This is a genomic window from Microbulbifer aggregans (assembly GCF_001750105.1).
Taxonomy (GTDB): domain Bacteria; phylum Pseudomonadota; class Gammaproteobacteria; order Pseudomonadales; family Cellvibrionaceae; genus Microbulbifer; species Microbulbifer aggregans.
Window position 1 is genome coordinate 3,079,560 of record NZ_CP014143.1, and the last position, 57,671, is coordinate 3,137,230.

At 59.2% G+C, this 57,671-nt stretch carries 51 protein-coding genes (2 of these 51 cut by a window edge); 29 read left to right on the plus strand and 22 right to left on the minus strand.

Features of this window, described 5'->3' with window-relative positions:
• Positions 1-231 carry the end of a sulfurtransferase gene (locus tag AUP74_RS13380; protein WP_069948009.1) on the plus strand. The gene continues 669 nt to the left of window position 1, outside the view, so 231 of the gene's 900 nt are visible here — the last part of the coding sequence; its start codon lies beyond the left edge, outside the window; the stop codon is at positions 229-231.
• A gap of 130 nt (positions 232-361) precedes the next feature.
• Here AUP74_RS13380 and msrA read toward each other — a convergent pair whose 3' ends face one another.
• Both msrA and AUP74_RS13390 read right to left on the minus strand, forming a co-directional pair.
• Complete coding sequence (gene msrA / locus AUP74_RS13385) at positions 362-991, minus strand: peptide-methionine (S)-S-oxide reductase MsrA (protein WP_069948010.1); 630 nt, start codon at positions 989-991, stop codon at positions 362-364.
• Positions 992-1,000: 9 nt separating this feature from the next.
• Entirely contained in the window at positions 1,001-1,624 is a 624-nt protein-coding gene (locus tag AUP74_RS13390) for a class I SAM-dependent methyltransferase (RefSeq protein ID WP_069948011.1), read from the minus strand.
• Positions 1,625-1,791: 167 nt separating this feature from the next.
• Here AUP74_RS13390 and AUP74_RS13395 point away from each other — a divergent pair, with 167 nt between their 5' ends.
• Both AUP74_RS13395 and AUP74_RS13400 read left to right on the plus strand, forming a co-directional pair.
• Positions 1,792-3,072, plus strand: a complete 1,281-nt coding sequence (locus tag AUP74_RS13395) for a porin (protein WP_145924400.1) — start codon at positions 1,792-1,794, stop codon at positions 3,070-3,072.
• Between the two features lie 37 nt (positions 3,073-3,109).
• Complete coding sequence (locus tag AUP74_RS13400; RefSeq protein ID WP_069948013.1) at positions 3,110-3,628, plus strand: DnaJ domain-containing protein; 519 nt, start codon at positions 3,110-3,112, stop codon at positions 3,626-3,628.
• Between the two features lie 4 nt (positions 3,629-3,632).
• Here the strand turns inward: AUP74_RS13400 and AUP74_RS13405 are convergent, their stop codons facing one another.
• The 3 genes from AUP74_RS13405 to AUP74_RS13415 are packed head-to-tail and all read right to left on the minus strand — an operon-like array spanning position 3,633 to position 5,465.
• Positions 3,633-4,409 (minus strand): methyltransferase, encoded by a 777-nt coding sequence (locus tag AUP74_RS13405; protein WP_069948014.1) that lies wholly within the window; start codon positions 4,407-4,409, stop codon positions 3,633-3,635.
• Positions 4,406-4,750 carry a nucleotide pyrophosphohydrolase gene (locus AUP74_RS13410; protein ID WP_069948015.1) on the minus strand — a complete coding sequence of 115 codons (345 nt, stop codon included), beginning with the start codon at positions 4,748-4,750 and terminating at the stop codon, positions 4,406-4,408. The genes AUP74_RS13405 and AUP74_RS13410 overlap by 4 nt, the downstream gene beginning before the upstream one ends.
• Before the next feature lies 1 nt (position 4,751).
• Positions 4,752-5,465: a DUF599 domain-containing protein gene (locus tag AUP74_RS13415; RefSeq protein WP_069948016.1), complete on the minus strand. Its 714-nt coding sequence runs from the start codon at positions 5,463-5,465 to the stop codon at positions 4,752-4,754.
• A 226-nt stretch (positions 5,466-5,691) separates the two neighbouring features.
• Between AUP74_RS13415 and AUP74_RS13420 the strand changes: the two genes are divergently transcribed.
• From AUP74_RS13420 to AUP74_RS13435, 4 genes are all read left to right on the plus strand, one after another.
• A complete protein-coding gene (locus tag AUP74_RS13420) occupies positions 5,692-8,604 on the plus strand; it encodes an insulinase family protein (RefSeq protein WP_069948017.1) in 2,913 nt (970 codons plus the stop codon).
• 21 nt (positions 8,605-8,625) lie between these two features.
• Complete coding sequence (gene cmoA / locus AUP74_RS13425; protein WP_069948018.1) at positions 8,626-9,369, plus strand: carboxy-S-adenosyl-L-methionine synthase CmoA; 744 nt, start codon at positions 8,626-8,628, stop codon at positions 9,367-9,369.
• Between the two features lie 36 nt (positions 9,370-9,405).
• Positions 9,406-10,383: a tRNA 5-methoxyuridine(34)/uridine 5-oxyacetic acid(34) synthase CmoB gene (gene cmoB / locus AUP74_RS13430; protein WP_069948019.1), complete on the plus strand. Its 978-nt coding sequence runs from the start codon at positions 9,406-9,408 to the stop codon at positions 10,381-10,383.
• A 165-nt stretch (positions 10,384-10,548) separates the two neighbouring features.
• The gene (locus tag AUP74_RS13435; protein WP_069948020.1) at positions 10,549-11,934 is read left to right on the plus strand and encodes an L-serine ammonia-lyase; all 1,386 of its coding nucleotides are present in this window, start codon (positions 10,549-10,551) and stop codon (positions 11,932-11,934) included.
• A 38-nt stretch (positions 11,935-11,972) separates the two neighbouring features.
• Here the strand turns inward: AUP74_RS13435 and AUP74_RS13440 are convergent, their stop codons facing one another.
• The 7 genes from AUP74_RS13440 to AUP74_RS13470 all read right to left on the minus strand — a co-directional run bounded on the left by AUP74_RS13440 (position 11,973) and on the right by AUP74_RS13470 (position 17,408).
• Complete coding sequence (locus tag AUP74_RS13440) at positions 11,973-12,842, minus strand: class I SAM-dependent methyltransferase (protein ID WP_226999794.1); 870 nt, start codon at positions 12,840-12,842, stop codon at positions 11,973-11,975.
• Positions 12,843-12,880: 38 nt separating this feature from the next.
• Entirely contained in the window at positions 12,881-13,249 is a 369-nt protein-coding gene (locus AUP74_RS13445) for a SpoIIAA family protein (RefSeq protein WP_069948021.1), read from the minus strand.
• 83 nt (positions 13,250-13,332) lie between these two features.
• A complete protein-coding gene (locus AUP74_RS13450) occupies positions 13,333-13,818 on the minus strand; it encodes a prolipoprotein diacylglyceryl transferase (protein ID WP_069948022.1) in 486 nt (161 codons plus the stop codon).
• A gap of 310 nt (positions 13,819-14,128) precedes the next feature.
• Positions 14,129-14,599 (minus strand): hypothetical protein, encoded by a 471-nt coding sequence (locus AUP74_RS13455; protein WP_069948023.1) that lies wholly within the window; start codon positions 14,597-14,599, stop codon positions 14,129-14,131.
• Between the two features lie 160 nt (positions 14,600-14,759).
• On the minus strand, positions 14,760-15,410 hold the full coding sequence (locus tag AUP74_RS13460; RefSeq protein ID WP_069948024.1) for a YiaD family glycine zipper/OmpA-like lipoprotein: 651 nt from the start codon (positions 15,408-15,410) through the stop codon (positions 14,760-14,762).
• Between the two features lie 624 nt (positions 15,411-16,034).
• Positions 16,035-16,262 (minus strand): SlyX family protein, encoded by a 228-nt coding sequence (locus AUP74_RS13465; RefSeq protein ID WP_069948025.1) that lies wholly within the window; start codon positions 16,260-16,262, stop codon positions 16,035-16,037.
• On the minus strand, positions 16,263-17,408 hold the full coding sequence (locus AUP74_RS13470; RefSeq protein ID WP_069948900.1) for a serine hydrolase domain-containing protein: 1,146 nt from the start codon (positions 17,406-17,408) through the stop codon (positions 16,263-16,265).
• A gap of 97 nt (positions 17,409-17,505) precedes the next feature.
• On the opposite strand from AUP74_RS13470, the gene AUP74_RS13475 reads away from it, so the two are divergent.
• A complete protein-coding gene (locus tag AUP74_RS13475; protein ID WP_069948026.1) occupies positions 17,506-17,970 on the plus strand; it encodes a PaaI family thioesterase in 465 nt (154 codons plus the stop codon).
• A 49-nt stretch (positions 17,971-18,019) separates the two neighbouring features.
• Here AUP74_RS13475 and AUP74_RS13480 read toward each other — a convergent pair whose 3' ends face one another.
• The gene (locus tag AUP74_RS13480; RefSeq protein WP_069948027.1) at positions 18,020-18,871 is read right to left on the minus strand and encodes an ion transporter; all 852 of its coding nucleotides are present in this window, start codon (positions 18,869-18,871) and stop codon (positions 18,020-18,022) included.
• Between the two features lie 177 nt (positions 18,872-19,048).
• On the opposite strand from AUP74_RS13480, the gene yciH reads away from it, so the two are divergent.
• Complete coding sequence (gene yciH, locus AUP74_RS13485; protein ID WP_069948028.1) at positions 19,049-19,378, plus strand: stress response translation initiation inhibitor YciH; 330 nt, start codon at positions 19,049-19,051, stop codon at positions 19,376-19,378.
• Between the two features lie 30 nt (positions 19,379-19,408).
• Here yciH and AUP74_RS13490 read toward each other — a convergent pair whose 3' ends face one another.
• Both AUP74_RS13490 and AUP74_RS13495 read right to left on the minus strand, forming a co-directional pair.
• Complete coding sequence (locus AUP74_RS13490; protein ID WP_069948029.1) at positions 19,409-21,904, minus strand: M48 family metalloprotease; 2,496 nt, start codon at positions 21,902-21,904, stop codon at positions 19,409-19,411.
• A 230-nt stretch (positions 21,905-22,134) separates the two neighbouring features.
• On the minus strand, positions 22,135-22,803 hold the full coding sequence (locus tag AUP74_RS13495; RefSeq protein ID WP_226999795.1) for a TetR/AcrR family transcriptional regulator: 669 nt from the start codon (positions 22,801-22,803) through the stop codon (positions 22,135-22,137).
• A 157-nt stretch (positions 22,804-22,960) separates the two neighbouring features.
• Between AUP74_RS13495 and AUP74_RS13500 the strand changes: the two genes are divergently transcribed.
• Genes AUP74_RS13500 through AUP74_RS13525 form a run of 6 tightly spaced genes read left to right on the plus strand, consistent with a single transcriptional unit; the run spans position 22,961 to position 30,820 of the window.
• On the plus strand, positions 22,961-23,854 hold the full coding sequence (locus AUP74_RS13500; protein ID WP_069948030.1) for an SDR family oxidoreductase: 894 nt from the start codon (positions 22,961-22,963) through the stop codon (positions 23,852-23,854).
• Entirely contained in the window at positions 23,854-25,461 is a 1,608-nt protein-coding gene (locus AUP74_RS13505) for an acyl-CoA carboxylase subunit beta (protein WP_069948031.1), read from the plus strand. Before AUP74_RS13500 ends, AUP74_RS13505 begins: the two co-directional genes overlap by 1 nt.
• Before the next feature lie 56 nt (positions 25,462-25,517).
• A complete protein-coding gene (locus AUP74_RS13510; protein ID WP_069948032.1) occupies positions 25,518-26,729 on the plus strand; it encodes an acyl-CoA dehydrogenase family protein in 1,212 nt (403 codons plus the stop codon).
• Positions 26,730-26,789: 60 nt separating this feature from the next.
• A complete protein-coding gene (locus tag AUP74_RS13515) occupies positions 26,790-27,593 on the plus strand; it encodes an enoyl-CoA hydratase/isomerase family protein (protein WP_069948033.1) in 804 nt (267 codons plus the stop codon).
• The gene (locus AUP74_RS13520) at positions 27,590-29,647 is read left to right on the plus strand and encodes an acetyl/propionyl/methylcrotonyl-CoA carboxylase subunit alpha (RefSeq protein ID WP_069948034.1); all 2,058 of its coding nucleotides are present in this window, start codon (positions 27,590-27,592) and stop codon (positions 29,645-29,647) included. Before AUP74_RS13515 ends, AUP74_RS13520 begins: the two co-directional genes overlap by 4 nt.
• A 9-nt stretch (positions 29,648-29,656) precedes the next feature.
• Positions 29,657-30,820, plus strand: a complete 1,164-nt coding sequence (locus AUP74_RS13525; protein WP_069948035.1) for an acyl-CoA dehydrogenase family protein — start codon at positions 29,657-29,659, stop codon at positions 30,818-30,820.
• A gap of 16 nt (positions 30,821-30,836) precedes the next feature.
• Here the strand turns inward: AUP74_RS13525 and AUP74_RS13530 are convergent, their stop codons facing one another.
• Positions 30,837-32,312 (minus strand): alanine/glycine:cation symporter family protein, encoded by a 1,476-nt coding sequence (locus tag AUP74_RS13530; protein WP_069948902.1) that lies wholly within the window; start codon positions 32,310-32,312, stop codon positions 30,837-30,839.
• Positions 32,313-32,432: 120 nt separating this feature from the next.
• Positions 32,433-33,314: a beta-keto acid cleavage family enzyme gene (locus AUP74_RS13535; RefSeq protein ID WP_226999796.1), complete on the minus strand. Its 882-nt coding sequence runs from the start codon at positions 33,312-33,314 to the stop codon at positions 32,433-32,435.
• A gap of 213 nt (positions 33,315-33,527) precedes the next feature.
• On the opposite strand from AUP74_RS13535, the gene AUP74_RS13540 reads away from it, so the two are divergent.
• The 5 genes from AUP74_RS13540 (at position 33,528) to AUP74_RS13560 (ending at position 40,393) form a co-directional block, all read left to right on the plus strand.
• Positions 33,528-35,477, plus strand: a complete 1,950-nt coding sequence (locus tag AUP74_RS13540) for a S9 family peptidase (RefSeq protein WP_069948036.1) — start codon at positions 33,528-33,530, stop codon at positions 35,475-35,477.
• 15 nt (positions 35,478-35,492) lie between these two features.
• Entirely contained in the window at positions 35,493-35,993 is a 501-nt protein-coding gene (greB, locus tag AUP74_RS13545; protein WP_145924401.1) for a transcription elongation factor GreB, read from the plus strand.
• Between the two features lie 126 nt (positions 35,994-36,119).
• The gene (locus AUP74_RS13550) at positions 36,120-37,925 is read left to right on the plus strand and encodes a copper resistance system multicopper oxidase (protein ID WP_069948038.1); all 1,806 of its coding nucleotides are present in this window, start codon (positions 36,120-36,122) and stop codon (positions 37,923-37,925) included.
• Positions 37,926-37,933: 8 nt separating this feature from the next.
• The gene (locus tag AUP74_RS13555; protein ID WP_083260991.1) at positions 37,934-38,803 is read left to right on the plus strand and encodes a copper resistance protein B; all 870 of its coding nucleotides are present in this window, start codon (positions 37,934-37,936) and stop codon (positions 38,801-38,803) included.
• A 249-nt stretch (positions 38,804-39,052) separates the two neighbouring features.
• Positions 39,053-40,393, plus strand: a complete 1,341-nt coding sequence (locus tag AUP74_RS13560; protein ID WP_226999797.1) for an MgtC/SapB family protein — start codon at positions 39,053-39,055, stop codon at positions 40,391-40,393.
• On the opposite strand, the gene AUP74_RS13565 is transcribed toward AUP74_RS13560, so the two are convergent.
• Positions 40,390-40,824: a hypothetical protein gene (locus AUP74_RS13565; protein WP_069948040.1), complete on the minus strand. Its 435-nt coding sequence runs from the start codon at positions 40,822-40,824 to the stop codon at positions 40,390-40,392. The two genes, AUP74_RS13560 and AUP74_RS13565, sit on opposite strands and share 4 nt — an antisense overlap.
• Positions 40,814-41,131 (minus strand): hypothetical protein, encoded by a 318-nt coding sequence (locus tag AUP74_RS13570; RefSeq protein WP_069948041.1) that lies wholly within the window; start codon positions 41,129-41,131, stop codon positions 40,814-40,816. Before AUP74_RS13570 ends, AUP74_RS13565 begins: the two co-directional genes overlap by 11 nt.
• Before the next feature lie 136 nt (positions 41,132-41,267).
• Between AUP74_RS13570 and AUP74_RS13575 the strand changes: the two genes are divergently transcribed.
• The 5 genes from AUP74_RS13575 to AUP74_RS13595 all read left to right on the plus strand — a co-directional run bounded on the left by AUP74_RS13575 (position 41,268) and on the right by AUP74_RS13595 (position 48,758).
• Complete coding sequence (locus tag AUP74_RS13575; RefSeq protein WP_069948042.1) at positions 41,268-41,984, plus strand: ABC transporter ATP-binding protein; 717 nt, start codon at positions 41,268-41,270, stop codon at positions 41,982-41,984.
• 102 nt (positions 41,985-42,086) lie between these two features.
• Positions 42,087-44,465, plus strand: a complete 2,379-nt coding sequence (locus AUP74_RS13580) for an ABC transporter permease (protein ID WP_083260992.1) — start codon at positions 42,087-42,089, stop codon at positions 44,463-44,465.
• A 1-nt stretch (position 44,466) separates the two neighbouring features.
• A complete protein-coding gene (locus AUP74_RS13585) occupies positions 44,467-45,675 on the plus strand; it encodes an efflux RND transporter periplasmic adaptor subunit (RefSeq protein WP_069948043.1) in 1,209 nt (402 codons plus the stop codon).
• 209 nt (positions 45,676-45,884) lie between these two features.
• Entirely contained in the window at positions 45,885-47,861 is a 1,977-nt protein-coding gene (locus tag AUP74_RS13590; protein WP_069948044.1) for a S9 family peptidase, read from the plus strand.
• Between the two features lie 45 nt (positions 47,862-47,906).
• Positions 47,907-48,758, plus strand: a complete 852-nt coding sequence (locus tag AUP74_RS13595) for an SDR family NAD(P)-dependent oxidoreductase (RefSeq protein ID WP_083260994.1) — start codon at positions 47,907-47,909, stop codon at positions 48,756-48,758.
• 18 nt (positions 48,759-48,776) lie between these two features.
• On the opposite strand, the gene AUP74_RS13600 is transcribed toward AUP74_RS13595, so the two are convergent.
• Both AUP74_RS13600 and AUP74_RS13605 read right to left on the minus strand, forming a co-directional pair.
• Positions 48,777-50,456 (minus strand): NAD-dependent malic enzyme, encoded by a 1,680-nt coding sequence (locus AUP74_RS13600; RefSeq protein ID WP_069948906.1) that lies wholly within the window; start codon positions 50,454-50,456, stop codon positions 48,777-48,779.
• A 192-nt stretch (positions 50,457-50,648) separates the two neighbouring features.
• Positions 50,649-51,761 (minus strand): cation diffusion facilitator family transporter, encoded by a 1,113-nt coding sequence (locus tag AUP74_RS13605; protein ID WP_069948046.1) that lies wholly within the window; start codon positions 51,759-51,761, stop codon positions 50,649-50,651.
• Positions 51,762-51,973: 212 nt separating this feature from the next.
• Between AUP74_RS13605 and AUP74_RS13610 the strand changes: the two genes are divergently transcribed.
• The 4 genes from AUP74_RS13610 to AUP74_RS13625 all read left to right on the plus strand — a co-directional run bounded on the left by AUP74_RS13610 (position 51,974) and on the right by AUP74_RS13625 (position 57,501).
• Positions 51,974-53,707: an arylsulfatase gene (locus AUP74_RS13610; protein ID WP_226999798.1), complete on the plus strand. Its 1,734-nt coding sequence runs from the start codon at positions 51,974-51,976 to the stop codon at positions 53,705-53,707.
• 94 nt (positions 53,708-53,801) lie between these two features.
• Positions 53,802-54,872, plus strand: a complete 1,071-nt coding sequence (locus AUP74_RS13615) for a zinc-binding dehydrogenase (protein WP_083260996.1) — start codon at positions 53,802-53,804, stop codon at positions 54,870-54,872.
• A gap of 71 nt (positions 54,873-54,943) precedes the next feature.
• Entirely contained in the window at positions 54,944-55,450 is a 507-nt protein-coding gene (locus AUP74_RS13620; protein ID WP_069948047.1) for a 2,4'-dihydroxyacetophenone dioxygenase family protein, read from the plus strand.
• 455 nt (positions 55,451-55,905) lie between these two features.
• Positions 55,906-57,501 carry an arylsulfatase gene (locus AUP74_RS13625; protein ID WP_069948048.1) on the plus strand — a complete coding sequence of 532 codons (1,596 nt, stop codon included), beginning with the start codon at positions 55,906-55,908 and terminating at the stop codon, positions 57,499-57,501.
• A 63-nt stretch (positions 57,502-57,564) separates the two neighbouring features.
• Here AUP74_RS13625 and AUP74_RS13630 read toward each other — a convergent pair whose 3' ends face one another.
• Positions 57,565-57,671: the 3' end of an arylsulfatase gene (locus AUP74_RS13630; protein WP_083260997.1), read on the minus strand. Its footprint extends 1,450 nt past the window's final position; 107 of the gene's 1,557 nt are visible here — the last part of the coding sequence; the start codon falls outside the window, past its right edge; its stop codon occupies positions 57,565-57,567.

Genomic DNA, 57,671 nt, shown 5'->3' on the forward strand with positions numbered 1-57,671 from the left:
GAGGCGGAACTAAAGCACCTCTGGCGGGACCTGCCCAGCGAGGAACCACTGGTGCATTACTGCGGCTCAGGTGTTACGGCCTGTGTGAATCTTTTCGTGCAACACCGTATCGGTCGCAAGGACGGATTGCTTTACCCGGGAAGCTGGAGTGATTGGTGTGCCCATATTCTCTACCCGTATGCCGAACAAAGTGCACCTGCGGAAACGTCGGTTTCAAAGGATCTGGCCTGACCCCTCTCTTCCCCTGACTTTCTCCCTTTTGACAGAGAGCAGCCCAATAAAAAAGCGCGCAGCCTGATCAACAGGCTGCGCGCTTTCGTGATATTAGACCTTAATAACCCGGGCTTGATCCAGCCGCAGATCAACGAATCAGGCAGGCACCGGTACCGGCGAGGCCGCAATAACCCTCGGGATTTTTCGCCAGGTACTGCTGGTGATAATCCTCGGCGTAGTAGAAGGGGTTGGCCATGGCAATTTCGGTGCTGATCTCTCCCAACCCTTTTTCAGCCAGCGCCTGCTGGAAGGCCTCTTTGCTCTTCTTGGCCTGCTCCAACTGCTCATCATCGAAGCAGAAGATACAAGAACGGTACTGGGTGCCGAGATCATTGCCCTGGCGCATTCCCTGGGTGGGGTCATGGTTCTCCCAGAACGCTTGCAGGAGGTCGCCGTAACTGATCTTGGCGGGATCGTACACGACCAGTACAACCTCGGCGTGGCCGGTACGGCCACTGCAAACCTCGTCATAATTGGGGTTTTCGGTGCAGCCGTCGGAATAACCCGCCGCAGTCGTGTAAACACCGTCCATCTCCCAGAACAGCCGTTCCACACCCCAGAAGCACCCCATTCCGAAAATGGCCGCCTTCATGCCCTCGGGAAACGGCTCCTTCAGCGGATTACCATTGACGAAATGCTGATTGGTGATTTCCATCGGCTCAGGACGCCCCGGCAGTATCTGGTCGGCACAGGGCATTTGAAACTTGTCGTATTGCATCAGTTAACCTCAAGCGCCGGTTTCGCCGGCGATCATCAAACATCCGGTGGCCTTCATCGGACGGTTTACCGTCCATTCCTGGTAGTCCGCGCCCAGTTTCTCTTCTGCGCGCTCGGCGAGGCGGCGAAACGGAGACCTTCCCGGATCCACCAGCACCACACGCCCTACCCCCGCTTTCAGGGCACGACGGGTCAAATTGTAGAGTGGCGACTCCAACTTATCCCAGAAACAGATATCGGTGCCGATCACCGCGTCAAAGCGCGACAGGTCGTCCGCGGTAACCCGCTCGTAGCGGCAGCGCCAGGTGTCCACGGACACGCCGTTGAGCTCCGCATGGTAATGGACAAATGGGAACACACTCGGATCGGCATCGAGTCCGGTCACCCGGGCATCGAATTGCTTGGCACAGAAGATTCCGCCGAGCCCCCAACCACAACCCAGATCCAGCACTCGTGCCCCCGTCTTCAGCGGATGCTTCTTCAGGTAGTCCATGGTCAGGCACGAGCTTTTCCAGAACTTGTTGCCATGCAAGCTGGGCTCGCCCGCCTCGCGCCGCAGGCGGCGCATATCCGGGTGTGCGTTCTGACGAACGGTTAATCCAAAGAGCTTTCGCGTGTGGCTGGCGGTCGGCATGGTAATAGGTACGTCTCCCTGAAGCATCCGGTTCAAACAAGAAAGTCACGCAATTTGACACAAGTGTATCGCCAATCGCTGCTCGCTTCAGCCCGGTAGGCTACCTTTATCGACACAGCAAGGAGTGTCACCTGCAAGGGGTCACAGGGATCGATGTGAGGCAGTAAATGTACAGGCGAAACATCCCTCTAAACATGGGCCGCGCGCTCTCCGTCCTGACACTGGCCGGCGCCGGTGCAGTCCAGGCCGTCCCAATCTACGAGTCTCCAGAAGTAACCCTGTATATGGAAGGGTATTTCAGTGCCCACCAGGTCAATACTCTGGGCGATACCGCCATGCAGGACGGTGCCTCCCGTGTCCGCATCGGCCTGAATATTCCCGCCTACGATATCTGGGATGTCGGCTTCAATCTCGAATGGGGCGTGCGCGCGATTTCCTCGGCTCAGGACCTGATTATCTCCGGTGACCAGCAGAGCGAATTTTCCGAGCGCAACGACTCACTATTTCTTCGCCAGGGCCACGCATTCGCCAAGCACGATTGCTGGGGAGACTTTGCCGCCGGCAAGCAGTGGGGTGTGTACTACGACGTCGCCCAGATTACCGACTGGTACAACGTCGGCGGCGGTCTTGCCAGCGGCGCTTTCGCCCTCGGCACCGACGGAGGCGTTACCGGCACCGGGCGGGCGGACAGCGCCCTCACTTGGCGCCAGCAGTGGGAGATCTACGGCGGAGAATTCCAGCTCGGCCTGCAGTATGCGGCTCACGTGTCCTCCCTCAATATCAGTGTCGATGATGTCGTGGCTCCGGATACCCGACTCGAATGTCCAGCTGAAGACTGTGAATTCGGCATCGGGCACGGAATCTCTTTGAGTTACAACCTGGACTTCGGCGACGGGCTCTTTTTCGGAGCTGCCTATAACCGGGTCAAACTGGATCTTTCTACCGATCGAGGCCTGGTCTTCGATACATCCGGCCCTGACGAAGAAATCATTATTGATGATCGCTTCCCGATCAACGCCAGCAGCAATGCCTGGGCGACCACCATGGGGCTTGCTTATGGTAAAGGGGCTTACCAGAAGGGCTTTTACGGCGCGGTGGTCGGCCAGCGATCACAGAATAATGAACTGGCTCCGGCAGGCTCGGTGGAGGGCATCACCAACTTTTTCGATGCCCGCGGCTCAGAGTCGTTCTTCAGTTACACGTGGGGCATGAAGAACTGTTATTCCGTTTATCTCGGACACAATGTATTGAAATCCGATGATGCAGTATTCGAAGCCGCATTGATCGAGGATGATCAGTTCCGGCTGGCCGTCTACTACGTGGGCTTCCAGTACCTCTGGAATGAGCGAATTCGTGTCTACTGGGAAAATGCCATCGACGACAGCAACGTGGTAGCCCGGCCTATTGTTGACGACTACATTGCCGTCGGCATCCGCGTCGACATTTGATACTCTTCCGAGCTGACTCACAACTCTGGAAGTGTAAGTGGCTCGCATCATTCTGCTCATCGCACTGGGTATCATCGCCCTCGTCGCCTGGCGAAGGTTTGAAGCAACCCCACCCCACCTGCGTCGAAAGCTTCTCCTTCAGTGGTCCCTGATTGCTGTCGCACTGCTGGCAGTGTTACTGGCGATTACCGGCCGCCTGCACTGGGTCGGTGCCGCGGTGGCGCTGGTGCTGCCGGTTCTTGGCACTACTTTGCGCTGGCTCGGACGCCATTTGCCCTGGATCGCCCCGCTGATCGCACAGCGCGCCCAGGCCCGACAGCGGGAAAAGCAGCAGCAGGAAGGTGCACAGGATAGCGGCCCCGATCAACGGCAGGGGCCACCGATGACCAGGGCAGAAGCCCGCCAGGTGCTGGACGTGGGGCCTGATGCGACCCGTGACGAGATTATCGCTGCCCACCGCAAACTCATCCAGAAACTCCATCCGGATCGCGGCGGCAACGACTACCTCGCCGCCCGTATCAATACTGCCAAGGAGTTACTGCTCAAAGACCTCTGATAGGTCAGCAGCGACAGAGCAGATGGACGTAGCGGGCCAGTTCCCGGTAAGGGTCCACCTGGCTGTATTCCAGCTCTTTCCCGACAATGGCCGCCGCCGGCAACTTGTCGCGAATCACCGGGGTCATGTAATCGTGGAAACAGCGGATACCACTGTGGCTCACGATTTCAAAACCCTGCTGGGCAAGCCAGTCCTCGACCCATTCGAGCTTGAGCGGATTCTGGGGCGTCAGGCTACCCGGGTGGCCGCCCCAGTGGCCGGAGTCGATATTCCGATCCAGCTGGCGAAAACTCCCCCGCTGTAGCAATCGAAACTCCAGTGCCCGCCGATTGTAGAACGTCAGCGACAGGTGGCCGCCGGGCTTCAACAATTGGCGCAGTGCGCCCAAAGCGGCGTGCGGATCCGCGAGCCACTCCAGCACCGCATGGCAAAGCACCAGGTCCTGGCCACAGTTGGCTGCGTCCTCGGGCAGCGCCTGTAAGGGGCGATGCAGCAGGGTCACCCTACCCTGCAAGTCGCGCAATCGCACCTGCTCCCGCGCCTGCTCTAACATCTCTGTCGAGATATCGGCAATCGTTATTTCGTGACCCGCCTCGGCAAGGTCCAGTGCGAACTGCCCCTGCCCACCGCCGGCATCGACAATGCGCAATCGCCCTGCTGTTTCTCCAAGAAGCGGCGCCAGATCCCGACTCAGCACCGCCAGCCGTATCTCACCCTTCAAACCGCCATAAATACGGTTGCGAAAACGGTGCGCCAGGTCGTCGAAATTGCGATCCTTCATCGAGAACCGGACTCCTCGCCACCAGCCTGCTCGGCCGCCTGACAGCGGCGCTGGTTCTCGGCGATCTTGTCGGCCAGGGCCGCATCCATATCCACGCCCAGCGTCGCGGCCAGCTTGAGAAGATACATCTGTATATCCGCAAGTTCCGCCGCCATAGCGTCCCGCTCTTCCGTTGTGCACAGCGACTCGATCTCGGTATCGGAACGCCACTGCAGGTGGCGGGTGAGCTCTGCCACCTCTACCGATAACGCCATACACAGGTTCTTCGGCTTGTGCAGGTGACTCCAGCCCCGCCGCTGTGCGATCTCCTCGAAGGCCTCGAGTATTTGCCGGGAATCCATATTACTTTGACCGGGGCGGGAGCAGGGTCTTGCCCTCTGCGGCAAGAATCGACTGCAAAGTGCGGGAGCGGAACTCCCTGAGGTAGAGAACGACAACCACCGTCACGTAGCCGGCAATAAAGAGCAGCGGATGGATAAACCAGCCCATAACCGCCATCGCGAAATAGTAGGAGCGCAGACCGTAGTTATAGCTGTGGCCCGCCTGGTCGATGACCTTGGCCGTACTGATGGCAAAGCGGCGCCGCTCATCAGCATCCATATCGTCTGAGTCCGGTGCCGGTGCGGCACCAATCAGGACATTTGCAAAAGAGTACTGGCGCAGTGACCAGGTAAAGTTGAAGAACGCGAAGATAAAAATAAAGATCAGCACCAGCACTTTCAGTTCAAACTGCTCGACCGATGTTGGTTCCGCAAACGGCAGCGTTCTCAACACCTCAATGGCGGCCTTGTTCGCGGTCAGTGCAGTGACGAGACCGGCGAGGATCAGGATGCTGGTAGAGGCAAAGAAGCCGATGACCCGCTCCAGGTTACCGATGATCGCGGTATCCGGCATGCGCATATCCCGATCCAGCATGCGCAGCATCCATTCAACCCGATACCACTGCAGGGAGGAAGCCAGACACCAGGCGACCTTGGCCCGCTTGCGCGCAAAGACCGTGTAACCGGCCCAGGTAGCTAAAAAACCAGCCAAGCTGGCGAAATCCAACCAGGTCAACCTCTCTCTCCGTGTTCGTCTACATTTATCCTGCCGGGTCGCGACGCAGTTTTCGCCGCGACGGCCACCTTGTCAACACTGTTTTTACGCCGCCTGCCGGCGGTAGAATAGCGCCCCACCAAAGGGCCTGCACCGGGTCACGCTGGCACCGAATAATGCACCCGACCGCGATCGGCGACGCCCGAGAGGCGTCGCCCCGGTAGAACAAGTCACACGGAGCTGTATCTTGAGTAACGAACATCCCGCCTTTGAACTGGTCACCAGTGCTGAAATCGAATCCCTCGGCGTGGAGGTATCCGAGTATCGCCACCGCACCACCGGAGCGCAGCACCTGCACATCGCCGCCGACAACCCGGAAAATGTCTTCCTGGTAGCGCTGCGCACCGTTCCCCAGGACTCCACAGGCGTAGCACACATTCTGGAGCACACTGCCCTGTGTGGCAGTGACAAGTACCCGGTGCGTGACCCCTTCTTTATGATGATACGGCGTTCACTCAACACTTTCATGAACGCCTTCACCAGCTCTGACTGGACTGCCTACCCTTTCGCCAGCCAGAACCGCAAGGACTTCACCAATCTGCTCGACGTCTATCTGGATGCGGTATTTTTCGCCAAGCTGGACCCGCTCGATTTCGCTCAGGAAGGCCACCGCCTCGAATTTGCCGAGACCGAGAATCCGGCCAGCGAACTGGTTTACAAGGGTGTTGTTTACAACGAGATGAAGGGCGCCATGAGCTCCGTGAGCTCACAACTGTGGCAGACCCTGAGCAAGTACCTATTCCCCACCACAACCTACCACCACAATTCAGGTGGCGAGCCGGCGGACATCCCCGAGCTCACTTATCAGCAGCTGCTGAACTTCTACCGCACGCACTACCACCCCAGCAACGCCATCTTTATGACGTACGGGGATATCCCAGCCGCAGAGCACCAGGCAGCATTCGAAGAACAGGCGCTGCACAAGTTCGAGCCTCTCGACAAGACCATTGCCGTGGGCCGGGAAAAGCGCTATCTGTCCCCGGTCGCAGTCGAGGAACACTACCCGCTCAGTGACGAGGAGGGCCTGAAAGAAAAGACCCATATCGTATTGGGTTGGCTGCTCGGTGACGTGACTGATCTCGAGGAAGCACTGACCGCCCACCTGCTGGCCGGTGTGCTGCTGGATAACAGCGCCTCGCCACTGATGAAGCTGCTGGAGACAACGGACCTGGGCACGGCCCCCTCGCCGCTTGTCGGCCTGGACGACTCCCAGCGCGAGCTGGTGTTCGTTTGCGGTATCGAGGGTAGTGAGCGTGATCGTGCAGATGAGTTCGAAAAGCAGGTCATCGCCGTGCTGGAAGATGTGGCAGAAAACGGAATCCCCTACGAACAGGTAGCCGCCAGCCTGCACCAGCTGGAACTGCAACAGCGCGAAATCACCGGCGACGGCTTCCCGTTCGGCCTGCAACTGATCCTAACCGCACTGACCGGAGCCACACACCGTGGCGACGCCATCGGTCTGCTGAACATCGACGCCACTCTGGAAAAACTGCGCGAGCAGATCAAGGATCCGCGTTTTATTGCCGATACCGCCCGCAAGCTGCTACTCGAGAACCAGCACCGTGTGCGCCTCGTGCTCTCGCCCGATGAAGAACTGTCGGACCGCCGTTCCGCTGCAGAAAAAGCGCGCCTTGCAGACATAAAATCCAGGCTCAGCGAAGAAGAAAAGCAGCATATTATTGAGACGGCCAAAGCCCTGCTGGATCGCCAGCAGCGCGAGGACGACCCCTCTATCCTGCCAAAAGTCGGCGTCGAGGATATTCCCCCGCACATGCCAAAGGTGGACGGTGAAACCGTCGAACTCGGCCCGCAGAAACTGACCCGCTACAGCGCCGGCACCAACGGCCTCGTTTATCAGCAACTGGTCTGCGCCCTGCCCGACCTCACCGAAGAGGAAAAGCAGCTACTGCCCTACTACTGCCAGGTGCTGAGTGAGCTCGGCCTCGGCGACCGCGACTATCTGGAAGTCCAGCAGTGGCAGACCCGGGTAGCCGGCGCCCTGCACGGCTTCAGCAGCAGCCGCACCGACATCGACGATCTTCACAAACTCAGCGGCCACTTCGTGTTGTCCGGCAAGGCGCTGGCGCCGAACCAGGCCGCCCTCACGGAACTGATGCAGGCAACCATCGAGGAAGTCCGTTTTGACGAGCTGCCGCGCATTAAGGAATTGCTGCTACAGACCCTGGCGCGCCGGGAACAGGGCGTTGTGGGTAATGGCCACGCCCTCGCCATGGCGGCGGCCAGTGCCGGCTACAATCGCGCAGCTTTTGAAAGTCATGCCACCGGCGGCCTGCTCGGGTTGCGCCAGCTCAAGGCGCTGGCGCGCAGCTTTGACAGCCAGCACGCGCTGGAGAAGCTGGCCCAGAAACTCCAGGCCATTCACGACAAGATTCGCCGTGCCGAACGACGTTTCCTCCTGATTGGCGAAGAAGACAAACTGCCGGAATTCAGCAGCGCCATGATGCCGTTGGTCTCTTCCGCTGAGGGACAGGCCCCCATGTCGACCGCACCGTTTGACCCCCATCGCATCCACCAGCTGTGGCTGACCAACAGCCAGGTAAACTTCTGCGCCAAGGCCTTTGCCACTGTGCCCATGGTTCATGAGGATGCGGCGCCTCTGGCGGTTCTGGGTGGCTTCCTGCGCAACGGCTTCCTGCATCGTACCATTCGCGAACAGGGCGGTGCTTACGGTGGTGGCGCGAGCCACGACAGCAATGTTGGCGTGTTCCGCTTTTATTCCTATCGGGACCCGCGCATGGCAGAGACCCTCAAGGATTTCGACGCTTCACTGGACTGGCTGCAGAACGCCAAACACCAGGAGGCACAGGTAGAGGAGGCAATCCTCGGCGTCGTCGGCGGACTCGACAAGCCTGGCTCACCTGCTGGTGAGGCAAAGAAAGCATTCCACTCCGAGCTGTATGGCCGGACCCACGAAATCCGGGAGGAATTCCGCCGCCGGGTCACCGAGGTCAAACTGGCAGACCTGCAACGCGTTGGCGATACCTACCTGAAGCCCGCACTGGCGAGCACGGCTGTGGTCACCGGCGCCCAGGGCCGCGAAGCGGGACTGGAGCTGGGCCTTGAAGAAGAAAAGCTCTGACAGGAATCGGTGGCGTCAACGATGAGCAAACGAGACAGTATCTACGCAGACCCTCTGGGCGATGTCGCCGGCTTTCGCTTCGATCAATCGGTGGTCGAGGTGTTCCCGGACATGATCCAGCGCTCCGTGCCCGGTTACACCACCATCGTGGCGATGATCGGCACGCTCGCGGAGCGCTATGCCCAGGCAGGCAGCCGCTGTTACGACCTCGGCAGTTCCCTCTGCGCGGCGACACTGGCCATGCGCCACCGCATCCCCGCGGCGGATTGCGAAATTATTGCCGTGGACAACTCCCCGGCCATGACAGAGCGCGCCCGCGCCGTTCTGGCCGCCGATAGCGGCCAGATCCCGGTGCAATTAATCTGTGGCAACTTGCAGGATGTGGCCATCGAGGACGCCTCGGTAGTGGTGCTGAATTTCACCCTGCAATTTATTCCGGTGGAAGAACGCGAGAATATACTGCGAAAAATATACGAGGGACTGCGTCCCGGCGGTGTGCTGATCCTCTCTGAAAAAGTTGCATTCAGCGCTCCAGACCACGAGCAGTTGATGATCGACCTGCACCACTCATTCAAGCGGGCCAACGGCTACAGCGAACTGGAAATTGCCCAGAAGCGCACAGCACTTGAGAACGTCTTGATCCCGGAAACGCTGGATCGCCACCGCGAACGACTGAAAGGCGTGGGCTTTAACAGTGTCGATGTCTGGTTCCAGTGTTTCAACTTCGCCTCCATGATCGCGATCAAGGCGCGGCCCGCGGGCTGAGCGCCCGCCTTGCGGCTCACATAAGAAAAGAACCCGATGATCGACTACACCCGCCTTTACGCCGATATCCAGCACATTCCCGCTTTGCGCCCCTGGCTCGCCACCCTGCCGGAACAGGTAGCCACGGGACTGAGCCCGCACCGCTGGGGCGACCTGCCGGACTGGCGTGCCGCCCTGGAGGCCCTGCCGCATGTCCAGCCCGGTGCCATCGAGCTGGCACGGGAAGTCAGCGCAGGGGCGGCACAGGAGATTAGTCCGGCCCAGCGCCAGCAGCTGGAAGCCGCACTCCGGGCGCTTCACCCCTGGCGCAAGGGCCCTTGGAGTCTCTTTGACCTGCAGATCGATACCGAGTGGCGCTCCGACTGGAAGTGGGATCGCATCGCACCACATCTCGAGCCTCTGGAGGACCGGCTGGTACTCGATGTTGGCTGCGGTAATGGCTACCACTGCTGGCGGCTCTTGGGCGCCGGTGCACGACAGGTGATCGGTATCGATCCCTCGGCGAAGTATGTGGCCCAGTTTTATGCGATGAAGAAATACCTCGGTCACGATCGGCGGGTTGACCTGTTGCCCCTGGGCATCGAGGCCCTGCCCTGCAACCTGCGCGCGTTCGACACCACCCTCTCCATGGGCGTGCTCTACCATCGCCGCTCCCCTATGGACCACCTGCGGGAGCTGCGCGAAACCCTGAGGCCAGGTGGGCAGCTGGTATTGGAAACACTCGTGATTGACGGCGAACTCGGCGACTGCCTGGTGCCGGAGGGGCGATACGCGAAAATGCGTAACGTCTGGTTCCTGCCCAGCTGCGCCACACTGGAGAGCTGGCTGCGCAAGAGTGGCTTCGACCACCCGCGCACGGTGGACCTTGACACTACCGCCCTCGAAGAACAGCGGCGCACTGACTGGATGCGCTACGAGTCCCTGGCGGACTTTCTCGATCCCGACGACTCCACAAAGACGATTGAAGGTCACCCCGCGCCCAAAAGGGCCGTTCTGGTCGCAAACGCGCCATAGTTTGTCCCGGCTCAGGGGTATCCATCCACACAAACTCCGCCAATTGGCCTAGCGGTAGAATATTCTATGGAAAGGGGCAAAAGCCCTTGATTGCGCGCTTCGCATCAGCGAATTTGCCCGCATGAATGACTGCCAAGTTACGAAATCAGCGGAGCACACCTGTCTATGAGCATCAGCGTTTTCGAGCTGTTCAAAATCGGCGTTGGACCTTCCAGCTCCCACACAGTGGGTCCGATGGTGGCAGCCCGCCAGTTTGTACAGGACCTGACAGCGCGCGAGCAGCTGAGCCAGACCACCAGAGTCGAGGTGCACCTCTACGGCTCCCTGGCGCTCACCGGTATCGGCCACGGCACAGACATGGCAGTGCTGATGGGCCTGCTGGGCGAATCGCCAGACACGATCGAAGTCGACACGATTGAGGACAAACAGCAGACGATCGAGCAAGGGCAACGCCTGAACCTCGCCGGCGACCATGAAATTGCTTTTGTGCGCGATCGCGACCTCCTGTTTCACAACGACGAGTTCCTGCCCCAGCATGCCAACGGCATGACCTGCCGTGCCTTTGCCGAAGACACCACGCTCTTTGAACGCAGCTATTTCTCCATTGGCGGCGGCTTCGTACTGTCGGAAGAGGACTTCGCCCACAAAGACCAGATCGCCACCGTTCTACCGTTTGAATTTGCCAGCGGCCAACAACTGATGGACCTCTGCGAGCGCCATGGGTGGTCGATCGCCGAGTTGGCGATGGAGAATGAAAAGGCGTTCCGGAACGAGGAAGAAGTCAAAGCCGAGCTGTGGAATATCTGGAAGGTGATGGAAGCCTCGATCGAGCGCGGCTGTCACCAGCACGGACTGCTTCCGGGCGGGCTCAAAGTGCGCCGCCGCGCTGAGGAAATGTATCGCGAACTCAGTAAGCAATCTGAAGAAGAGCGCAGGCAGGGGCTGTCCATCCTCGACTGGGTGAGCCTCTACGCGCTGGCGGTGAACGAGGAAAACGCAGCCCGGGGCCGTATTGTGACCGCGCCCACGAACGGTGCAGCCGGCGTTATTCCCGCCGTCATTGCCTACTACGTCAACTTCGTTCACGACCCCGCTGAACACGGCGACCTTCGCGAGCAGGTCGTAGAGTTCCTGCTCACGGCCGGCGCGATCGGCATGCTCTTCAAACGCAATGCGTCCATCTCTGCTGCGGAAGTGGGTTGTCAGGGAGAAATCGGTGTCGCCTGCTCCATGGCCGCGGCAGGACTGGCAGCCGTTCAGGGCGGTACTAACCAGCAGATCGAGAACGCAGCCGAGATCGGCATGGAGCATAACCTCGGGCTGACCTGTGATCCTATTGGCGGCCTGGTGCAGGTTCCCTGTATCGAACGCAACACCATGGGCGCCGTGAAGGCGATTAACGGTGCCCGGCTCGCCCTGCGGGGAGACGGAGCGCATATCGTGCCACTGGACAGCGTCATCGAAACCATGCGTCAGACCGGCATCGATATGCAGAGCAAGTACAAGGAAACCTCCCTTGGCGGACTCGCGGTGAACGCGGTCAACTGCTGAAGCACCAGCCCCTACTCAACCCGGCACGCCGTGCCGGGTTATTCCTTGTTGGACATTCCTTGCCGGCTCATTCCATGGCGGGACATTCCATGCCGGCTCATTCCATGGCGGGACATTCCATGCCGGGTATACACATCAAAGCGGCCGGACTTGCCCTCCAGCGAAACTGACGGCTTTTGCCCGGCAAGGAAAGGAGCGACCCGGGGGCGCTTGACCACGGTACGGTAGTAGCACGCCGCATAGGCTGGCTCGAGTAGCGCATCGGCATCCTCGTCACTGCCCACCAGCTGGTGAAACGCCACCATTTCCTTTTTGACCCTGGCGCTTTTTTCCCGCTGCGGAAACATGGGATCCAGATAGACCACCGGTATCGATTCCGCCGGCTGTTTTACCAGCCACTCGGACGCCGGGAGCCCCGAATCGTCGAGTGACAGACGGGCAGCGATTGGCGCAAGCTCTGAGTCTGTTTCCGCAGCGTCCCTTAATCTGCGCAGCCCGTCCCGGAGCAGGGCCCGCACGACTGGATTGCGCTCCAGCATCAAGACTTCACAGCCAAGCGAGGCCAATACGAAGGCATCTCGCCCAAGACCGGCAGTAGCGTCGACAACACGGGGATAAAAGCCGCCGCGAACCCCGACAGCCTTGGCGATCTGCTGCCCCTTGCCCCCTCCGAACTTGCGCCGGTGGGCAACGGCACCGCCAACGAAATCCACCCACACCGGTCCCGGCGCCTTTCGCCCCGTAGCGCAGAGACTCAGGGCATCACCGACCATTAGCAGCTGTGCAAAACTGTCCGTCTCGGCGGGGTCCACCGCCCCCAGATATGGCAGAGAGAGTTCCGCAGCAAGGTTTTGCGCGGACTCCATCCAACTTTCATCAGCGGCGGCGACGGCCAGGGATTGACTCACGACGATCGGGACTCAGGATTGCTTGGGAGCCGCGGATGCTAACCCGGCGAGGCCAGCCACTCCAGTGCTTCCCGCCTTTGATCCAGCGAGAATGGCCTGGCCTCGGCACTGACAAAATGACTGACCAGGGCAGGCATCAACCGCAGCAGGGAGTCATCAGACAGAACTGCCACCTTGTGCACATGACGGTGGTGATCCCGCACGAATCGAAAGTGTGAGAGGAGCGCGCTGAAGTTTTCCCAGCCCGAGAAGTGACGGCCATTGATCAACAGGCCATGAAGCAGTTCCTGCTCGCGGAGAACCGGATCCACCTGCTCGGCGAGGAGAGAGAAGTCCGATGCCTGTAGTGGGCCGTGGGGTTCAACTTCCAGGATATCGTGATCCTGGTGCCAACGATGCTCGATCATGAAATGATAATAGCCGGTGCCGTGCTAGAAGCACGGCACCGGTTGTCACTTTGCTGCCGGAAGGCGGCAGCCCCAAATCAGACTCAATTGCGCTGAGGCTCTTCGTCGGACTTGTCTTCATCTCCGCGGAGCTCATCCATGGCTTCTTTGGCGCCCTCCTCGGTTGCCTCGCCAGCCCGCTTCAGATCATCGCCCATGTCCTCGACTGCGCGCTCGGTGGCTTCACCGGCCTCTTTCAGCGCTTCGCCGGTTTCCTCAGCGGCACGGTCGATTGCCTCGCCGGTTGCCTCCAGGGCCTCTTCAGCTTCCTGGCCCACACTCTTGTCCTGCGGCGTCATATCGCCAGTACCGGGCGGGACTGTGTCCGGTTGATCCGGTTCCCGTGGCGTGGTGGAGTCCGGGGTACCCATACCGTCAGGAGGCGTCTCCATGGAGTCATCCTGCATGGATTCATTGGATGGAGACTCCATCGAGTCATAGGCATCTCTGGCAGTATCGTCACCGCCGCGAGACATGAAATAGCCGATTATCAGCAGCAAAATTATCAGTGGAAGCAGTAGTTTCTTCATAAACCCACCTTGTGACCCCTGGCTGTTGCGTGATCGCGACACTGGAGACCGTCATGTGGCGGCTGCCTGTCAGCCGGTTCCAGACCAATGGCGCTTTAGCAATATCAACACCCGAAATCGAGTGGAAGAAGCTCACGCCAACATTGATAAGAATAACCCGGCATTCCCGTTCTTCAAGGAACAATGTTCCACTGAGAAAGTTTCGATTGCTGTAAGTGTTCTAGTCGTTATTCAGTTGAGTTTTAAGCGAGAGGGTGCAGGCCGGGAAGTTGGGCCTGCACAGACGGGCGGGAAACGGTTCTTTAAGGGCTCAACCCTGCTTGGAAATACGATCCAACTGCGCCAGCATATCGGGCGCATCCGCTTCGGGTATGGCGGCCTCACAGCTATCCAGCTGCAGGCGACCGTAGGTGTCGGGACTGGCGAAAATTATATAGTGCTCTCCCTGCTGAAGCTTGGTCTGACAGGCCTCCAGACCGAGCCGGAAAGCCAGCATCTGGGTTGCCTCTCCTTTCCACACCTGACGTGAAACTGCCGAATAAACATAGCCTCGCACCGCGACCATACCTGGTTCAGACAAGGCATTATCGACATCCCGGTGAATACCGGAGATCTGAACCCTCGCCACCAGGCCGGCCTCCGCATAGCGGCTGGCCAGACTTTCACCGGCAAGCTCGGTGCTTTGGATTTCAGCCCCCTCTTCCGCAATAGCAGGCAACAGCCACAGTGCCAGTGTTACGGCCAGTGCCGAATGAAACCACCAATTTGTCCGTAAAATCATTACCAACTCCCCTCTTCCCTTAAAGCTGATCCTTTGCTCTTTCCTGCCGCCAGTAGCGACCTCACACTGGGGCCTCCAGGCTCTCGCGCGCACAAAAAAGGGCACCGAAGTGCCCTCTTATAACGTACAGCGCATTCGGCCCTGCTCGTTTTGTCTCACATTACTTGAGCGGCAGCAACTCCAGTTCTACACGACGGTTAGCCTGACGGCCAGCGTCGGAGTCGTTGCTCGCCAGAGGGTAACGCTCACCGTAACCCACAGCCTGTACGCGGCCGGAGGCCACGCCGCGGCCGGTGAAGAAATTGGCGACGGAGCTGGCGCGACGTTCACTCAGAGTCTGGTTGTAGACGTCAGAACCGGTGCTGTCAGTGTGACCGCTAACGCGGATGGCAGTCTGATCGAACTCTTTCAGAACGATCACGACGGAATCCAGCGTGTCATAGAAGTCGGTACGAATGTCGGCACGGTCAGTGGCAAAAGTAATGTTGCCCGGCATGATCAGGCGAATATTGTCACCTTCGCGCTGAACCCGTACGCCGGTTCCTTCCAGGCGCTGGCGCAGAGCCATCTCCTGGCGGTCCATGTAGTAGCCAACACCACCGCCGATTGCCGCACCGCCCACAGCACCCGTGATGGCACCTTTCTTGCGGTCTTTATCACTGGCGGTAGCCGCACCGATGATGGCTCCGGCGATGGCGCCGGCACCAGCCCCCTTGGCGGCATTACTGGTCTTGCTCTCACCGGTATACGGATCGAGAGTGGTACAACCAACCAGTGAGCCCAGTGCGAGAATTGCTACCCATTTTTTCATGTAAGGTTCTCCTAACGCTTTTTTGGATGAACGGGTCTCGTTTCGGGGAGATACCGCGCCCCGAGAGATGAGGGAAGTATCCCTGTTCCACCTGACTCAAAGCTGAACCGCCCCCCGATTCAGGGGACGAAGCCTAGGCGGAAAGCGAAGTAACGTCTAGCGTCGAGCCCGCAAAATCTCACTTTCCCAGCACCGGACACGCAAATCGGCTTTTCAGGGCATCCTGAAGGCCTGAAAGCGTTCTTCCACAGCTTCTGTGGATAACTCTGTGCAAGAACCGGAAAAAGGTGGCGCCACGCGGCAGTATTCCTTGCCCCCAGCACTTTGCGCATTTTTTAGACACAGCAAATTTAACCTTTAAAAACAATAGGTTATACGGTTTCTTGGACGTGCCGTACCAACTAAGTGAGGATTGGGACAACTGCTCCCGGGCGGGGGAACGCATGTGGAAAAAATTTTGTCAACTCTTGACTTGAGCAAAAAAATTAGAGTTTTTAGACGAATTTAAGCTTTAAAGCGCTTTAGTTGATAACTATGAATTATTAAGGCACTAGAGTGCATTTTGGCCGCCACAACAGGAACAGTGGTCCCACAGAGACGGCCACTGCAAACCGCGACAATGGATCAATAATGCGGCGGCTTTTCCTCGCCCGGCTTCTGACCGCCCTGCACCTCGAAAGAGAGATCCTGGTACTTCTCGCCGAGTTCCTTCAAGCGACCCACGAGCCAGCGGATGCTGGTGTCCTGCTTGGCGATTACATCGTTTAGCTGGGCCAGTGTGTCCTCCTGGAAGGCGAGCCGGCTTTCCAGCTCTTCCACGCGGCGGTTCAGCTCTTCTACTTCTGAAGACATTCAAAGCATCCCGTAAAGTTGTTCCAACAGGCTCACGGCGCGCCGATCCATAAACAGGCTCTGCCCCAGGCGAGTGGAGACGTATCCGAATCCAAGCTCCCGCTCCGGGTCGGCGAAACCAACGCTACCGCCGGCACCCGGGTGGCCAAAGCCAGCGGGACCACCGAAGCGAAGATCGGCAGCAGTGCCACTGCGGATAAAACCACAACCAAAGCTGACCTCGGCCTGGAGTACCGCATCATGGCCGCTGCTCTGCTCACTGGCGGCCTCCACGATCAGCTCCCGAGGCAGGATATTGGCATCTTCCCGCGCCAGCTCGCCGTAGATTACGGCAAGGTCCAGCGCACTGAAGTGGCCATTGGCCGCCGGGATCACGGCCTCGCGCCATTCACGGCTGTTGGTACCCATTACCAGACTGACGGGATTACTGAAGGCCATGGCGACAGCGCTGGAGCGATCTGCCTTGATGGCACGGCTGATGGCGTTTTCCCTTAACTCCGGCAGTGGCTTTTTCAGGGGCCCGACATCCGCTACCTGTGCAGAGCGATGTCCCACGGCGCCGAAGCCGCCGTGCAACTCCAGCGGTGCAGCGAGGAACTGGCGGTAAAGCTCGGTCACGGGCGTCGAAGTGGCCCGCTCCAGCAAGCCACCCACGCTCCATCCATACAGAAACGGGGCATATCCCTGGCGACTGCCCGGCGCCCACCAGGGCTCACTGGCTGCCACCTGGGCACAGGCAGCGTCCCAGTCGTAGATCAACTCGTCAGCGACCTTCTCCTGGAAGGCCACGACACCGGCACGGTGGCTGAGGAGCTGGCGCAGGGTGATCTGTGCCTTGCCCTTCTCGCCAAACTCCGGCCAATAGTCAGCAACCGGGCGGTCCAGCTCAAGCTTTCCTTCAGCCACTTGTTGCAGGGCTAGAAGGGCGAGAACACCCTTGGAAGATGAGAAAACATTGGCGATGGTATCTTCGGTAAACGCCGTCTGCCCCTGCCGGTCGGAACTGCCAGCCCACAGGGAAACGATGGTCTCCCCATATTGGCGCACAGCCAGCGCCGCACCGGTATCGCCCCGCTCACGGAAATTGTCGGCAAAAGCCCGGTAAATGGACTCAAAGCCGGGCGCACAGTAACCAGAGACTTCCATCGATTCGACCCACCGCAAAAAAGAGGCGCAAGGGTAATTTCTTCACTACGCCAGCGCAAATGGTTAGCATCACGCTCCTATTATAAGGAGACAGTACATGCACGAACCGGCAGCGATTCAGGACCAGATTCCAGAGAACCATTGCTATGGCTGTGGCCCGGAGAATGACCGCGGCCTCCAGATCAAAAGCTATTGGACAGGGGAAGACGAGACAGTGTGCACATTCACGCCCTCGCCACACCACTGCGCCGGGCCGACCCAATACCTCAATGGCGGCATCATCGCCACAGTGATGGACTGCCACACCATCTGTACGGCCATTGCGGACGGTTACCGCCAGGCTGGTCGCGCCACCGGCACGGGTGACAAGATCTGGTATGCGACCGGCAAACTGGACGTGCAATACCGGGCACCGGCGTTGATCGATGAACCTGTGGAGCTGACCGCTAAGATCCTCGAGCGCAGCGAGCGCAAGACTCACCTGCAATGTGAACTAAAAAGCGGGGGCCGGGTCTGTGCGACCGCGGATGTTATCGCCGTTCGCGTGCCCGACAACTGGTAGCACCCTCCGGCAGACCTGCGGGGCGGCCAGGGGGTGAAAAGCCGCTGGCCTACCCTCCCCGGCTCCATTCATCCTCATCGAGCTCCTCCACCTCGGCCAGCTTGTAACCGCAGAACTTGCAGTACTCTGCATCCATATCGTGGCCCGCCCGGCTGCAGTTATCACAGCGGCTGAGGCTGCGCTCCCGGCCCAGTTCCGAAGCCAGCTCCGCGGTAACGATACCCGTGGGAACGGCGATGATGGAGTAACCGATCAGCATCGTCAGGGATGCGATAGCCTGACCAAGTGGGCTATGTGGGCTGATGTCACCGTAGCCGACAGTGGTTACGGTGACGATTGCCCAGTAAATACTCTTGGGGATACTGGTAAACCCATTGCCCGGCCCCTCCACCACGAACATCAGCGCACCGAAGAGCGTAGCGATCACGAGCATGCCGGAATAGAAGACCAGGATCTTGCGTCGCGACTGCCATAGAGCCCGCATCAGCAGGTTGGCATCGCGCAGGTAGCGCACCAGCTTCAGCACCCGGAAGATGCGCAAGACGCGCAGCAGGCGAATCACCAGTAGGTAGCCTGCCCCCGCGAATACCAGGGCCAGGTAGCTGGGCAGGATCGCCAGCAAATCGACAATGCCATAGAAGCTGAAGATGTAGCGCCGGCGATCCACCGCGCAATAGATTCGGAGGGCGTACTCGATTGTGAACAGGGCCGTGAAAACCCACTCGAGGATGAACAGCTCTTGCCCGTAGTGAACCTCAATACTCTCCACGGAGACCAGCAGTACCAGGGCCACACTGATCAGGATCGCCCAGATCAGGAACACATCGAAGTTCTTTCCTGCGGGAGTATCCGTCCCGAATATCACTTCATTGAGCCATTTACGCTTGCCGGTCAGTGCCATAGTCCCTCCTGGAAAAGTGCACTATAGCGCCCTACTCGACCGGCCGCCAGAATCGTGGCCGGAGGGTCAGGCTACCTGGCGACGCGGGTCGACAGCCTCCGAACCAGGCCGTAACATCCGCGGCAAACTCACTCAGAGCCAGAAACTCAAGAAAGCCAAGAGAACTGAAGGTTTACCATGAGCAAGGACAAATCCAACCGCCTCGTCTATTCCACTGATCGCGGTCGAATCAAAGAAGAAGCGAAGCCGGAGCGCCGCCACGAGGGTGACGGTATTGTCCGAATCCAGCGGGAAACCAAGGGGCGCAAAGGCAAGGGAGTTACATGCGTGCGGGGCCTTCCCGGCACCGACACAGAGCTCAAGCTGCTACTGGCTGAGTTGAAAAAGCGCTGCGGCTGCGGCGGCGCTCTCAAGGACGGTGTTATCGAAATCCAGGGCGACAAACGCAGTGAAATTCAGGCCCTGCTGGAAGGCAAGGGCTTTAAGGTCAAGCTGGCCGGCGGCTGAAGTAAACCAGGAATCGTCCTGCCGGATCAGTTACGCCGACACGGCGACCAGTCGCAATGGTCTCACTTTATTGCTGCGCTCTACGGCAAGACAAGGCGACAAAATGCCAGCCAGCTGCACGCGGTAGTATTCAAGAGTTACCGCAGACGCTGCTTTGAGCTGAGCCTGTAGCTGACGCAGCAGCGCCTCCTGCCCCGCGCGATCCTCGGGAAACGCCGCATAGCCCACGTGACCTACGCGCTTCTCCAGCCGCGCAGTCAGGTCTCCGGCACTCATATAACGCCCGCGGCGAATTTCTGTCTGCAACGCCTGCCACTCGCCCCGGACGAGGTCCGCCAGCCGTTCGATGACGACCCGCATCTCACGCTTGCTGTCCAGCCTCTCCAGGACCAGGTCGAGAATTTTTGTCTGCATTTCCATGCTGGCGAGCCGCGGAGCCAATGATCCCAGTTCCCGCACCATTTCAAGCCGCTGACTGACCGCCTCCGCCTCTCGAGTACTCATCTGTTGACGGGCCCGCTCGATACGCAATGCAAATAACGCGTGAATACCGCGAACCTGCTGTTCGAGATCATTGCGCCGGGCGCGGTTATCACTAACGCTCTCATCGGCTGCTGAGACCGTCGCTCCACAGAGCTGGTAGTCCCCGGCCTCGACCGGAACCTGAGCCTTGAGCAGCAGCCTGCCCAGCTGCATCAGGGCACCACGGTTCTCCAGCTCGCTGAGCCTGCCCTGATACTCCCTGAGTTCCACCAACTTGCCTCGCAGCCAGTCGATACAGCCCTGCAGATCCATTCCGGCAAGCTCGTCACTCTGTGGAATTTCCAGTGGCATGATGCGAGCCGGCACCACACGGTTGAAGTATTCCTGCAACACCACCAGCGACTCCTCAGCCTCCCTGCTTGCCGCAAGTAACTGCAGGTGCCCCACTGATGCGCTGCCCACATCGCCGAGGCCACTGACTTCGCGGGAAATCTCCGACAGATCCGGGAAGAGTTTTTCCGACGAGAAATTGCCCCGCAGCATTGGCGCAATTGCCGAAGACTCCACTTCACCAATCCGGTCGATATCTGCCGGCGCCGCCGGGTCCCAGGGATCGGAAGTGTGGGTCATCGCCAGTTCAAGGTTGCCACGGGTTTCGTCGTCGAGATGCTCCCGGAGCCAGACCACAGCCGTCGGGAAATCCTCCAGTCGCTGATCGACGATGGCCGCCTCGCGGTTGGCCTCTGCGGCGATCAAGGCCGAGTGGACTACCTGCTGCCACTTGTCTGAAAAGGGCGCAAATCCCTCACTACCGAGCATGGCTGCGCACCAGCGATCAGCCCGACGCTGCAGCAGACGCGCCGCCTGATTTCCGAGGCGCTGGTGCAGCGCGAGGAGGCGATCAATCAGCGGCGCCAGCGGCCGGGCACCGTACCCCAGAACCCGATTCATGCCCTGCAGAGCAGAACCGCTTTCACTTACCGGGAAAACCCGTCCATCCTCGAAGGCGACCTGCATGGCCTGCAACCGCCCTGCACTGCCCAACACCATCCAGGTAATCAGAGCCCAGCCGCGCCCGGCATAGAATCCCAGTGCCCGTGACAGAAGACCGAGAAGCTCAGCGCCCGAATAGGCCCTGACGGCCGAGAAGCCCAGGGTCAGGACCAACCGTTGCCGCCACGCACCTGACAGACCTGCTCCCGCAATCACTTCTGCCCCGCGGGTTACCCGGACCTGCTCTACCATTGGCAGGCCGCCGCGCTCGGACAATGCCTCTAGCAACAGAAAAAGTTGCGGAGCATCTTTCCGGTGCAGCGGACGTTGTTCGGCCGGACTCGTCTCGTCTAATCGCGGTTCGGCAAGAATGAAAGGCACAACGGTAAACAGCGCGACAACAGCCACCATCGCCAGGCTGGCCAGCGCACCGGTCACCGTGGAGAGACTGAAGTCACCAGCGATAAGGGATTCGGGGATCTGCCACAGCGCCCCGACACCAGCCAGCGAAAGCGCGACGGCAGCAAAGACAAAGATTCCCGGCACGATCGCGGCTCCGACCGCCCCGGGCAACAATGTCACCCAGTCAGTCGCAGGTTGGCGCAATCGATCATCACTGGAGAAGAGAGCGCCCAGTTCCTCCAGCGCACGGCGCTCACCTTCACTTCTGCCGCCGGAATTGTTCGCGGGCACTGCCGGACTAATGGGCTGTGCGCTGCTGGCAGCTTCAGTTACCGGGCTCCTCTCCCCTTTGTGCCGGTTTCGCCGCTGGCTCGCTGCCTGTATGCGGGCGACCAGTGCCCGGTTATCAAACTTGCCCGCGGGACACACGGCGATCTTGAGTCCGAGCTTGTGCAGCCTGGTTTGGTAGTCCACCACATTAGCGCGAGTCAGCCTGTCCTTGATGACCCACCCTTTCAGCATCAATCGCTGGGCCTGGGGCGCCGGTATCTTGAACAGACGCGATGCGGCCTGGATGACCTCCTCCGCTGGTATGCCGCGAAGGGTTTTTCCTGTGGAAACGATCTGGAACAGTTCCTGGCCAGACATCAGTCACTCCGGAGTCCCGCCGCCTACTGAACAAGTGCAGAAGCGGGAATAAAAACAAGATTCGGGTAAAGAGCCCGCAGACTAAAAGATCTGACTGATCGGGAGTGGGGACTGGTTCTCAACTGACACGGCACCCGATGCTATCGCAGAGATTTTGAGATGTGTGTCACGGCGAGAGAGCTGCTCCCGAATACCCGTGTCACCAAATGAAATAGCGTTTGCCGCAACGCTTACTCCGGAGCAAACACCCGCAGGATCTGTGCAGCGAGACCATCGAGGGACAGACCTTTGCCCTCCGGCCTGAACCAGTTGTGGGTATGCGCGATTGCACCCTGGATGAGACGCCGGCTCAGCGCCGGGTCATCCAGCGGACCGCCAAGCGCGGAAAATACCTCGCGCCAGATCTGCTCATAGCTGTCCCGCAGCCGAAGCACGCCCGCCTGACTCTCGGCAGAGAGACTTCGCCACTCCAGCACCAGAATGGAGAATCCCGGCACGGCGCGCCCGTGTATGGCCTCCAGCTCGCAGCGAATGCAGGCGTGCAGCTGTTCCCGTGGCGCTCCGGCGGTGGCGACCGCTTCCGCCATCCGCGCCCGCGCGAAGTGAATGACCTCTTCCATCACGCAGCGGAGGATCTCCTCCTTGCTGGAAAAGTGATGAAAGATACTGCCCGAAAGAATGCCCACTTCAGCACCAATGTCACGCACCGTCGTGCGGGCAAATCCCTTCTGTTCGAACAGGTGAGCGGCACAATTGAGCAGCCGCCCACGGGTTGATTGCGGGTCGGACAACAGTCCCTCAGCCACCAGGGTCGCGATCAGCGTGCTGTCGGAGTCCAGTCTGCCTCCCCCGACGCTGCTACCCGACCCTCTGTGTTTTGTCGCAACTTTTTCTGCCACTGCCCCTGCTCCCGCTTTCTGGCGCCAAAACCTACGCAATCATCACTGAGGACACGATGGATGATTGCGAACCAAGCAAGTGCTTGGTAGTTTCGTTAATTGTCCGCCCCCAAGGGCGGCCATGCAAGCCCCGCAGTCGATAAGAAGGAGAAGAGGCATGCCCTACCAGAGCCAGCTGCACCCAGAGAGTTTCAGCGGTCAGACTATTATCGTGACCGGCGGCGGCAGCGGTATCGGCCGCTGCATCGCCCACGAGGTGGCAAGCCTTGGAGGACATCCCGTGCTCATCGGCCGCACGGAAGAAAAGCTCGCCGCCGTGACAGACGAGATACAGTCCGATGGGGGCAATTGCAGCCATTACAGCCTGGATATCCGCGACGAGGATGCGGTGGTAGCAACCGTGGCACAGGTAGTAAAGGCGCGCGGTCCCATTCGCGGTCTGGTCAACAATGCGGGAGGACAATTCCCCGGCCTGCTCTCTCAGATCAAGCGCAAGGGCTTTGAAGCCGTCGTGCGCAGTAACCTGGTCGGCGGGTTTCTGATGTCCCGGGAAGTATTCAACCAGAGCATGGCGGAGCACGGCGGCAGCATCGTCAACATCACCGCCGACAACGTCGGTGGAATGCCGATGATGGGCCATTCCGGTGCCGCTCGCGCCGGAATGGAAAACCTCACCCAGACGGCAGCGGTGGAATGGGCATCCAGCAGTGTTCGGGTAAATGCGGTGGCTCCGGGCTATATCCTGTCCAGCGGTTTCGACACCTACGACCCGGAATTCCTGCGCCAGTTACTGCCGGGCTTCCGGGAAACCATCCCACTGGACCGGCTGGGCGAAGAGGCCGAAGTCAGTGCCGCTGTGTGTTTTCTGCTGTCCGATGCCGCCCGCTATATTACCGGTCAGACTTTGCACATCGATGGCGGCGGCAGTCTCAAACATCATTCACCACTGTGGCGTCCCTCGTCCGCCAAAAACCGCAAGGCGTTCAACGGCTTTCACCGCAGCAACCGACCGAAAGTCGTCGAGGAGCTCGAGGCCGAGGGGAAACTCTGATGCAGCCTTTCGACTCTTCGATCGATACCAGCGCGGAAGAGTTCCTCCGCAATCGCGAGGCCATGCTTGCGGCCATCGAGAAATTCCGCGATGCGGAAAAAAAACCCCAGGTTGCAGCGGAAGCGCGTGCACAGCGGTATCGCGAGCGCGGCTGGCTGTTACCGCGAGAAAGGCTCAACCGGCTGCTCGACCCCGGAACACCGTTTGTCGAACTCTGCCCCCTGGCGGGCTATAAGCTCTATGACGATGCGGACGGCAGTGGTGCCGGCGGCGGTGCCATTTGCGGTATCGGCTTTGTCAGTGGCAGGCGCTGCGTGATTCGGGTGGATAACTATGCGGTAAAGGGCGGCACCATCTCCCCCGCCGGCATGGACAAGGCCCTGCGCATGCAGCAGGTCGCGCTGGAAAACCGCCTGCCCGTGGTCACCCTGGCCCAGAGTGGCGGTGCCAACCTGATTTACGCAACGGAAACCTTTGCCCCCGGCGGGCGGGGCTTTGCCAATCAGGCGCGGATGTCCGCAGCGGGTATACCACAGGTGACTGTAGTACACGGTGGGGCCACAGCTGGCGGCGCATACCAGCCAGGGCTGTCCGATTACGTGGTGATGATCCGCGGGCAGACGGGTATGTACCTGGCCGGTCCGCCACTGCTTAAGGCCGCCACTGGTGAAGTGGCTGACGAGGAGAGCCTGGGAGGCGCCGAGATGCATTGCCGTGAGGCGGGCAGCGGGGATTATCTCGCCGAAGACGATGCCGATGGCATTCGCCTGGCTCGGGAAATCGTGGCCACCCTACCAAAATCGCCTCAGCTGGAGGAGTCCTGCGAGTGGCAGCCGCCCATCTACCCTGACCATGAACTACTGGGGGTTGTCCCGGCTGACAGCCGCAAACCCTATGACGTCCGGGAGCTGCTCGCGCGCATTGCCGACGGCTCTGCCCTGCTCGATTTCAAACCCGAATTCGACCAGCAGACCGTCTGCGCGCACATCCGTATCGAGGGCAGGGTCATCGGCGTGCTCGGCAACAACGGTCCAATCACACCGGGCGGCGCCAACAAGGCTGCGCAGTTCATCCAGCTTTGCGACCAGGGCAGAACCCCGCTGTTATTTCTTCACAACACCACCGGCTTTATGGTGGGAACAGCAGTAGAGCGGCAGGGCATCATCAAGCACGGATCGAAAATGATTCAGGCCGTAGCCAATGCCCGTGTGCCCAAAATCAGTATCGTGGTGGGCGGCTCCTATGGTGCGGGCAATTATGCGATGTGCGGCCGCGGCTTCGACCCCCGATTTATTTTCGCCTGGCCCAACGCCCGCACAGCAGTGATGGGAGCCTCCCAGGCTGGCAAAGTCATGCGCATCGTCAGTGAGCAAAAGATGCAGCGTAGCGGCGCGGTCGACGAAGCGGCGCTGGATAAGCTGGAGGCAGATACGGCCGCCTTTCTCGATGCCGGCTCCGATGCCATTTCCTGCAGCGCCCGCCTCTGGGACGACGGCATCATCGATCCCAGGGATACACGGCGCCTGCTGGGCTTTTTGCTGGAAGTCTGTCATGAGGCAGACGCAGCACAACTCGCGACCAATACTTTTGGTGTCGCTCGCTTTTAACCCGGGGCGTCTGTAAAACGCCCCGCTACCCGAACCCAAGGCCTCAGGGAGCAACCATGATCCTGACCGACGAACACCGCGAACTCCAGCGCACTGTAAGAAATTTTGTCCAGCAGGAGATCAATCCCTGCGTTGATGAATGGGAACGGGCGGGCGCATTTCCGGTACATGATCTCTTCCTTGAACTGGGCAAGCTTGGCCTGCTGGGAATCAGCAAGCCGGAAGCCTGGGGTGGCCTTGGCCTCGACTTCAGTTACGAGGCGGTATTTCTCGAGGAGCTGGGTGCGGCACACTGCGGCGGGGTACCCCTATCCATTGCTGTGCAGACTTCGATGGCAACACCGGCGCTGGCAAACTTTGCCAGCGATGAGCTGAAGGCGGAATTTCTCGCACCCGCGATTCGGGGTGAGACAGTAGCCTCGATCGCCGTCTCAGAGCCCGGCGCCGGTTCAGATGTCGCCGCGATCAAGACCCACGCCCGCAGTGACGGTGATGACTACATTGTCAACGGCGAGAAAATGTGGATTACGAATGCCCCCGCAGCAGATTTTTTCTGCACCCTGGTCAATACCGGTGAGGGCAAACCCCACCAGAATAAATCCCTGCTGGTCATCCCCGCCGACAGCCCCGGGATTACCGTTGGCAAGCGGCTGCATAAAATGGGCATGCGTTCGTCAGAGACCGCACCGGTGGCGTTCGAGGACGTCCGGGTGCCGAAGCGCAACCGCATCGGTGACGAGGGTGCCGGCTTCCTGTTGCAGATGCTGCAGTTCCAGGAGGAGCGCCTGGCCGGGGCAGCGCTCACTATCCGCGGCCTCGAGAACTGCATCAGCCATACCATCGATCACGTGCGTGAGCGCAAGGTTTTCGGTGCTCCCCTACTGGACAACCAGGCCATCCACTTCGCTCTCGCCGAGATGCAAACCGAGGTGGAGTGCTTCCGCTCTTTAACCTGGCGTGCCGTCGAAGCATTCGTTGCGGGCGAGGATGTCACCACGCTGGCCTCGATGGCGAAACTGAAGGCCGGCCGCCTGTGCCGCAGCATCCCCGACCAGTGCCTGCAGTTCTGGGGCGGAATGGGCTATGTGGAAGAAACCCTGATCAACAGAGCCTACCGTGACTGTCGACTGACGCCAATTGGCGGCGGCGCTGACGAAGTCATGCTCGGCATCATCTGCAAGCTGATGGGCATTCTCCCGAGCCGTAAGCGCCAGAAGAGCTCCCCTCCCAAAGCCACCGAGCAAAGTTCAGTCGGTGATGCCGATTGAGAGGTCGGACAGGAAGAAGAACCGTGAAGGTTACTGTTACAGAGCACAGGAGAAGCCGGCATGACAGCGCTCATTACTGAACAACAGGGCTGCGTGATCAGGGTCACCCTGAATCGACCGGAGCAGCGCAACGCGCTCAACCGTGCATCCATTGAGGAACTGGAAACCGTGTTGACCGCGGCGGAAAACGATCCGCAGGTACGCGCCCTGCTGATTCGTGGTGCCGGTGGTAACTTCTGTGCCGGCGGCGACCTGAGCGACATGCTCGAGGCACAGCAGGCTTACAGCGACGGCAATCCAAACGCTTTTGCAGAATTGAGCCGTCGCTTCGGCCGACTGCTGCAGGCAATGGAGCGCAGCCGATTGGTCATCGTATGTGCGATTGAGGGTGTGGCCATGGGCGGCGGTGTGGGCCTGGTCTGTGCCAGCGATATCTCGATTGCGGCGCCGGGCGCTCACTTTTCTTTACCGGAGACCCGGCTCGGACTGCTGCCCGCACAGATTGCCCCCTTCCTTAACAGCCGTATCGGGCCGGGCCAGACACGGCGACTGGCTCTCGGCGGTGAAAAACTGGATGCGGCCGAAGCACTCCATATCGGGCTGGTGCATCAATTGGCCGTTAGCGCGGAAGAGCTGGACCGTGGCATCGATGCGCTCCTTGCCAATATCCGCCGTAGCGCACCCTCCGCCCTTGCCGCTACCAAGGCATTGATACGCGATAGCATCGGGATTGCCCCGGCCGAGCAGGACGCTGTCCTGGATGCCGCGGCAGGGAAATTTTCAGCAGCCGTGCTGGGGGACGAGGGGCGCGAGGGCGCCCTCGCCTTCCTGGAAAAGCGTCAACCTGAGTGGGCCGAGCAATGAAGGCTGAAGCACAGGAGAACCGCCCTGGCCATGAGCGCCCGACGCTGCTGGTTGCCAACCGTGGAGAAATAGCCGCTCGGATTATTCGCACTGCCCGGGCGCAGGGCTACCGCACCATCGCCATCTACAGCGATGCAGACGCGGACAGCCCACACGTGCAGTTGGCCGATAGCGCCATTGCCATCGGCGGCCGGACGCCAGCAGAATCCTACCTGGATATCGAGCGTGTACTGGCGGCCGCCGATCAGGGCGGGGCCAGAGCGGTACATCCCGGCTATGGCTTTCTGTCGGAAAATGCCGAATTTGCCTGTGCCTGTGTCGAGCGCGGACTGGTTTTTGTTGGCCCCGCACCGGACACCATCGAACTGATGGGCAACAAGCGTCGGGCCAAATCGCTGGCGGAGTCCGCCGGCGTGCCGGGTATTCCCGGCTACAGTGGTGAGCAGACCGATGACGCCCTGCTAAAGGCGGCCCTGGAGATTGGCTTCCCGATCATGATCAAAGCCACGGACGGTGGCGGCGGACGGGGGATGCGCCTCGTTCGGGATCGAGAGAGCTTTGCCGACCAGCTGCGCTCCGCACGCTCGGAAGCCAGTGCCGCTTTCGGCAGTGACGAAGTCATCCTCGAGAAAGCCATTTTCTCCGCTCGCCATATCGAAGTGCAGGTTTTCGCAGATACCAAAGGCACTGTCGTGCACCTGGGCGAACGGGACTGCTCCCTGCAGCGGCGCCATCAGAAAATCATCGAAGAAAGCCCCTCGCCGGCGGTAGACCCGGCACTGCGGGCCCGTCTTGGCGATGCCGCAAAGGCCGTCGCCAGTGCCTGCCATTATGTTGGCGCCGGCACGGTGGAATTTCTCCTCGACGATGATGGCAACTTCTATTTTCTGGAAATGAACACGCGATTGCAGGTCGAACACCCGGTGACTGAAATGGTCAGCGGTTTCGACCTGGTCGCCTGGCAACTCCTGGTTTCCCGCGGCGATCCGCTGCCTGCCGATCAGGTTGAAATTGACCGGCGGCTGGCCCAGGGCGGACACGCGATTGAGGCGCGGCTATATGCGGAGGACCCGGCCAATGGTTTTCTCCCACAGAGCGGCAGGATACTGCACTGGCAGGCACCAACCGGTGACGGTATCCGGGTGGATTCAGGCATCTGCACCGGACAGCTGATTACACCTTTCTATGACCCGATGCTGGGCAAACTGATCGCCTGGGGTGAGGACCGTGAACAGGCGCGCCTGCGGTTACTCGGGGCATTACAGGCACCGAGCTTCGTCGGTCCTGCCCATAACTTTTCTTTTCTGTGCGGGCTCGCCTCCAGCCCCGATTTTACCGATGGCCTGATCACCACGGATTATCTCGACCGTGCGGGTACCTCACCTGAATCGTCCGCCCCGTCGCCCGGGCTGGTTACTGTTGCCGCGACGCTACTGCATGAGCACAGTATCCGTGAGCGGGATCGACGCTCTGGCAGGGCCAACTGGCGCACTGCCAGCGATGACACCCCCCTGCTCTATCGGCTGGAAACCGCCGGCGAAGTCCGCGACTGCCTGCTCTGGCCACAGCCTCAGGGCCACTATCGGGTTGAATGCGAGGCTGAAACCAGCACGGTCACCATTCTGCACCGCGACGCCGACACTACCTTATCGAGGGTTGAACTCACCATCGGGAGCAGGCGATCCAGTTATTCCTATCTAGCGGACGGGGATTTGCTGCATCTGCTCGACCAGGGTACTCAATGGCGCTTTTCCAACAGTACCCAGGCACCAGCCAGCAACCGGGCGCCAGCAACCTCGGGCCAGATTTTGGCACCGATGGATGGCTGCATCATCGAAGTACACACCCGTGCCGGCGCCAGAGTCGCACGGGGCGAGACACTCGCGGTGATGGAGGCGATGAAGATGGAGCACCCGCTGAAAGCCGCGTGTGACGGCGAGGTGATCAAGCTCGCTGCAGGGGCCGGGGATCAGGTCCGCGGTGGCCAGCTATTGGTCGAAATCGAAGCAGCAATCGAAACAGACTCGCTCATGCACCCGGAATCCACTGAATGAGAGTTCACTGTGTTTGATATCGACAGCACCCGGCTCGCCAATCCATTCTTTACCGATGAGCACCAGCAGTGGCGGCAACAGTTACGCCGTTTTGTTTCCCGTGAAATTCTGCCGCATGTTAATGACTGGGATGAGGCCTGTGCCCTGCCGGGTGACCTGTGGGGCCGGGCTGCGGATGTGGGACTGTTGCAGCTGGGCTACCCCGAAGAATACGGCGGAGTCCCCGCAGATATCTTTCATGTGATCGTCGCGGCAGAGGAACTGGCCCGCTGTGGCGCTGGAGGGGTTTATGCCAGCCTGATGGTCCACGGTATCGCCCTGCCGCCGCTGGTGCATTACGCATCGGAGGCGTTGAAAGAAGCCGTGATTCCTCCGGTTTTGCGCGGCAAGCGACATATCGCACTGGCTGTCACGGAACCCGGTGGCGGCTCGGACGTGGCCAACCTGAAGTGCCGGGCTCGACGTAGCGGGGACGAATTTATTGTCACAGGAGAGAAAACTTTCATCACCGGCGGTATGCGCGCGGACTGGTTCACCACTGCCGTGCGCACCGGGGACGACGGCTTCGGGGGCATTAGCCTGCTGTTGATCCCTGCCAATGCACCAGGCGTGCACCGTCAGCAGCTGGACCGGAAACAGGGTTGGTGGTGCTCGGATACTGCCACCATTTTCTTTGATGAAGTCCGGGTGCCCGCAAGCAACCTGATCGGCGAGGAGAACCAGGGCTTTCTCCCCATCGTGCACAACTTCAATCAGGAGCGCCTTGGCATCGCGGCATCCTGTATCGAGTTCAGCCGCGTGTGCCTGCAGGAAGCCATCGAATGGGCGCAGGAGCGGGAGACATTCGGCAAGCGGCTTGCCAGCCATCAGGTCATCCGGCACAAGTTCGCGCAGATGCTGCAACGCATCAACACCACCCAGGCTTACCTGGACCTGTGCGCCTGGCAAGAACAGCAGGGCCAACTCAAGGTCACCGATGTCGCCCTGCTCAAGGTACAGGCCACGGAAACTCTTGAGTACTGCGCCCGCGAAGCCATGCAGGTAATCGGTGGCGCCAGCTATATGCGGGGCAGCCGCACCGAGCGCATTTATCGGGAGGTCAGGGTCAACGCCATCGGTGGCGGCTCCGAGGAAATCCTGCGGGATCTCGCCTCGCGCCAGATGGGTATCTGACTAGAGCCGGTTTCCGCTAGCGGTTGCCATCCCACACATCGTGTTCGACCCCGGGAATATTATGCTTGCGCGCATCGAACACCGGTTCCCGCACACCCTGGGCGCGCTGCGCTTCGTAATCCGCCAGCACCCGGAAGGCTACGCCGGAAAGAAGCAGAATTGCCAGCAGGTTGGCGGTGGCCATAAAGCCCATGGACATATCCGCCATATTCCACAACAGGGCGAAGTTATCCGAGCTGCCGCTGTACGCCACCCAGGCACCGAACAGGATGAAGAGAATGTAGAGGGCCCGGTAACAGAAAATCGAAGTGCGGGTATGCCAGAGATAGAAGATATTCGTCTCTGCGTAGTAATAGTTTGCAATGATCGAAGTGAAGGCAAAGAAAATCAGTGCGAACGCAACAAAGCTCCCTCCCCAGGATCCCACTTCACTGGCGAGCGCATCCTGGGTCAGTGTCACACCTTCCATGTTGCCCACCATGTGCATGTCGGCCAGTAGGATGATCGACGCGGTAGCGGTACAGATCAGGATCGTATCGAGAAAAACCGAAGCCATCTGCACGTAACCCTGAATCGCCGGATGTTTGACATCCGCAGCCGCGCCAACGTTCGGTGAGGACCCCATACCGGCCTCGTTGGAGAAGAGCCCGCGCTTGATACCATTGGCAATCACCGCGCCCAGCGCACCGGCACCGGCCTCCTCCAGGCCAAACGCACCACCGATGATATCGCCCAGCACTCGCAGCAGTTCACCGAAATTCATCACGATTACGGCGATGGCAATTGCGAGATAGGCGAGCGCCATAAAAGGCACCACGATACTGGCAAAGCGACCAATGCTGTGAATACCGCCGAATACGATGACGCCTGCCAGCAGCGCGATACAGAGCCCCACCAGTAATGGGTTGACGCCCCAGGCGCCGTTGACCGCCGCGGCCATCGCGTTGGCCTGTACCGCATTGAAGAAGAAGCCAAAACTCAGGATCAGGAAAATGGAGAACAGTACCGAGAGCCACTTCCAGCGTTTGCCCAGCCCCTTCTCGATGTAATAGGCCGGGCCACCCCGGAATGTGCCGTGCTCTTCGCCCCGCTCCTTGTAGGTCTGGGCCAGGGTGTTCTCGATAAAGCTGGTCGCCATTCCAAGCAGCCCGACCATCCACATCCAGAACACTGCGCCGGGGCCGCCCGCGGTGATGGCCACCGCGACGCCGGCGATATTGCCGGTCCCCACCCGCGCCGCAGCGCTGGTGGCAAAAGCTTCGAAGGAGGAAACAGAATCGCTGTGCTCGTGGTGGAAGCTGTGGCGCATCACCGACAGCATGTGGCCGAAGTGCCGGAACTGAATAAAGCGGCTGTGCCAGGTGAAGTAGATGCCGGTCGGCAAAAGCCCGACAATCAGAATTCCCAGCCACCATAAACCGCCGATACCGCCCCAGGTAATCGCATTACCCCAGCCAATGAAGCCGGCGAGGCCATCCAGGAAGGCTTGCATGAGAAGCTCCAGAGCAAACAGCGCCACCGGCCCGGAATTCGCCGGAAACCGCTGGCGCACAAAGCCACTAATCTAACAAGCGTAGACGAGTTATGGAGCTTGCAGGGCCGGCCTAGGGGGTCAGAGGAAAATCTCACGTGCCCGCTGCGGAGATACCACCTTGCGGCCCGCCTGCTGGGCAACCTGCACCAACGCTTCGATCAGCTGGCCGTTGCCAGAGGTACGCTCACCACCGGGGAGATAAAAGGTATCCTCCACGCCGGTGCGCAAATGTCCGCCCAACTCGGCCGTGCGACGATGCACCGGCCAGATCTCTTCCCTGCCGATCAGGGTGGTCTGCCACAGGGCGCCGGGCTTCATGTAGCGGGGCAACAATGCCAGCAGTTCGCCATCTGCGGGCATACCCGAGGCCACACCCATCACCAAGTTGTAATTGGGCCTGTCCACCATCCCCACATCGGCAAACATGCCCACCGAGCGGACGATGCCCACATCAAAACATTCAAACTCGGGACGGGTACCCGTCTCCTGGCAGACCGCCAGCAGTTCCTCGACTTTATCCACCGGGTTTTCGAACAACATCGGCGGCCAGGCCCAGGTGCCATTGGAACGGGCCTTGAGGTAATTCAGGCTACCGGCATTGCATGCGGCGATCTCGGGACGCCCGGCACGAATACATGCCAGGGCTCCCGACTGATCGCGTCCGATGGTGCCGGTCGTGAAATTGAGAATAACCCCAGGGCAGGCGCTGCGGATTGCCTCGGCGATTGCCGTTGCCACTTCTGGATCCCAGCTGGGCAGATGGCCCATGCCTGGCTCCTGCGCGCGGAAGTGCACGTGCATCACGGCTGCGCCCGCGTCATAGGCCTCCCGCGCTGACTTCGCCATTTCCTCGGGCGTCACGGGCACCGGGTGCTGGCTCGGATTGGTGAGCACCCCGGTCAGGGCACAGGTAATCACTACCTCATCGGACATGCGCATCTCCTCTCGACAGGCAGTCATCACCGCCTACGTTTCCTTGCCTTCAACCGAGACAGCATTGAAAGGCGCCCGCACAACCAAGCAAGCGCTTGGTGCGATTGCAGTGAAAGTACCATACTGGGCAGCGGTACAGAAGCTCGGGCCGCTCAACCGGTTTAAGCCTCGTCGCCCGCTTGTATCGGTCTTTCGCCATCGGCAAAATGCCCGGCACACTCACGGAGGGAGAATTCTTCGATGCGCGATTCCACAGTCACCGAGGCTCCGTATGGCAGCTGGAAATCACCGATCAGTGCCGACCACCTGGTGGCCGGCAGTGTGCGCCTGGGCGAAGCCTCAGTAGCAGATGGCAGTCTCTACTGGCTGGAGTCGCGACCCGCCGAAAAGGGTCGCTCCGTGCTGGTGGAAAGCTCTGCGAGCGGTGAGCGACGGGATGTCACCCCTGCCCCCCTGAGTGTACGCGCGAAAGCCCACGAATACGGCGGCGCCAGCTACCTGGTGAGCGATGGCGTCGTGTACTTCGTGTTGGCCGATGACCAGCGCATCTACCGCATGGGCCTCCACGAACAGACACCGGAACCACTGACGCCCGAAGGGCCTTTCCGCCATGCGGACCTGCATCTGGACCGCCGCCGCAACCGCATGCTCTGCGTGCAGGAGGACTACTCCCCTTGTGCCGACGGCGGCGAAGCCCGGGCACGGATCATTGCCATCGAATTGACCAGCAGTGAACCAGCGACACCCAAGGTGCTGGCTGAAGGGGCGGACTTCTACTCGAATCCGGCCCTGAGCCCGGACGGCAACCGGCTGACCTTCCTGCGCTGGTACCACCCGGATATGCCCTGGGATGCGACACAGCTCTGCCTTGCGGAACTGGACGCCTCCGGCTCACCGGTGGCGGTGGAAGTTGTCGCTGGCGGTGAGGGGGAATCCATTTTCCAGCCCCAGTGGTCCCCTGCCGGTGAACTGTTCTTTGTCTCGGACCGCAGCAACTGGTGGAACCTCTACCGGCTCGGGGAAGAAAAACCGCTCTGGCAGCGCAAGGCGGAATTCGCCACCCCGCAGTGGGTCTTCGGAATGTCCACCTACGGCTTTATTACTTCCGACCAGATCCTCTGCACCTTCACCGAGGATGGCCGCTGGAAGCTGGGCATGATCGACCTCAACAGTGGCAGCCATGAAGTGATCGACCAGCCCTACTGTGACATCGAGAGCGTACGCTGCGAAAGCCACAAGGCAGTGATGATTGCCGCGGCCGGCGAGCGCTTTCCGGCGGTGGTCTCCTTCGACGACCACAGCGGAAAATTCCAGCAGGTCGCCAGCAGTAACAGCGCTGACTTGCCGCAGGACATTTTCTCCATGGCGCAGGCCATCGAGTTTCCCGCCGGGGACCGAACTGTACACGCGTTTTACTACCCGCCACACAACCCCGGCTTCAAGGCTCCCCAAGGGGATAAACCGCCCCTGATCGTTCTCAGCCACGGCGGCCCCACCGGCGCCACCTCCGCCGGCCTGAATCTCAAGATTCAGTACTGGACCAGTCGCGGCTTTGCCATTCTCGACGTGAACTATTCCGGCAGCACCGGCTACGGCCGCGCCTACCGGGATCGGCTGCGGGACAACTGGGGCGTCATGGACGTGGAAGATGTCTGCGCCGGCGCCGAATACCTGGTTTCCAGGGGGCTTGCCGATCCGGAGCGCCTGCTGATCAAAGGCGGCAGTGCCGGCGGCTATACCGTTCTCGCAGCGCTCACTTTCCACAAGACCTTCAGGGCGGGTGCCAGCCATTATGGTATTGGCGACCTGAGCACCCTGGCGCGGGACACCCACAAGTTCGAATCTCGCTACCTCGACAGACTGGTGGGCCCCTGGCCGGAAGCGGAGGAGATCTACCGGGACCGCTCCCCGATCCACCATGTGGAGGAACTGGACTGCCCGGTAATCTTCTTCCAGGGCATGGAAGACAAGGTGGTCCCACCAAACCAGGCAGAGGCCATGGTCAAGGCATTGCGCCAGCAGGGCATCCCGGTGGCATACGTTACCTTTCCTGACGAGGGGCACGGTTTCCGAGGCGCGGACAGCATCAAGATGGCCCTTGAAGGCGAGCTGGAATTCTACAGCCGCATATTCCGCTTTCCGCTGGCCGAGCCGGGCCCCGGCATTACCATCGACAACCTGGACGAGTAGATCATGGGCAGAGGCATGGGCAGATGGAGACCACCGCGTCCCCGCGGCTCCCGTTACATCACACCCGAGGGCGCACGGCGTATGCGCGAGGAAGTCAAACATCTCTGGGAGGTGGAGCGTCCGCGGGTGACCAATGCCGTCAGCGAGGCGGCGAAGCTCGGCGACCGGTCGGAGAACGCAGACTATATCTACGGCAAGAAGCGCCTGCGCGAGATTGACAGCCGCGTGCGCTTTCTCACCAAGCGGCTTGAAGAAATCACCGTGGTCGACCGCGCGCCCGACGAGCGTGAAAAAGTCTTTTTTGGGGCCTGGGTCAGCCTGGAGGATGATGAGGGCAATACCGTGACCTACCGCATTGTCGGTCCCGATGAATTCGACGTGAAGCAGGGGCTGATCTCCATGGACTCACCGGTAGCCCGGCGCCTTCTCGGCCGACGGCTCGACGATGAAGTGGACCTGAAAACCGGGGAGGAATGGATCACCTATTACGTGGTGGAAATCCGTTACGAGGACTGACACCCATCTACCCGGGGCAGCCGATTGACCTTTTCTGCCGCCCCCAAAATCAGTCGGACTAAGCAACACAACGACAGCAGGGCAAGCTAGAGTCCCTCTACAGGCAAAAGGTGGGGCGCCGAGCCAATGACTGCACCGCGGAGGGCTGACCGCATCAACCTGCCGGGGAACCCCAGCCGACGACGCTTCCTACGCAATCTGGGCGTCGGCCTCTTCACCACGGGATTCAATGCCGTTTTCCCAGTCTCTTCCTGGGCCCTGTCCTCGCCCCGCAATCTCCACGACGGCATCGGAGACTACGCCGCAAAGACCTACTTCGATCTTGCCTTTCGCTATACCCCGGTCGAGATAAACGGACGCAGCGGGAGAGCAACCGCAATCAACGGCACTGTTCCCGGCCCCCTGATTCGCTGGCGTGAAGGGGATACAGTCACCATGGATGTGACCAACCACCTGGAGGATACCAAACACGCGTCCATCCACTGGCACGGCATACTCGTGCCCTTCCGCATGGATGGCGTCCCTGGAGTCAACTTCAACGGGATACAACCTGGCGAGACCTACCGTTATCAGTTCGAAGTAAAGCAGGCTGGCACCTACTGGTACCACAGCCATTCACGCTTCCAGGAGCAGACCGGTTCTTACGGTCCACTCATCATTGATCCGAAAGATGGCGAGCCATTCCACTACGATCGCGACCATGTGGTGGTGCTTTCAGACTGGGCCTTTACCGAACCGGAAACCCTGTTCCGTAATATCAACCTGAACCCCGAGTACTACATCTATTACAAGCGCACCGTCTTCAATTACCTGGAAGACATTCGCCGGATGGGCTTCGATGATGCTAATGCGGAACTGCTGCCGTTTCGGCGCATGAACATGAGCCCGCGGGATCTTTCCAACGTTACCGGCTACGTCTACACCTACCTCATGAATGGCCACTCGCCGGATATGAACTGGAGCGGAAAATTCCTACCCGGGGAAACGGTCCGCCTGCGTTTTATCAACGCCTCGGCCATGAGCAACTTCGATGTGCGCATTCCGGGCCTCGACATGCAGGTTGTGATGGTGGACGGTAAAGCCGTCAAGCCGGTTTCCTGCCATGAGTTTCGCATCGGTGTGGCAGAAACCTACGATGTGCTGGTCAGGCCCAGGGATGGCAGAGCCTACACGCTGTTCGCCGAGTCACTCGATCGAAGCGGTTATGCCCGCGGAACTCTGGCACCCGAAGCGGGAATGAGTGCAGAAGTCCCACCCCTGCGCCCGGTGCCAGACCGCAAGCTGGAAGACATTGGCATGGGCATGATGAAAGGCAAATACTTCGGCGGCATGAGCGACGCCATGAAGGAAAAGCTCTACCACAAGCGAATGCAGATGCAGGACAACAGCATCCCCGGACCCAACGGCCCGATGCCGTTTCTACCGGATCGAGACAACCCCAATGTGGCGATGGTGGTAATGGATCCGCAGCACAGGCTCTCCGAACCAGGCGTGGGTCTTGGCCAAGACGGCTGGAAAGTGCTGACCTACAGCGACCTTGTCTCTGCAGAGTCCCAGCCATACACACCCGTCGTCGACCGGGAGATGACCATCAATGTCACTGCCAATATGGGACGCTTTATTTTCTCACTCGATGGAAAAAAGTTCACCGAGCAACCGGGGCCCTATCTCTTCAAGCACAACGAGCGACTGAGGCTGTTCCTGGTCAATCACACCATGATGGAGCATCCCATGCACCTGCACGGCATGTGGATGCAGCTGGAAAATGGCGCGCCTCATGAGGAGATTCCCTACAAACATACAATCCTGATTAAGCCCGGGGAGGCACTGTCCGTGCTGATCACGCCGATTGAGAAAGGCGACTGGGCCTTCCACTGCCACCTGCTCTACCATATGGAAGCCGGGATGTTCCAGGTGATCCGGGTAGCCTGATTGCGCTTATGAAAATGCTTACCGCTACCCTCCCTACTGTTTTTCTACTGCCGTGGCTTGTTGTGGCCCAGGAGGCTGCTCCGTCCACAGTGCCCATTCAAGCTACTGAAGATGGCACTGAGCCAAAGCCCGAAGATTACAGAAGCCCTCCCCTGCCCCCGGAGCCCGGCCAACAAATCAGGAAAATCGCTGAAGATTCACCAGGCAAGCCACAGGAAAATTTCGGTGTTGTACCGATTCACGATAACCAGAAATTCTTTCAGGTACTGGGTAAGCGCCTCGAGTACCAAAAGGATGGCGAACTTGAAAAACAGGTCTGGGAAATCGATGCCTGGTATGGGGGCGACCACAACAAGCTATATCTCGAGTCGGAGGGGGAGCGCGAAGCCGGGGGAAAGACCGAGGCCGCCCGGCTCGAAGTCTTCTGGAATCACGCGGTTCGGCCATTCTGGGACATGCAGTTGGGAGTGCGGCACGACTTCAATCCCCGCGAGAGCCGCTCCTTTTTTGCCGGAGGTTTTCAGGGAATAGCACCCTATGGGTTCGAAACAGACCTCACCGCCTATATCAGCGAAGACGGCGATGTCTCGTGGCGGCTGGAAATCGAGCGGGGCTTTCACTTCACACAGCGGCTGGAACTGGAACCACGGCTGGAAACAGATTTCTCCTTTTCGGATGTGCCGGAATACAACATCGGTGAGGGCTTCACCGGAATTGAAGTGGGACTGAGGCTCCGTTACATGATCACCCCGAAATTCGCGCCTTATCTCGGCATTTCCTGGCAGCGCAAGATTGCTGAAACCGCAGACCGCATAGAAGCGGATGGCGGAAAGACCGAGTTCACTTTTGCCCTGGCCGGAATCCGCTTCTGGTTCTGATCCCGTTCACCCATCAACTTGTGCAATTACCGGGGTTCCCGGAAGAAAACTGCCCCAGGGTAACAACTGCTCACTCAACCTTCTCTTTGCTGAAATGGCCTTGAGAGACGCCCGAAGTAAGCACCGGGGCGCAATGAAGAGCTATGATGAAAGATAAAGGAGAAACTTTGTCAGTGGTGCAAAAGGCCACTGACGCCTCGAGCTTCTTTTGATCAAACCTAGAGCAAAATAACGACAGGTTGGATACTTTTGCAGGCACCACTGATCAGAGCCTCTGCACCTTTACAGAACGGTTCCCAGCGCGCCGCTTCGGCAGATCTGGCCGGGCCACTTGGCACTGTGACTGACCTGGAGACAATCACCGCCTTTGCCATTGCCCTGGGGCTCGGCTTGCTGATCGGCCTCCAGCGCGAGCGCAGTACCGACAGACTGGGTGGAATCCGGACCTTTCCCCTGATCGCAATTTTCGGTGCACTGACAGCAGAGCTGGCCCGGGTCTTTGAGGCCCCTTGGCTGCTGCTGGTGGGCTTGTTGTGCATGACCGTGCTTATCCTTCTCGGAAACCTGGAGCGCTTGCGCGGGGACAAGGAAAGCAGCGGCATCACCACCGAGATCACTGCGCTACTGATGTTCCTGCTCGGGGTATTTCTCGTTATCGGCGATAAGATGCTCGCCGTCGCCCTCGGCGGGACAATCGTCATCCTGCTGCACCTCAAACCGAGCATGCACCAATTTGCCAAGAAACTCCCGGAAAAGGATCTCCGGGCGATTATGCAGTTCGCGTTAATTTCCCTCATTATCCTCCCGGTTCTGCCCAATCAGACCTTCGGGCCCTACGATGTACTGAATCCGTTCAAGATCTGGTTGCTCGTCGTACTGATCGTCGGTATTGGTCTCGGGGGCTATGCAGCTTACAAGCTAGTGGGGGCGCGAGCAGGCACGATATTGAGTGGCGTTATCGGCGGGCTTATATCGTCGACCGCCACAACCGTCAGTTATGCACGGCGAGCCCGCGAGAACCCGGGCATCTCAGATCTCGCAGCGCTGGTGATCCTGATTGCCTCCACGACGATATTTGTGCGCATGTTCGTGGAGATCGCGGTAGTCGCCCCGAGCATCGTCGTGAAGTTTATCCCACCGCTGGCGGCACTCCTGGTAGTCAGCCTGCTGGTCTGCGCACTCGCCTATCACTTTATCGGTGAGCAAGAATATCAGATGCCAGAGCACGGCAACCCCGCAGAACTGACACCGGCGCTGATTTTTGGTGGCTTGTATGCGCTGGTCCTGGTGGCGATCGCTGCCGCGAAGGAATACTTTGGCAATCAGGGCATTTATGTGGTCGCACTGATTTCCGGGTTCACCGATGTGGATGCGATCACCCTCTCCACCGCCAATCTCGCCAATCAGGGGACGCTGACAACAGACACAGCGTGGCGCGCAATGATTATCGCCACGCTGGCCAATATGATCTTCAAAGCTGGCGCTGCGGGCATGCTGGGTGGAGGCAGACTGTTATCCCGCGTACTGATGATGTTTGCCCCAACGTTTATCGCCGGAGTGGCGGTCGTTTTTTTCTGGCCCGCGGGTTAACGCACATCCTGTAACGCATCGCGGTATTTCTGTGGCAATCTGCCCTCATGAAAACAGATGTTGTCGGCATCCTCGGGAATTTCGATGATTTTCGTATATTCTGTTCGACTCTCGGGGACATGGGTCGGCGCCACCTCGTACTCCGTACCGGTATCGCTGCGGGTGGCTGTGTATCCGGAGCGATCATATCCAGCCCGGGACTGCGCGTATTCAATACGTACTCCGTGCACCTTATTCCCAGAGCTTTTTTCGAAGAATCCCACGCTCCAGTCACTGACGTCACCGGCGATGTAAACCCGCTTGACCTTGGGATACATTGCCGTGCCGCCGCCGCGGGTTTTCTGCTCCAGGTCGTAGGTGATGTACATCTCCTCTGCCCCACCCTTGTAACGAGACTCGGTCGCCTTGTATTCACGCCGCTCAGTTGTCATCGCTCTCACCCCAGCTCTCGTCGTAGTCTGCATCGGTACCGATATCTTCAGCACGTCGATTGATCTTTCTGGCGGTAACGCCGAACTCTTCCTGAGCGGTGTCGCGAATCTCTTCGATATCGTCACCGAACTTCTCTTTCCAGGCGCTACTGTGTGACAGGGTTACCAGATAACCGGCTCTGCGGTGCAGTTCAGTCAGCGCCGCGCGGGTGTCCGCATTCTCTACATCCTCCCGGATTTTCAGCGCCAATTCATGTACATCTGTTTTGTTATCCACCGACTGGTAGATATTGCGGTCATCCGCCATAGGCCCTCCCGCTCGCTTTGCCATTAGCCGCTATGCACTAGTCGGCACAAGCCCGTCACCTCGGGGCTGCGACCGATACCCAAGCGTAATGCGCCATGCCCCCTGTCGGTATGGTCGCAGCTATATTGGTTTCACCATGAAAGAGAATAATCACCCAGCATTTCGCGCCGAGGGCCTGACCAAGGTGTACGGCAGTGGCGATACACAGGTCTTTGCCCTGCGCGGCGTAAACCTCGAAGTACCGCGGGGCGAGATGGTGGTCCTGCTGGGCCCCTCCGGCAGCGGCAAGTCCACGCTGCTCAATATTCTGGGTGGGCTGGATTCACCAACCGAGGGCCACGTCTATTTCGACCACCAGGAGCTGACCGCCTTCGACGATCGGCACCTGACCCAGTTCCGGCGCGAACACGTGGGGTTCGTGTTCCAGTTCTACAACCTGATCCCGAGCCTGACAGCGGGGGAGAATGTGGCCCTGGTGACCGAGATCGCCAGCAACCCGATGGAACCGGAACAAGCCCTGAAACTGGTGGGCCTCGAGCAACGCATCCACCACTTCCCTGCCCAGCTGTCCGGAGGCGAACAGCAGCGTGTCGCCATCGCCCGCGCCATTGCCAAACAACCCAATGTGTTGTTTTGCGACGAGCCCACCGGCGCCCTCGACAGCAAGACCGGCATCGTGGTGTTGGAGGCGATCGCGCGGGTGAACCGGGAACTGAATACCACCACCATGGTGATTACACACAATGCGGGGATCGCGGATATGGCGGACCGGGTACTGTATATGGCGGATGGCCAGATCCAGGAGAGTCGCACCAACGAGACGCCCTGCGAACCGTCGGCCCTGAGCTGGTAGCGTATCCGATGACTCGCCGAAACGTTCACTCCAGCCAGTGTCCGCTCCACGTCACCGTTCCAGGACCGGAGCGGCATCCGTTGCAGCAGGAGCCCTCTGGCCATGTGGATTGACTGGTTGCGCCCACTGGACCGCAAACTGGTGCGGGATCTGTGGTCTATCAAAGGCCAGGCACTGGCGATTGCCGTGGTGATCGGCTGTGGCATCGGCATGTATGTGATGTCCAAGGGCATGCTGATCTCCCTGGCGGAGACCCGCAGTGCCTATTACGAGCGCTATCGCTTCGCCGACGTGGTTGCACCGGTCAAACGCGCACCCAATGCCCTGCTCGACGAGATCGCCGCACTCCCGGGTGTACGGCGGGCGGAAACCCGCATCCGTGCCGGGGTGATCCTCGATGTGGCCGGTGCGTCCGCGCCCATCACCGGAGAAATCCAGTCCCTGCCCCCGTTCCCGCAACCGCATATCAACGATATCGTCCTCCATCGCGGCCGCTACTTCGATCCCCAGCACGAAGAGGAAGTGCTGGTACTGGATGCCTTTGCCGAGGCGCACCAGCTGGAGCCCGGTGACCACCTGTATGCCATTCTCAACGGCACCAAGAAACGCCTGACCGTGACCGGAATCGTCCTGTCGCCGGAATATGTCTATGCGATTTCGCCCGGGGAAATTGTCCCGGACAAGAAACGGTTTGGCGTACTGTGGATGAACCGGGATGCCCTCGCGCATGCGTTCGACCTGGACGGCGCCTTCAACGAGGCAGTGATCCTGACCTCCACAGGCACCGACGAAGACGCCCTGATCCAGCGACTCGACAACCTGTTAAAGCGTTATGGCGCCACGGGCGCCTACGGGCGGGATCAGCAGATATCGGACCAGTTCCTCACCAATGAAATCAACCAGCTGGAAACCATCGGCCGCATCCTGCCACCAATTTTCCTGCTGGTGGCTGCGTTTCTGCTCAATGTGGTGGTGGGACGGCTGATCGATACGGAGCGCGAGCAGATCGGGCTGCTCAAGGCCTTTGGCTACAGCAATGGGGCCGTCGCCAAACACTATATGAAGATGATCGGTCTGATTACGCTGCTGGGTGTGGTGATCGGGATCCTTCTCGGATTGTGGTTGGGCCGCGGCCTCGCCCATATGTATCAGGACTTCTTCAAGTTCCCTTTCCTTTTGTTTCGCCCGCCACCAGACGTGTACCTGGTTTCTGTGGGCTTCAGCCTACTGGTTGCCGGTGTGGGTACCGTCTCATCGGTCCGTCGCGTAGTGCAACTGGAACCCGCCATCGCCATGGTGCCGCCGCCTCCACCGGATTACAGCCGCGCGGCCCGTTGGCTGGAGAGACTGGCACCCTGGGTCGACCAGCCCAGTCGGATGATCCTCAGGCACATTTACCGCTGGCCAAAGCGCGCCGCAATGACAGTGCTCGGCATTGGTATGTCCATGGGGTTGCTGATCGGTGCAAGCTTTTCCATGGACGCGATGATGTTTATGGTGGATATCAGTTTCAACGTCATCGACCGCCAGGACGTGACAGTGAATTTTGTCGAACCGCGCAACAAGCGCGCCATTCAGGATGTACTGCATGCACCGGGTGTGATGACGGCCGAGCCCTTTCGCGCCATCCCCGTAGTGCTCCGCAACGGACCCAATGTGCGCCGTGAGGCAATCCTCGGGCTTGAAGCGGAGCCTGAATTGAGCCGGATCGTCGATACGACTTTACACCCTGTAGCATTACCGGAGCAGGGGCTCGTGTTGTCCGACAAGCTTGCGGAATTGCTCGACATCGGCACCGGGGACCTGCTGCGGGTGGAAGTACGAACCGGCCGCCGGCCCGAAGTGGACCTGATGGTGAGCTGTATCGTCAAAACCTATATGGGCACCACCGCCTATATGCACCTGGACGCGATGAACCGCTTGCTGATGGAAGACAGTGCCATTTCGGGTGCCTATCTGCTGGTCGACCCCGACGAGACCGATGCCCTGTATGAATCATTGAAGAACACACCGGTGGTCGCGGGCGTCAGCCTGCAGGAACAGGCACAGAATGCCTTCTATGAAACCCTGCAGGACAGCCTCGGCACCTTTGTTTTTTTCAACACACTCTTTGCCGGCCTGATCGCGGTAGGCGTGGTTTACAACAATGCACGTATCTCCCTGTCAGAGCGCGGGCGTGAACTGGCAAGCCTGCGTGTACTGGGCCTTACCCGCGGCGAGGTTTCCTATATTCTGCTGGGAGAACTGGCGCTGCTCACTGTGCTGGCACTGCCACTGGGTGCTCTGCTCGGTTACCTGCTGGCCGCCCTGCTGGTACAGTCTTTCGATACCGAGCTGTTCCGGATCCCGCTGGTGATCGGTGATTCCACCTACGGCTACGCCGCTCTTGTCGTTGTTCTGGCGGCCATCGGTTCTGGCATGCTGGTGCGCCGCCGAATCGATCACCTCGACCTGATTGCGGTCCTCAAAACCCGGGAGTGACATGGGCAAAAAGCTGTTGCGAAGGATAGTGACCGGCGCCCTTCTCGGGGCGCTGGTGGCATTCTTTGTCTATGCCTACCTGCCGAAGCCTGTCCCGGTCGATCTGGCTGCAGTTTCCCGTGGCCCCCTGGAGGTGTTTGTGCGCGACGAGGGCTATACCCGCGTGCATGATGTCTACGTGGTTTCGGCACCGGTCACCGGTTATTTACTGCGTATCGGTCGCGAGGTGGGCGATGTCGTCGAGGCCGACAAGACACTGATCGCAGAACTACTTCCCACCAGTCCGGGCTTTCTGGACAAGCGCGGGCGTACCCAGGCCCTCGCCGCGATCCAGAGTGCCGAGGCTGCGCTGAATCTGGCGCGGGCAGAACGGCGTGATGCCGAGGCCCGCCTCGCCTTTGCCCGCTCCGACGCCCGCCGCATTCGCGCCCTGGCAAAAAAGAATTACGTATCACAATCCGAGCTGGAACGCGCTGAACTCGCACTGGACAGTGCCATCGCCGCTGTTGATACCGCCAAGGCCGCGGAGCGCGCCCGCGCCGGAGATGTCGACAGCGCCCGCGCGCTACTGATCTCTCCGGAGCCTGGCAGTGCTGCCAACCCTGAAGATATCGTGACCGTCACTGCACCCGTTAGTGGCCGGGTGCTGCGATTGCAGCAGGAAAGCGAGCGGGTGGTGATCGCCGGCACTCCACTGGTAGAGATCGGGAACGCCGCCGAACTGGAAGTGGTGGTCGATTTGCTCTCCCGGGATGCGGTGCAGGTAGAACCCGGCGCCCCAGTGGAATTCACCAGCTGGGGCGGCGAGAAACCTCTCACCGGACGGGTGCGGCTGGTCGAACCCTTCGGGTTTACCAAGATCTCTGCGCTCGGTATCGAGGAACAGCGGGTCAACGTGATTATCGACTTCACCGAGCCGCGAGAGCGATGGTCACGGCTGGGCCACGGTTACCGGGTAGATGCCGCAATCCGGGTGTGGCGCGGGGAAGACGTACTGCAGCTGCCTACCGGGGCACTGTTCCGACACCAGGGAGAGTGGGCAGTTTTCCGAGTCGAGGGAGACCGTGCTGAACGAGTCATCGTCAAAATCGGCAAGAACAATGGCCTGCAAGCGCAGGTACTCGAGGGCGTGGGCGATGGTGAGACACTCGTTCTGCATCCCAGTGAACGCATCTCTGACGGCGTACTGATCGAGGAGCGCCAACAATAGCGTTTCAGCGGCCGGACGACTCCCCAATACCAATAACTACTGTGTAAGCCCCTGTAATCCACCCCTCTTGCACTTCCTCCCTTCTGATGTCAACGTTGGCGAGGACACCTCCATTACGGGCTCCGGTCGTTATTTCAGAAATCCTAGATCTGGCCGGCAAGCTGAAGTTCTGTGTTTGCGAAAGCCCTCATTCAACAGAGGACATAAGAATGTTCAAGCGACACCTCGTTTACGCAGTCGCACTGGTGTTTTTCCCCTTTTCTGTTCTCGCACAAACTCCTGAATGGGGTCATCCCGAGGATATTCCCAGGGCTGAACCCGTGACGGTTGGACTGGCCGGGGAACAACCCGCGGACATCGTGCGCTATCTGATGGCAGAGGGCGCGCTGTCCGCCAAAGTATCCCCCCGCGGAGATCAGGTGGCATTCATCCGGCGCATTACCGGTGAGCCGCAACTCTGGGTAACCGACCTAAAAAATCGTTGGCCTCAGCAACTCACCTTTGGCAGTGGGATCAGCTTTTTTGAATGGCAGCCTAACGGTGAGGCGCTGTTGATCGGTCGGGATGCCGACGGCAACGAGCGTGAGGGCTATTACCTGTTGTCTGCAGACGGCACGGAAGAAACGCAGCTCCTGGCCGCCTCAGACGCGTATCGCGTATTCGGCATGTTCTCCCGGGATGGTGCCCATATCTTTTATGCCTCCACCGAGCGCAACGGGCGAGACTTTGATATCTACCGCCACTCGATAGCAAGCAGCAAGACCACGCGCCTGTTCGAGGGGCACTTTGGATACTACCCCACCAGTCTGAATCCGGAAGGAACAGCGCTTCTTATCAGTGAGGCCCGTGGTGAGGACGCCAATGACCTGCACTGGCTGGATGTAAACAACGGCAAGCTCCGTCCATTGTTCCAGCCGCAGGTGGCCGCCCGCTACAGTGACTTTACCTGGCTCCCCGACGGCAGCGGTTTTTTCCTCTCTACCAACGAAGGCCGGGAATACCAGAGCCTGGCCTTTTACTCGCTGGAGCAGAAGAAGCTGGAATTTCTCAGCACCCCCGACAGCGATATTCACAACGTTAGCCTCAGCGCGAGCGGACGCTATCTCTCCTGGACGACCAATGACGGCGGCTACTCCAGCCTCCATGTCTTGGACCGAAACCGTAACCGGGAACTAACCGCACCAGAAATTGCGCGCGGCGTATACCGGAGCCACTTTTCCCCGGACGGCGAGACACTCATGGTGTGGGTCACCGGTCCCCGCACTCCGGGCGATGTCTACACATGGTATCTAGAGGAGGGCGAATTCCATCACGCTGTCAAAGCCTCACTGGCTGGCCTGCAGGCAAAGAACTTTGTCATCCCGGAGTCGGTCTTCTTTGAGGCGCGGGACGGCGTCAGACTGCATGGGCTGCTCTACCTTCCCGAGCAACCCCGGCACATCCTCAATCCACCGGTGGTGGTCAACGTCCACGGCGGCCCCACGGGGCAGGCGCGGCCCCGGTTCCAACCCAGTTTCCAGTATCTCGTCAACAAGGGCATCGCCGTGTTTGACGTGAATGTCCGTGGTTCAACCGGCTTCGGAAAAAACTTCACTCGAATGGACAACCGCGAAAAACGGCTCGACTCCGTCCGCGACCTGGTGGATACCGCCGCATTCCTCTCGACGGATGACCGGGTCAATGGCGAGCGCATCGCCGTGATGGGAGGCTCGTACGGTGGTTATATGGTGAATGCCGTCCTCGGAACCTACCCGGGCATCTATGATGCAGGGGTCTCGGTAGTGGGAGTCTCGAACTGGGTCCGAGCTTTGGAAGAAGCGTCGCCAGCACTAAAGGCCTCCGACCGGGTTGAGTATGGAGATATCCGCGAGGAGAAATGGCAGGAGTTCTATCGTGAGATTTCCCCAATCAATAACGCCGACAAAATTACCGTGCCAATGCTGTTTGCCCACGGTGCCAATGACCCCCGCGACCCGGTAACGGAGTCCGACGACATAGTGCGCACCATCCGCAAAGCCGGTCACCCGGTCAAATATCTTCGCTTTCCTGACGAGGGCCATGGCTTCAAGAAGCAGAAAAACCGGGTCACCTACCACCGCGAGGTGGCACAGTTTCTCGAGAACATACTCAAGCTCACCGACTCCGGCTCCCAGGTAGCCGAACTCGGAAAAGGCGGCGGTGACTAAAGCGCCCCATTACGTCGATGACTGAAAAGTTGTAGGAGGCTTTTTATGACTGACGGGGGTCACGCCCTGATTAGCGGGGCTGGTAGCGGTCTTGGCTTCGGGATCGCACTGCGACTGCTACGCCGGGGGTGCCGGGTTTCAATTCTCGACCTGAAACTCGACTCCGGCCGGCATCAACAATTAGTGAGCGCGGCAAAAGCTGGAAAAAGCCAGTGGCAATTTTTCATTGCCGAAATCACTGAGCTCGACCAGGTGCGGCAAGCCATTTCCACAGCAGTGGAACATTACGGTCCCCCATTTCTAGCGCTGAACTGCGCCGGCATCCTGGTCAACCGGGCGTTTACCGACCTGGAGCCAGACGACTTCCACCGGGTGCTAGACGTAAACCTGAATGGCAGTTTCCATTTTGCCCATGCGGCATTACCCCATCTGCAACCTGGTGCACGTCTGGCCCTGGTCGCCTCACTGGCCGGCCTCACCAGCAACTACGGTTATGCCGCCTACGGTGCTTCCAAGTTTGGGGTGGTGGGTCTCGCAACCACTCTGCGCTTCGAGCTGCAGCCACAGGGTATTCAGGTGAGCTGTATCTGCCCTGCTGAAATCCGGACCCCCATGGTGGCGCGGGAGAAACGGGATGCACACCCGGTTTCCCTCGAACTGCGCAAAGTGGCCGGCTCTATGGATGTGGATTCGGCCTGCGATCAGATACTGAGAGGGTTGGACGCGGGCAAGTGGATGATCATCCCCGGTGTTCGGCCCAGGTTGTTAGCTTTATTCAATCGTATCCTGCCCGGGACTTTCTACCGCATCTGTTCGCTGCTCCTGCATCGTTCACTGCGCCGACTGGATACGAATGCAAAACTACAAAGGAAAACGCCCGCAGTGAGCGGGCGTTGATTCTGCTAGGGGCGGTGATCAGTAGGAACGGCGACGGTATTTTCGATAACCCGGATACCAGAAGTTCCGCTCAATGGCCGCCTCGAGCTTTTCCTCGGTCACCCCGGGGGCCACTCCATCCTCCTGCGCCTGCAGGCCGACCTTGAGTGCGATGTACTTGGTGATCTCGCGGATGTTGTTCAGATCGGGCAGCATCGCACCCTCCCCTTTCTTCACCACTGGCGCATGCTCGGCCAGCGCATTGGACGCAGCCATCAGCATATTGTCCGTCACGCGGTTTGCACCGGCGGCGATCACGCCGAGACCCACACCCGGGAAGATATAGACGTTGTTGCATTGCGCAATGGGATAGACCTTGCCATCCAGCTCCACCGGGGCAAAGGGACTGCCGGTGGCCACCAGTGCTTCACCCTGCGTCCAGGTCAGGATCTCCTGGGGCGTGGCCTCGGCACGGGAGGTCGGGTTCGAGAGCGGCAGTACCAGCGGGCGCGGGCAGCCAGCGTGCAGGGCTTCAATCACCTCCTGAGTAAACAGGCCGCCCTGACCGGAAACGCCGATCATGATGGTGGGCTTGGTGTTCTTCACCAGCTGCAGCAGATCCCACTCACTCACGCCGGGGTACTTATCCGGATTCTGTGCCAGGCGCGACTGGAAATTGTGCAGGCCCTTCATGTCACTGGTGACGAGACCGTAACGGTCGAACATCAAAAGACGTTCGCGGGCCTGCTCCTCGGAGAGACCCTCGCCTACCATGGCCATCACAATCTGTTCGGCGATACCGCAGCCGGCAGATCCGGCGCCGACCACCATCACCCGCTGTTCGCTCAGCTTCTCATCCTTGGCTTTGCAGGCCGCGAGCACGGTCCCCAGACAGACCGCCGCCGTACCCTGGATATCGTCATTGAAGCAGCAGAGTTCGTCGCGGTACTTTTCCAGCAGCGGCATGGCATTGGTCTGGGCGAAGTCCTCAAACTGCACCAGCACTTTCGGCCAGCGGCGCTTCACCGCGGCGATAAACTCGCCCACGAACTCGTCGTACTCTTCCTGGGAAATACGCTCGTGGCGCCAGCCCATATACATGGGGTCGTTGAGCAAGGTGCGGTTATTGGTGCCCACATCCAGCGTCACGGGCAGTGTATACGCCGGGCTGATACCTCCGCAGGCGGTGTAGAGGGACAGCTTGCCGATGGGGATACCCATACCGCCAATGCCCTGGTCGCCCAGGCCGAGAATACGCTCGCCGTCGGTGACCACGATCACCTTGACGTTGTCCTTGGTGGCGCTGCGCAGGATATCGTCCATATGCTCGCGATCTGCGTAGGACACGAACAGGCCGCGATGGTTGCGGTAGATATTGGAAAACTCCTCACACGCCTTGCCCACGGTGGGGGTATAGATGATCGGCAACATCTCCTCGATGTGCTCCTCGATCAGGCGGAAGAACAGCGTCTCGTTGTCGTCCTGGATACCGCGCAGGTAGATGTGGCGATCCAGGTCCGTCTTGCACTGCTGGTACTGGTGGTAAGCGCGGCGCGTCTGCTCTTCAATAGACTCGACGTTGTTGGGCAACAAGCCCACCAGATTGAACTCGAGGCGCTCCTTGCGGGTAAAAGCGCTGCCCTTGTTGAGCAGCGGCATTTCCAGCAGTGACGGGCCGGCGTGGGGGATATAAAGGGGGCGTTTATCTTCGTTGGTCATCGCTTCACATATACGGAGAAAGCACCAGAAACCGAGCTCTGGCGGCATAAAATTCTTTTTAATGGATTCTGTGCAGGGGTTATTGCGGCCCGGAGAACGGCGGCCGCAATGCAGTCACGAAATGTTGCAATCTCACGGGAATTTACGCGAAATTCCCCGGCCTGCGCACGCGCGCAGACTACACGGGCAGCCTCAAGATAACAACTCTTCAGGGCTATCCAGCTCAGGAGACGGCGCGATTCCCTCCACCTCCACTGTCAGGTGAAATACCTGCGGGCAGCGCTCCTTGAGCTCCTTCTCCAGCTCATCGATCACCCGCTCGGTCCGCTCCAGAGTCGCCTGGATCACCGCCCGGGTCTCCACATATTCCCGCACCTGATGGGTCAGGCGTTCCTCGGGCACCCGCGACAACAACGCTTCCTCGTGGGCGTCGATGCGCTTGCGCAGGTCGCCAACGAGGCGCTCCTCCCGCAGCTCCACCTCAGCGACCACCACCGTATGGGTCTCGTCGACGATGATCGAGCGTACATCGTGGAAGCGCTCGATCTCCGGATGCCCCTTGCAGATATCCTGGAAGGCTTCCTCAGCGCCCACATCGCGGATACTGGTCAGGAGGCGCATATTGATCATGCCGAGGAAGATCGCGGTGACGCCCAGCATCAATGCAATGATCACCGAGAAGCCGATGTCCCAGCTCTTGTCGCCAGTCAGCTGGGTCATGGTGATACCGGTTGCAGCCAGCAACACCCCGGTGACCGCGATACTGTCTTCCAGCAGCACCGCAATCAGGGTTGGATCATCGGCCTGTCGCAGATAGCGAAAGGGATTGCGGAGTCCGGCAGCGCGCATACGCGAGAGGAACTCCTTTGCCGCCACGTACAGCACGTATGCCTCAAGGACCAGGGCGATAAACAGCACCACGGCGGAGATCCAGATTGGTGCAATATCGAGCCCCAGCACCGACACAGAAGTCGGCCGCTCGACCACCCCTACCTGGTGCCATGCATGCCAGGCGTGGGCGAGGCCGAGCCCGCAACCGATGGAAAAGAGACCGATCGCACTCCACAGGTTCCACAGGTATTTCTTCTGGCCGTGGCCGAACGCATAAGTCTGATCCGCCGGGCGCCCGCCACGAATCAATCCCACCAGCAGGAACACCTGATTGAGGGTGTCCATCAGGCTGTGCACCGCCTCGTTCATCATCGATGCCGAGTGCGTGGCGAGTGCCGCCATTCCTTTCAGGACAGTGACAATGCCATTCACACAGATGGCGTAGAGAACCGCTTTCTTTGAACCTTGGGCCATTTTTCCAACTATCGAGAAATCCCTGTCGCGACTAGGAGCATAGGCAATCTCCTGACCATGAGGTGCCAGGGACAAATACTGCCTAAGAAAATTGGTGCACACAATGATTACCCTGCCGGGAGGCATAGGACTCATCACTGCCTGTCTTACAAACTCCTATGATTTCATAACGGAAAGTTCGCCATGGATTTCCATTCACCGGGAGAAGCACAGTGAAAGCGTTACGTTTCACATTGATTTTCTGTCTGCTCATGATCGGCTGCGCGGAGAAAGGCGACGCCGAACAGAAAGCAGTGAGCAACAGCCGCCCTGCCCCGAGCGCTCAGGAACAAGAGAATACAAATGCAGCTGAGGCGCAGCAGGCGAGCGCAAGCAAGGAGAGCCCTGCAGGCACCCAGCGCGATGAGCCAGTCACCCCGGCCAAACCGGTGAAGGGAGGCAAACCCAATATCCTCGTGATCTGGGGTGACGATATCGGCTGGACCAACCTATCTGCCTATGAACAGGGTGTCATGGGATACCGGACCCCCAACATCGACCGTATTGCCAATGAGGGCGCGATATTCACCGATCATTATGCACAACCCTCCTGTACCGCGGGACGGGCAGCATTCATTACCGGGCAGTACCCCATCCGTTCCGGCATGACCACAGTCGGCCAGCCCGGAGACAGCCTGGGCCTGCAAAAGGAGTCGCCAAGCCTGGCGGCAGTGCTGAAGAAAGTCGGTTATCGAACCGGACACTTCGGCAAGAACCACCTGGGGGATCGCAACGAGCACCTGCCGACAGCGCATGGCTTTGACGAATTCTTTGGCAACCTGTACCACCTCAACACCCAGGAAGAATCAGAACAACGTGACTACCAGAATTTCGGCAAGGCATTTTCCGGTGACCTGGAAACCTACGAGAAACAATTTGGCACCCGTGGAGTCATCCATTCGATCGCCACTGATGAAATGGACGATACAGAAGACCCGCGTTTTGGCGTAGTAGGGAAACAAAAGATCGAGGATACCGGACCATTGACCCAGAAGCGGATGCACAACTTTGACAGTGAAGAGGTCATCCCGCGCGCACTGAAGTTCATGGAACAAGCGAACGATGCCGGGGAGCCGTTCTTTGTCTGGTTGAACACCAGCCGTATGCATCTCTATACCCGCATCGATGACAAGTGGTTACGTGAGGTCGAGAAGTACACCAGCGAGGCCGATTACCACGGCGCGGGTATGCTGCAGCACGATCACGATATCGGTCTGGTACTGGACTGGCTCGATGACAAAGGGCTGGCCGATAGCACTATCGTCATTTACAGCACTGACAACGGGCCCGAGCACTCCAGCTGGCCCCATGGCGCTACCACCCCCTTCCGGGGCGAAAAGATGACCACTTACGAGGGCGGTGTTCGCGTACCCATGATGGCGCGCTGGCCGGGAAGAATCCCCGCTGGCAGAGAGCTGAACGGTATTCAGGGGCACCAGGACCTGTTTACAACCCTGGCCACCGCCGCCGGTGTCAACGATGTCGCTGAGCAGATGCTTCAGGAAAAGAAACAGTATATCGATGGTGTGAACAACCTCCCCTACTGGACGGGTGAGGTGGAAGAGTCCGCCCGCAACCACATCTTTTATTACTACGAGAGCAAGCTTACTGCAGTACGCATGGGGCCCTGGAAATTCCACTTTTCCACCAAGGAAGACTACTACGCCAACGTGATACCACGGACAGTACCGCTGGTATTCAATCTCCGAATGGACCCCTATGAAAGCTACTTCTCCAAGGACTCCTACGGGCACCTGATGCAGAAGGTCTCGTGGCTGATCCAGCCCATGGGTGTACTGATGCAGCAGCACTTGCAGTCTCTGAAAGAGTACCCCCCCGTACAGGGTGGCAAGAGCTTCGACATGTCCAATGTGGTTGAGGAGTTTATCAACAAGTCCAAGCAGTAATTTGAGGGCTAGATCAACCCTGGCCAGCGCCGTGTTCTGACCTGGCAGTTCACTGCCAGGTCAGACGGAATTCCGTAAAGGACGAATAAACCCAATGAGCACCATGCAATCCGTCGTTTTACGCAGCGGCAAGATTCAGCTGGAAAAAGCGGAGATGCCAACTCCGGGGCCAGGACAAGTATTGGTCAAGTCCCTCGCCTGTGGCATCTGCGGTTCCGATCTTCACTTGACTCGCCACACAGAAGACGTCCTGAACCTTTACAAAAGCCTCGGTCTTATGGATCCCGACCAGAGCAATGATGTAGGGATCATGCTTGGGCATGAATTCAGTGGTGAAGTCGTGGAGTACGGCCCAGAAACAGAGGGCAAACTGCCAATTGGTACACGCATTACCAGTGCACCTGTTCTGATGACGATGAATGGAGCGGGTATCGGCGTCACTCCGGGGATTAATGGTGCCTACTCTGAGTATTTTCTTGTTGATGAAGACTTGATGTTGGAGCTTCCAGAAGGTGTTTCTCCCGAAGCCGCAGCCACGACGGAACCTCTAGCGGTTGGACTGCACTCGGTTAATCGATCGGCAATCACCCCAGAGGACGTCGCCCTCGTTGCCGGATGCGGTCCCATCGGACTTGCCACCATCGCTGCACTGCAGATGCGCGGTATCAAACACATTATCGCTTCCGACCCCCAGGATTCCTCCCGCCAACTGGCGCTCGAATTCGGTGCAACACAGGCCGTCAACCCCAAGGACGACGATGAAGTCAAACTCGCTTCATCGCTCCTTGAGGATGGACGCCTGGTAATTTTCGAGTGCGTCGGTATTCACCAGCTGCTCAGGAATTTCATTGAGCGGGCACCACAGAAAGCGTGCCTGGTCATCACTGGCGTCCATACGACGGAAACTCAGGTCAATTTCGCCTTTGCGACGGTAAAGGAGCTGGACATCATTTTCTCCTATTACTACTCACCCGAGGAATTCGCCGAATGCCTCAAAGCCATTGCCGACGGCAAGTTTAACTGGCGCGCAATGTTAACCGGCAAGGTTGGCATCGACGGCGTGGAGCAGGCCTTTGAAACCCTGATGCAGCCGAATTCCCACGTCAAGGTGATCATAGAGCCCTGGCGTAAGGGAGAGCTGGAGACAACATCCAAGCGCGGGTAAGACCACAGGTCTATAGGCTCTAAAGTGCTCATACAAAGTAAGCCGGACAGGCGTGAGTTGGAGGTATCAACATGGCGCTACCATCACCGATAAACCATCAGGACTTCCTGCTCACTATCGATACGGACAAACTGCCCGTGATCGAGAATGTATTACCCGGGGTAAACATCCACCCATTGTTCCTCGACCCGGAAAATGGTGTCTGGGTATTACGTGTTCTCTTTGCTCCTGGGGTCACGCTGCCCAGACACTTTCACACGGGGGTTGTCCACCTCTACACCATCTCTGGCTGCTGGTACTACCTGGAATACCCGGATCAGAAGCAGACCGCCGGCAGCTACCTGTTTGAACCGGGCGGATCCGTTCATCAACTGCATACACCGGAAACCAATGTTGAGCCGACGGATACGATAATGGTGGTCTATGGGGTCAACATCAACTTCGATGAGAATGATGAGTTCGTGAACGTGATGGATGCAGGCTGGATAGAAATGATGATTCAGGAGGCCGCCAAGATCCAGGGCATCGTACCCCGCTACATCAAGCCGAAATCCGGTGCCGGTTATTCCGACGAATAAGCTATTTGTCACAGCTTATCTAGCGTTGAAGTCCACAGCCACAACGCACAACACACGCCACATCCACTAATGCGTGAATTTGCTGAGCTATTGTTGTTTGAGATTCATCGCCAGAATTGCGTTCGCATTTTATCAGCGCTTCAACTTTAACCGTTTGATTACGTGTGACCGCCACCTCATTCAACCAGCGGATTTTACCCCGGTCAATAACGGGCACAGCTATGCGTCAATTACCAGTAGGCTTGGCACTTTCTTTCTTACTAATTGCCTGTGGTGGCGAGGAAAGCAACCAACAGGTCGAGGAAACGAATAAAGCTCCCACTACCACCAGTACGCAGAGTGACTCCGCTCCGCCAGCTCCCAGCGAGCCAGAATCCCAAGGCACCACAGCCTCGAAGACCGCGCCAATTTCCGAGATCCAGGACGCTGCCCAAACTCCCCAGCAGACAGCGGGGATGTCAACGTCCAAAACGGCAGATGTCGCCGGCTCAAAACCCAATATCCTGCTGATCGTTTCGGATGACACTGGCTGGGGAGATCTCGGCCCCTATGGGGGCGGTGAGGGCCGCGGCATGCCCACACCCAATATCGATCAGATGGCAGCCGAAGGCATGACATTCTTCTCTTTCTATGCCCAGCCCAGCTGTACGCCCGGCCGCGCGGCAATCCAGACAGGGCGCATTCCGAACCGTAGCGGCATGACGACAGTGGCTTTCCAGGGTCAGGGGGGAGGCCTGCCAAAGGCCGAGTGGACTCTGGGCTCGGTACTCAAAAATGCGGGCTACCAGACCTATTTCACCGGCAAGTGGCATCTGGGGGAGTCAGACTACGCGCTGCCCAATGCCCAGGGCTATGAGGTCATGGAACACGCCTTCCTCTATCACGCCAACGCCTACACCTACGGCGACCCGACCTGGTTTCCGGACATGGACCCGAAGCTGCGCGCCATGTTCGACAAGGTGACCAAGGGCTCCCTTTCAGGTAAGGCCGGCGAAACGGCCAAACAGGACTGGAAAGTGAATGGCCAGTATGTGAACACTCCCGATAAAGGTGTCGTAGGGCTGCCCTTTCTGGACGACTATATCGAGAAGTCCGGTATCAGCTTTCTGGAGCAGGCGGCAAAAAATCCGGACAAGCCGTTCTTCATCAATATCAACTTCATGAAGAACCACCAGCCGAACATGCCGGCACCGGAGTTCAAGCACAAGTCGATGTCCAAATCCAAGTATGCCGATGCCGTCGTGGAACTGGATACGCGGATTGGGCGTGTGCTGGACAAGCTGCGCGAACTGGGCCTCGAGAAGAATACGCTAGTCTTCTATACCGTCGACAACGGCGCCTGGCAGGATGTGTTTCCGGATGCCGGCTATACGCCCTTCCGCGGTACCAAGGGAACCGTGCGCGAGGGGGGCAACCTGGTCCCGGCGATAGCAATGTGGAAAGGAAAAGTCCCGGCCGGCGTCAAGAATCACGATATCACCGGCGGCCTCGACCTGATGGCAACCTTCGCCTCCCTGGCTGGTGTGGATCTACCAAGCAACGACCGCGAGGGACAGCCGATCTACTTCGACAGTTATGACATGTCGCCCATCCTGACTGGTTCAGGTAAGTCGAAGCGCACCTCCTGGTTCTACTTTACCGAGGATGAACTGAGCCCCGGTGCCGCCCGGGTCGGCAATTACAAGGCGGTCTTCAATCTGCGCGGGGACGATGGCGCCCACACCGGAGGTCTGGCGGTGGACAGCAACCTGGGCTGGAAAGGCCCGAAGAAATATGTGGCCACCGTACCGCAGGTTTTTGATCTCTGGCAGGACCCGCAGGAACGCTACGATCTTTTCATGAATAACTTCACCGAGCGCACCTGGACCATGGTCACCATCAGTCAGGAAGTGGAGAATCTGATGAAGACCTATGTCAAGTACCCTCCGCGGAAGCTCCAGAGTGAAACCTACACCGGCCCCATCACCATCACCAACTATCAACGTTATGAGTGGGTTCGAAAACAGCTGGAAAAGGAAGGCGTCAAGATTCCCATGCCAACTGGCAACTAGGGCTAGTTAGTTATGATCACAAAAAAGCCCCGCAATGTGGGGCTTTTTTGATAAACAGTAAGACTAGTCCCCAACAGCATCGATCGACTTCTGCAATTGCTCCTCAATCTTCTTTAGATTGAACGCTGCAGGCGTCTGACTCGGCGGGTATTCCTTCATCGTGTTCAGGA

Coding starts and splice junctions, on each gene's coding strand:
- AUP74_RS13620 (WP_069948047.1), top strand. CDS start 54,944: ATGGCGCTACCATCACCGATAAACCATCAGGACTTCCTGCTCACTATC.
- AUP74_RS13470 (WP_069948900.1), bottom strand. CDS start 17,408: ATGGAAGTCTCTGGTTACTGTGCGCCCGGCTTTGAGTCCATTTACCGG.
- AUP74_RS13435 (WP_069948020.1), top strand. CDS start 10,549: ATGAGCATCAGCGTTTTCGAGCTGTTCAAAATCGGCGTTGGACCTTCC.
- AUP74_RS13410 (WP_069948015.1), bottom strand. CDS start 4,750: ATGGATTCCCGGCAAATACTCGAGGCCTTCGAGGAGATCGCACAGCGG.
- AUP74_RS13490 (WP_069948029.1), bottom strand. CDS start 21,904: ATGTCTGGCCAGGAACTGTTCCAGATCGTTTCCACAGGAAAAACCCTT.
- AUP74_RS13390 (WP_069948011.1), bottom strand. CDS start 1,624: ATGCCGACCGCCAGCCACACGCGAAAGCTCTTTGGATTAACCGTTCGT.
- AUP74_RS13590 (WP_069948044.1), top strand. CDS start 45,885: ATGTTCAAGCGACACCTCGTTTACGCAGTCGCACTGGTGTTTTTCCCC.
- AUP74_RS13540 (WP_069948036.1), top strand. CDS start 33,528: ATGCGCGATTCCACAGTCACCGAGGCTCCGTATGGCAGCTGGAAATCA.
- AUP74_RS13575 (WP_069948042.1), top strand. CDS start 41,268: ATGAAAGAGAATAATCACCCAGCATTTCGCGCCGAGGGCCTGACCAAG.
- AUP74_RS13515 (WP_069948033.1), top strand. CDS start 26,790: ATGACAGCGCTCATTACTGAACAACAGGGCTGCGTGATCAGGGTCACC.
- AUP74_RS13510 (WP_069948032.1), top strand. CDS start 25,518: ATGATCCTGACCGACGAACACCGCGAACTCCAGCGCACTGTAAGAAAT.
- AUP74_RS13565 (WP_069948040.1), bottom strand. CDS start 40,824: ATGACAACTGAGCGGCGTGAATACAAGGCGACCGAGTCTCGTTACAAG.
- AUP74_RS13530 (WP_069948902.1), bottom strand. CDS start 32,312: ATGCAAGCCTTCCTGGATGGCCTCGCCGGCTTCATTGGCTGGGGTAAT.
- AUP74_RS13455 (WP_069948023.1), bottom strand. CDS start 14,599: ATGATTTTACGGACAAATTGGTGGTTTCATTCGGCACTGGCCGTAACA.
- AUP74_RS13595 (WP_083260994.1), top strand. CDS start 47,907: ATGACTGACGGGGGTCACGCCCTGATTAGCGGGGCTGGTAGCGGTCTT.
- AUP74_RS13625 (WP_069948048.1), top strand. CDS start 55,906: ATGTCAACGTCCAAAACGGCAGATGTCGCCGGCTCAAAACCCAATATC.
- AUP74_RS13465 (WP_069948025.1), bottom strand. CDS start 16,262: ATGTCTTCAGAAGTAGAAGAGCTGAACCGCCGCGTGGAAGAGCTGGAA.
- AUP74_RS13395 (WP_145924400.1), top strand. CDS start 1,792: ATGTACAGGCGAAACATCCCTCTAAACATGGGCCGCGCGCTCTCCGTC.
- greB (WP_145924401.1), top strand. CDS start 35,493: ATGGGCAGATGGAGACCACCGCGTCCCCGCGGCTCCCGTTACATCACA.
- AUP74_RS13605 (WP_069948046.1), bottom strand. CDS start 51,761: ATGGCCCAAGGTTCAAAGAAAGCGGTTCTCTACGCCATCTGTGTGAAT.
- AUP74_RS13555 (WP_083260991.1), top strand. CDS start 37,934: ATGAAAATGCTTACCGCTACCCTCCCTACTGTTTTTCTACTGCCGTGG.
- AUP74_RS13585 (WP_069948043.1), top strand. CDS start 44,467: ATGGGCAAAAAGCTGTTGCGAAGGATAGTGACCGGCGCCCTTCTCGGG.
- AUP74_RS13570 (WP_069948041.1), bottom strand. CDS start 41,131: ATGGCGGATGACCGCAATATCTACCAGTCGGTGGATAACAAAACAGAT.
- cmoA (WP_069948018.1), top strand. CDS start 8,626: ATGAGCAAACGAGACAGTATCTACGCAGACCCTCTGGGCGATGTCGCC.
- AUP74_RS13460 (WP_069948024.1), bottom strand. CDS start 15,410: ATGAAAAAATGGGTAGCAATTCTCGCACTGGGCTCACTGGTTGGTTGT.
- yciH (WP_069948028.1), top strand. CDS start 19,049: ATGAGCAAGGACAAATCCAACCGCCTCGTCTATTCCACTGATCGCGGT.
- cmoB (WP_069948019.1), top strand. CDS start 9,406: ATGATCGACTACACCCGCCTTTACGCCGATATCCAGCACATTCCCGCT.
- AUP74_RS13535 (WP_226999796.1), bottom strand. CDS start 33,314: ATGACTGCCTGTCGAGAGGAGATGCGCATGTCCGATGAGGTAGTGATT.
- AUP74_RS13505 (WP_069948031.1), top strand. CDS start 23,854: ATGCAGCCTTTCGACTCTTCGATCGATACCAGCGCGGAAGAGTTCCTC.
- AUP74_RS13550 (WP_069948038.1), top strand. CDS start 36,120: ATGACTGCACCGCGGAGGGCTGACCGCATCAACCTGCCGGGGAACCCC.
- AUP74_RS13520 (WP_069948034.1), top strand. CDS start 27,590: ATGAAGGCTGAAGCACAGGAGAACCGCCCTGGCCATGAGCGCCCGACG.
- AUP74_RS13475 (WP_069948026.1), top strand. CDS start 17,506: ATGCACGAACCGGCAGCGATTCAGGACCAGATTCCAGAGAACCATTGC.
- msrA (WP_069948010.1), bottom strand. CDS start 991: ATGCAATACGACAAGTTTCAAATGCCCTGTGCCGACCAGATACTGCCG.
- AUP74_RS13580 (WP_083260992.1), top strand. CDS start 42,087: ATGTGGATTGACTGGTTGCGCCCACTGGACCGCAAACTGGTGCGGGAT.
- AUP74_RS13450 (WP_069948022.1), bottom strand. CDS start 13,818: ATGAAGAAACTACTGCTTCCACTGATAATTTTGCTGCTGATAATCGGC.
- AUP74_RS13480 (WP_069948027.1), bottom strand. CDS start 18,871: ATGGCACTGACCGGCAAGCGTAAATGGCTCAATGAAGTGATATTCGGG.
- AUP74_RS13615 (WP_083260996.1), top strand. CDS start 53,802: ATGAGCACCATGCAATCCGTCGTTTTACGCAGCGGCAAGATTCAGCTG.
- AUP74_RS13600 (WP_069948906.1), bottom strand. CDS start 50,456: ATGACCAACGAAGATAAACGCCCCCTTTATATCCCCCACGCCGGCCCG.
- AUP74_RS13445 (WP_069948021.1), bottom strand. CDS start 13,249: ATGATCGAGCATCGTTGGCACCAGGATCACGATATCCTGGAAGTTGAA.
- AUP74_RS13500 (WP_069948030.1), top strand. CDS start 22,961: ATGCCCTACCAGAGCCAGCTGCACCCAGAGAGTTTCAGCGGTCAGACT.
- AUP74_RS13405 (WP_069948014.1), bottom strand. CDS start 4,409: ATGAAGGATCGCAATTTCGACGACCTGGCGCACCGTTTTCGCAACCGT.